Here is a 55,681-nt window from a genome sequence, read left to right on the forward strand (position 1 = left end):
GCTGGCCGGCGGCCTCGCCCAGCTCCCGCATGGCCACCGCGCCGTCCTGGCCGTAGATGAGCGCGTGCGCGGTGCCGTCGCCGCGGCGCACCTCGGACAGGATGGCCTCCACGTGGCCCAGGGCGCCGTCCATGCGCTTCGCGGCGCCGGACGCGTTGGCGAGCAGCGTGTTCACCTCCTGGCCCGTGCGCGGGTCGTAGATGAGCGCGTGCAGCGCGCCGTTGCCCTTCTCCACCTCCTCCATGATGGAGCGCAGCGAGGCGACGCTCTTGGCCAGGTCCCGCGACAGCTCCGGGTTCGCGTAGACCTTCACCGCGTCCTTGAGCGACTCGCTGATTTCAACGGAGTTCTCCATCACGCGGCTGGCGCTGCTCATCAGCTTGGACAGGTCCCCGCCGCTGCTGGACTGGATGACGCCGCCGGGCTCCACGGGGGGCTGGTCCGCGCTGCCCAGGGAGATGTCCACCGCCTTGTCGCCCAGCACGCCCATGCTGGTGAGCCTGGCCACGGAGTCCTTGCGGATGCGGTTCGCGTAGGCGCTGGCCACCTGGAGCTCCACCATCAGGCGGCTGTCCTTGAGGTCCTGGGAGAAGGACACGCTGTTCACGCGGCCCACCTTCAGGCCGCCAATCCACACGGGGGACTGGTCGCTCAGGCCATCCACGCTGTTGAAGTAGGCGTGGAAGATGACCTGGCGTTGAAAGAGATTGGACTCGCGGCCGATGAAGAAGACGACGACGCCAGCCACGGCGAGGCCAACGGCGACGAAGAGGCCCGCGCGTACGGCCAGGCGCTTCTCCTTCGAGGTCGACGTGAAGAGACTCATGGTGTTCCCCGGGGGTTCAGCTCCAGGCGGCGCGCGTCGATGAAGGCGCGCACCTCCGGCACCTGGGAGCGGCGCATCTCCTCCGGGGTGCCCACCTGGACGATTTTGCGGTTGGCCAGCATGGCCATCCGATCCGCCAGCACGAAGGCGCTCACCATGTCGTGCGTGACGACAATGGACGTGGCGCCCAGGCGCTGCTTCATCGAATCAATCAGCTCGTTGATGGTCTGCGTGGTGACGGGGTCCAGGCCCGTCGTGGGCTCGTCCCAGAGGATGACCTCCGGCTCCGTGGCGATGGCGCGCGCCAGGCCCACGCGCTTGCGCATGCCGCCGGACAGGTCCGACGGCATCAGCTTCTCCGTGTTGGGCAGGTCCACCAGCTCCAGCTTCTCCGCCACGCGCTTCTGGATTTCCGCGCGGGACATGGTGGGGAAGTGCTCGCGCAGCGGGTACGCCACGTTGTCCGCCACGCTGAGCGAGTCGAACAGCGCCGCGCCCTGGAACACCATGGCCACGTGCTTGCGGACCTCCAGGAACTGCTCCTCGGAGAACTTCGCCAGGTCGTAGCCTTCGAACAGGATGCTGCCGCCGTCCGGGTGCAAGAGGCCGATGAGGCACTTGAGCAGCACGCTCTTGCCCACGCCGGAGCCGCCCAGCACCACCAGCGTCTCCCCGGCGCGCACGTCCAGGTCCACGCCGTCGTAGATGCGCTTGGCGCCGAACTGTTTGATGAGCCCGTCGAAGCGGATGAGCTCCTCGCCCGGCGTGGGCTTGCGGAAGCTGAACGGGACTGCGGGGTCTCGGTGGTGGTGGCGGGCCTTGCGCATGGTGCGGGCGGCTTCAGAAGTAGAGCGTGATTTTCGTGATGAAGAAGTCCGCCAGGCACACGGTGACGGAGGTGATGGCCACCGTCTGCGTGGTGGCGCGGCCCACGCCCTCCGTGCCGCCCTCCACCGCCAGCCCCTTGAAGCACCCCACCAGGCCGATGATGAGCCCGAACACGGCGCCCTTGATGACGCCGGAGACGAAGTCGCCCATCAGCACGGCGTCCAGCGCGCCCTGGGAGAACTGGTCCAGGGAGATGCCGTACTGGGACTTCACCACCAGCGCCCCCGCCACCAGGCCCACCACGTCCGAGAACACGGTGAGCACCGGCAGCACGATGAGGCACGCGAACACGCGCGGCACCACCAGCTTGCGCAGCGGATCCGCGCCCAGCGCGCGGATGGCGTCCACCTGCTCCGTCACGGTCATGGAGCCCAGCTCCGCGGCGATGCCGGACCCGATGCGCGCGCCCACGGTGAGGGCGGTGAGCACGGGGGCCAGCTCCCGGAACAGCGTGAGGATGACCACGCGGCCCACGGTGTACTGCACGCCGAAGCGCGCGAGGAAGTAGCCGAACTGCAGGGAGATGACGAGCCCGGCGAACGTCGCGGTGAGCAGCGCGATGGGCAGCGAGCGCACGCCCAGGGACTCGGTGTGGAAGATGAGGCCGGCCCAGTCGTAGGGAGGGCGCACCGCGCGGCTGAACACCTGGCCCGTCATCACGGACAGGGCACCCAGGGACTCCATGCGCTCGCGCAGGCGCTCCTTGATGGTGGGGCCGCCGGCGAAGAGCTTCGCCTCGGGCATCATCGCTGGCGCTCCGCGTGGAAGCCCTGGAAGAGGCTCTCGAAGTCCGCCATGCGCGCGTCGGCGGTGCCCACGGGGGCGACGTAGCTGAAGTCGAACACGCAGTTGTCCTTCTTCACCACCACCAGCTCCAGGGAGATGGGCACGCCGTCGAGCTTCGCGACGTAGCGGCTTCTGAGGGCTTCGCGGCCGTCCAGGGTGAAGGTGCGCTGGCCCAGGTCCTGGCGCTCGGTGAAGCCCATGAGCAGGTGCTTCGTGAGGACCTGGAGGGACGGGTCGTCATGGTCCCGGCAGGTGGCGTTGGTGGCGATGACGCGGCCGGTGTCGCCGCGCTCCACGAAGGCCAGGTCGTTGTCGTCGAAGCCGCGGCGCTCCCAGACGTTGTTGGCCAGCGGGCCGACGCGGTACTTCACGTCGGACTTCTGGAGCACCGAGTCCTCGAACGTCGCGCGGTGGCACCCCGCGAGGAGGGTGGACAGCACGAGCGTCAGCAGCAAGCGCGACATGGCACCATTTCGTTCGTCCCGGGTCCGCCCGGTGGGACGGCGGGCATGGTCATGGTGCACGCCCGTCAGGTCCGCAAGAACTTCGTCGGAGCGAACGTTGGCTCACGGACGCGCGCCCGCCGAGGGCCCGCCGCCCTGATCGGGCTCCGGACGGAAGGAAGAGGCGGGGTGCCCCCGGCCTTGCGGAGGGCGCATCTTCAGCCGGGAGCCGGGGGATTCTCACGAGGAGGATTCGATGGACGGCGGACTGGCGATATTCGGATTCGGGTTGTTCCTGCTGTCGATTGCCAACCTGTACGCACGCACGTCGTACTGGCTGGCGTGGCCGCTCCTGGCGCTCTCCATGTTGGCCATGGGGATGGCGTTCAGCGAGTCGAAGCGCCTGCGGGACGTGTCGCTGGGGGTGGCGGCGGTGCTGGGGGTGTTGTTCATCGCCGCGCTGGCGACGGGCACCGTGTGGTGGCTGACGCTGGCGGTGTTCCTGTTCGCGGTGGCGTTCGGGTTGCTCTGGGCGGAGTTCCGCTTCGAGTACTTCGGGCACGTGACGCGGCAGGAGTTGCCCCACCACACGCGCCGGTCGGTGCACTGGCCCTGGCACCGGCGGCGGGTGCACTAGGGTTGTGACGGGGACTCGGTGGCCACCTGTCCCGCGTGGACGGTGAGCCAGAGGGTGTCACTGGCGGCGGCGGCTCTCACGAGCCCCGCGTCGGTGGTGGTGAGGAAGACCTGCGCGCCGCTCCGGGCGAGGTAGCCCATGAGATAGGCATTGCGCTCGGGGTCCAGCTCGCTGGAGACGTCATCCAGGAGCAGCAGGGGGAGGAAGCCCATGGCGGCCTCCAGGTTTTCAATCTCGGCAATCTTCCAACCGAGCACCAGGGCGCGCTGCTGCCCCTGGCTCGCGTAGGCGCGCGCGCTGCGGCCGCCCAGCGTCACGGACACGTCGTCCACGTGCGGGCCCACGGAGGTGAAGCCGCGGTCCAGGTCGCGGCGCAGGCGCGCGGAGAGGGCCTCGCGCAGGGCGGAGGCGAGCGCGGCCTCGTCGGCGTGGGCGAAGTCGGCGCCGAGGTGCGCGGGGTGGTAGCCGTAGACAGCGGGGTCGGCGGTGCGGCCGATGGACGCGAAGGTGGCCTGGGCGCGGGGCGCGAGCTCGGCCATCAGGGCGCGGCGGCGGGCGTAGAGGCGTGCGCCCGCGCGGGCGAGCGTCTCGTCGTACGCGTCGAGGTACGCGGCGTCGACGGTGGCGCCTTCCCGGAGCAGGCGGTTGCGGTTCTTGAGGGCGCGGGCGTACTCGCGGCTCTCCTTGAGGAAGGCGGGGAAGCGGTTGAAGACGGCGCGGTCGAGGAAGGCGCGGCGCGCGTCGGGACCGCCCTTGATGACCTCCAGGTCATCGGGGGTGAAGGCGACGACGGAGACGCCGCCGAAGTAGTCCTCGAGGCTGGCGGCCTTCTTGCCGTCCACGAGGGCCTGGCGGGTGCCACCGCCGACCTCGACGGAGATTTCGCGCTCGGCGCCCTTGAGGAGGAAGCGGCCGGTGACGCGAGCGGCCTGGGAGCCCCAGCGGACGAGCTCGGAGAGGCGTCCAGCGCGCAGGGGCTTGAGGGTGGCGAGGAAGTAGAGCGCCTCCAGGAGGTTGGTCTTCCCCTGCCCGTTCTGGCCCACGGCGATGGTCGAGTGGGGGCTGGGTGCGAGCTGCACCGTCGGGAGGTTGCGGAAGTCCTGGACCTGGAGCGAGAGGAGGCGCACAGCGTCACCGTGAAGGGGCCGACCTTCGTACTACAGATGCGGCGGCCGGCGGGGCGCGGGATTCAGCGGGTGACGCCTGGCTGGTGGGCGCGGGAGCGCTCACTCCCGGCGGAGGACGGCAAGGGTCTTCAAGACGTTCCAGAGCCCGAAGAACGGGGGGCCGGGTTCGACGTCGACCTCGATGTCTCCGGCGTTCCGGAACTGGAGCCGGAGCCGGCTCAGGGACAGCTTGCTGCCCGAGGCCTGGAGGTGCGCCGCGTCCGTCGTGGCGTTCTCCAGGTCGCGCCAGGGAATGGACCGGAAGCCGTGCTCCTGCTGGCTCAACAGGATGCGCTCGGTGCTGACGAGGAGCCACTGCTCGGGTCCCCGGAAGAAGGCGAGCACCGGCAGTTCGTCCGCCGCCAGTGCGGCGCGTTCCAGGAGATAGGCCCGTGCCTCCACGGGGAGGTTGTCGAACGGGCGTGTCCATTGCCCTTCGCCTCCGGTCTGGCTGAAGACCCGGAGCAACCTTCGGAGCCGGGACTCGGCGCTGAGTGCTGTCATTGGAACGCTCATGGACAGAGTCGCCGCCGCCATCGGTCCAGGTAGTTCCCGATCCCGGCGTCCTCTCCTGACGTGTACATGAAGGGTTTCAGGAAGCAGGCCAGTGCACGGTACTGGGGTGGAACGGGTTCCTGCTCGATGTCGATGGCCTGGGGCCATTCGCTCAGGGTGACCAGTAGACGTTCCTGTTCCATGGGGAGGAGGGAGACCTCCGGGAACGGCAGTGCCTGCCGCACGGCTTCGGTGCCACCCATCCGGTCCAGCAGTGGTGGGCCCAGGAAGGTGAGCCAGTGCGCGCCAAGGGCGTGGGTCCCGATGACGTAACCGAGGCTTTCGACAGCGGGCAGGTCCACCCCCAGATAGCGCGCGGAGTATTTCTCCAGGACCTTCCAGTCCCCTGCGGCCCAGGAGCCCTGTCGAGAGGCAAGGGCGAAGCTCGCGTAGCCGAAATGAAACGGCAGTTCCCGAGCCAACTCCAACACCAGGGTCCGCATCCGCTGGGGTCCCTGCTCCAGGAGGAACTCCGTTGGGACGGTGAAGGACATCGCGGTGGAGGACCCAATGCAGAGCGGGCGTTGGATCCGATTGCTGTGGTACTCGAACTGGTATCCTCCAGTCCCCCCATCCAGGTCGGACAAGCTGACGTGCCAGGCCAGGCGGGAGGGTCGATCCACCATCCGTTTGCGAATGACTTCCCATCCGTCCTCATCCAGCTCGAGGACATCCCCATCGTCCGCGCCGTACCAGTTCAACGACTGGGGTGGGATGGCTTGAACGTAGGTCTGCAAGGCCCGCCAGCACGCCTGCGCCACAATGCTGTGGTCGTGGGGGATGAAGAATGAGACCACGACACCGTCGCGGGCCGCGACCGCGCCACCCCTGTAATGAAGACGAAGGGAAGGGAAGTTCTCGCTCATCGCCGGGGCACTACTCCAGTCTGAGGAGAAACGAGCAGAGCTTTCCCTCCGAGCGCCTCCTGGTAGATCTGTTCTTGGGTTTGTCCCTTATAGGGACTGCTCTCTCCGTAGAGGGTCCACTGCGGTTCGTTGCTCTCAGGGCAGGGGAACTTGAAATCCAGGGTGAGCGCGGACTCGAGCAGATTGCGGTCCGCATGAAGCACAAGGTCCGGCTTGATCGTGCCCCGGAGCTCATCGGTGCAGCCCTCGGCAAGCATCCGCGCCTCCTTCTCCCGGCTGATCGTCTCCACGAATCGGGCGTTCGGATAGTAGCGATAGCGCTGCTCGATGCTGTAGGGCGCGGCCCAGAGTTCCTTGAGCACCTCCTCCGCGCACTGGAGGACCAGGACGTGCTTCTGCTTTCCGAGCTGCATGGCCCGGGTGATGGGGTTGCCACAGCGGTCGCGTCCCACCACCTCGCGGCACTCCTGCCGTGTCGGCGGACGGTTTTCGAAGAAACGCGCGTTGCCCGGACGCTCGGCCTGGACGGCGCACTCCGCGAGTCGTTCCTCCAACTCATCCGCGCTGTGGTCCTGCTGCATCAAGCCGAGGATGACCGGGGCGACCTGGACCAGGGCGGAGGCCGTGTGAGCAACGCCACGGCCGCACACAGCTTCGCCCTCACTTGGACGGCGTCTCCAGCAGCTTGAACGGCCCCGCGATGCTCAGCTTCGCCTTCCGGTTGCGGAACCACGCCACGAACAGGGCAACACCGTAACTGATCCCCGACAGCGGCTGATCCACGCCCATGGCCACCGGCATGGCCGGAGCGAACCCCACGGTCTTCACCAGCGCGGTGAACGCCTGGGCCACCTCATCCGGCGGCTCCACCTTCGAGGAATCCAGCGAGTGCGACGCCGCGTGGAAGGCCCTGAAGTCCTCCTGATCCTTCAACGCCTTGAACAACTCCGGTGACAGCGCCGCGGATACCGACAGGTACGTCAGCACCACCGCCAGCGCCTGGTAGCCGCCGCCTCCGCGCCGCTCCGACCCCATGAACACCGCCGTCCCCACCAACCACCCCGACAGGATGGCGCTGAAGCCGATGTTGATGCCCGCCAGCCCCACGCCCCAGTAGACGAACGCGCCCGCGAGGGCCGCGCCAACGCCATACTTCAACGCCGTCAGGAAGCGCTTCGACTTCGAGCCACCCTTCGTCGCCGCCTCCATCTCCTCGCGGCACGCGGGGCACACCCGGCGCTGGTTCACCTCGTAGTAGTCGTTCCGGATGGCGCACTGGCAGCCAGTGCACTTCGTCACTGGGGACCCGGCGCGGTCGGACTGGATCGGCGCCGCGTCGGCGGCCGGCGGAGGAACAAGCTGGGTCATGGGCAGGATTCCGACCGGGAATGAGATCAGCCGCCCAACCTAACAGACGCCTTCCACCGCTCCCAAACCGGTGTCTGTCTTCAGCCGCCCTGCCGCAGCGCCGCGTGACGCGCCGCCTGGACCAGCGCCACCAGGTCCCTGTTCTTCGCCACGTCGCCCCCCGCGGGCTTCGCGTGCTCCGGAGAGAACAGCCGCGCGGGCGTGCGCGCCTGGCCTCGCAGCATCACGAAGAGGCGCAGGGCGTCCCGCAGGGCCTCCGCCTCCGGCCCCTCCTCCGTGCGCGCCCGCTGCGCGGCCTGCTCCAGCCGAGACCACGCCACCTCTTCATTCCACGCGCCCCGGGGCCGCTCGCGAGACAGGGCCGCCAGCGCCGCCGCCGTCTCCACCAGCCCCGCACGCCCTTCCGTGAAGATGCTCCGCGCGGACAGCCGCAGCGCCGGGTCCTCCGACAGCGCGGCCCGCCAGGACAACAGCGCGGGCAGCTCCGACTCGCGCGGCACCACCGGCGCCAGCTCCGCCTCCAGCACCGCGCGCACCCGCACCCGCGCCACGTCGTGCCAGAAGGCCGCGTGCAGCAGCAGCTCCGGCCCGCTGCGCGCCACCCGCGTCGGCGCCCGGCGCATGCGCCGCTGGAGGAAGTCCTTCACCCGTCCCCGGCTGTCGTAGCGCTCCAGCCGCTCCCACAGCGCCACCAGCGCGGCGGCGCCCAGCGGCAGCGCCCGCGCCAGCTCCCGCGCTTCATCGTCGGAGAAGGCCGGCGCCCCTTCCGTCACCGGGCGCTTGAACACGCGCTCGAAGACCTCGCCCGCGGCGCACGCGGCGCGCAGCTCCGGCAGGTTGCGCGGCAACAGCTCCACCGCCTGGGCCCAGACACGGCCGCCCAGGAATGGCGCCGCGTCCAGCACCTCCGTCTCCAGGCGCAGCAGCCGCTCTCCCAACGTCGCGGGCCCGTCGTCCTCCTCCGCGTCGTTGGAAGCCTGAGAGGTACTGGCGGACAGCCGCCGCTCGGCCGCGCGCTCCACCGCCTCGCGCAGGCGCTCCACCTCGTGCATCAACCGGACAGGGGCGGCGTTGTGGGGCCAGCCCTCCGCCTCCACGCGGCGCCGCATGGCGGCCAGCGTCGCGTCCACCTCCGGCTGGTCGGCGGCCACCTCGCGCAGCAATTCGAAGTGGTTGCGGATCCGGTCCTTCCAGAAGAAGGACTCCAGTACGCCCTTGAGCGCGCGGTAGCGCAGGCGCGTGGCCTCCAGGAGGTCCGCTCGGTCCTCCAGCCGCGCTCTCAGGTCGTCTGGACGGGTGGCCACGCCCTCATCATAAGGGCCCCCCGCGCCGGGCGCAGGCCTCCCCATGGCGCGGAGCGTCGGACTTGGAACGGTGCCAGCCCGCCGACGTGGGAAGTTGGACGACTGCGTCGGCTCAGACGCGCATGGGCATGACCACGGCCGTGAAGCTGCGGTCGCCGGGGCCGTGCAGCACGCCCGGGCTGTGCTCGTCACCCAGCTCGAAGCTGACCTCGTCCGTCTCCGTCACGCCCAGGACGTCCATGAGGTAGCGGGCGTTGAAGCCGATGGTGATGTCGTTGCCCTTGTAGTCCACGTCCAGCGCGTCGCGCGCTTCACCCAGGTCCGGGTTGCTGGCGGTGATGAGCAGCTTGCCCTTCTCCAGGCCGATGCGGATGGCGTTGCTCTTGTCCGCGGACAACAGCGCGATGCGCTTGAGGCCCTCCAGCAGGCGCACCTTCGGGACGAGGACGACCTTCTCGCCCTCCTTGGGGATGACGCGCTGGTACTCCGGGAACTGCCCGTCGATGAGGCGCATCACCATGGTGAGGCCCGGCTTCTTGAACAGCGCCGAGTTCTCCGCGAACCCCAGGTGGCACTCCGCGTCCGGGGCCTCGTCCAGCAGGCGCTTGAGCTCCATCAGGCCCTTGCGCGGGATGATGACGCCGCTCTTGAGCTTGAAGTCGCCGGACATCTCGCGCTCGATGAGCGACAGCCGGTGGCCGTCCGTGGCCACCATGCGGACCTTGCCGCTCTGCTGCGGCTCGAAGAAGACGCCGTTGAGGATGTAGCGCGTCTCGTCGCTGGAGATGGCGAACTGGGTCTTCTTGATCATCTCCAGCAGCACGTTGCCGGAGATCTGCACCAGCGGAGCGTTCTCCTCCTTGGGCAGCTTCGGGTACTCCTCGGCGGCCATGCCGACGATCTTGAAGTGCGCGGAGCCGGAGGAGATGTCGACGTAGTTGTTCGCCAGCTTCTTGAGCGTGACCTCCGCGTCCGGGAGGTTCTGGACGATGTCGAAGACGTACTTCGCGCTCAGCGTGACGGCGCCCGGCTTGGCCACATCCGCCTGGTGCTCGGACACGATGCCGATGTCCAGGTCGAAGGCCGTGACCGTGACGCTGCCCTTGTTCGCCGTGAGGAGCACGTTGGCGAGGATGGGCATCGTCGTCTTGCGCTCCACGATGCCCTGGGCGCGGTAGAGGGCCTTCTTCAGCTCGTCGGCGGCGATGCGGAATTCCATCGTGGGCGTCCTTACAGGTCACGGCCCCGGAGGCCGATCTCTTGGGGCGCGGGTGTACAACGAACGGATAGCCCCTTCCACCGTCTTGGCACCCCTTTATGGGCATGCTCCGCCCGGTTCCGGACTGTCCGGGTGTCCAGGTGGGACATGGAGGAAAAAGGCCCCTGTTGCCCTGGTGGGCGGGCGCGCGGCCGGGCAGAGTGGACCCGGCCGTGCTCCTCCCGCGTTGAAGGAGGGCACCCCGTCCTCCTTCCGGAGTCCGCCATGAACGCCCGCTCCCTGATCCTGTCCGCCGTGCTCGTGCTCGGCCCGGTGGCGTGCAGCACGCCGTCCTCCCCCACCGCGCAGCCGTCCAGCGACATGTCCGGCGCGGAGGCCCCCGCCGACCTGAAGCGGACCGACGTGAACGCCCCCGCGGGCGCCGCCAACGAGCCCGGCACGGCCGCCCCCACCCCCTCACCCGGAGACGCCACCATGACCACCAGCACCGTCTACATCATCAAGGACAACGGGAAGCGCTGCTTCGCGCCGCCCTGCGACCACTACGACCTGTTCAGCGCGGACGCGCCGGACAAGAAGCTCCAGACCCTCCACGAGATCGACCTGAGCGCCGTCACCGGCGGGGACGACGCGAAGCTGGGGGAGCTCATGCAGCGCGCCTCCAAGGGCGGCCCCGGCCTCAAGGTGGAGGGCTCGCTGGACAAGCGGCTCAAGGCCGGCCCGGCGGGCGACGCCATCGTCCTGCGCGCCACCCGCGTCGTCGGCTGAGCCCCCGCCCACCGGGACCGCGTCCTTCGCGGTCCCGAGCGAAGCTCAGAGCCGCACACCCACCTGGAAGCCCGGCCAGCGCTGCATGCGCGTGTCCGTGCCGATGGAGTGCGAGCGCACCGGCAGCGTCGTCAGCTTCGCGAACTCCGGCTCTCCCCAGGTGAACGCCACGTTGTAGGTGGGGCCGGCGAACACGGCCAGCCGGGGCATCACCTGGAAGCCCAGCATGGCGCGCGCCTGGGACAGCAGGTTGTTGGACGCGCTGGAGAACGGGTCTCGCGTGGACAGCACCTGGCTGGCCGCGACGTCCACGTCCACCCAGAAGCGCGAGCCCAGCGGGATGTGCCCGCCCAGGCCCACGCCCAGGCTGAAGCGCTGGAAGCGGTCGTCCGGGCCGATGCCCGCGAGCAGCGTCGTGTAGACGTGCTTGCCGCCGAACTTCAGCGCCAGGTTGGTGAGCTGCACGTCGCTGCCGAACAGCTCCAGGTGCAGCTGGCCCTTCTTCTCGTAGGAGACCAGGCCCACCGGCACGCCGTTCACCTCGTCGGAGACGTTGACCAGGCCCAGCTGCATGCCGTGCACCGTGTCCGCGACGTTGATCAACCCCAGCTGCATGCCGGACACGTCACCGCCCACGTTGATCAACCCCAGCTGCATGCCGGTGAGGGACGGAGCGCGGTTGAGCAGCACCGACCCCTGGATGCCCCGCGCGGCCGTCGCCACGGAGTTGTGGCCCAGCGAGAACTGCACGCCCTTCATCGTGCCGTTGGCGTGATTGACACCCAGTGACAGCTGCATCCCGGTGGCGTCCGAGGTCGTGACATTGACGCCCAGCGCCGCCTGCACGCCGCCCAGCGCGCCGCGCGCGACGTTGGCGCCCAGGGCCAGTTGCCCCACGCCGTCCACGTCGCCGTTGGCCACGTTGAGCCCCAGCGACGCCTGGGCGCCGACCACCGGGCCGCCCGCCACGTTGGTGATCAGGGACAGCTGCGCGCCGCTCACCTCGCGGCCGGACGTGTTGAAGCCCAGCGCCATGGCCAGGCCGGAGACCTCCGCGTCGTACACGTTGCCCGCGAGCCCCAGCGCCAGCCCGCCGCCCAGCGCCGCGCCGCCGTTGACGACGCCCAGCGCGAAGCGGTTCTCCACCTGCGCGCGCCCCGCCCGCAGCGTGTTGGTGCTCATCGACGGCACCAGGCTCAGGTTCACCGGCAGCATCTGCCGGCCCTGGGGGGACAGCGGCGCGCTGCCACCGCCACCGCCGCGCATCACGGTGGCCTCGTGGCCCACGCCCAGGAAGTCACCGGGGGCCAGCGGCGTGCGCATGCCCTCCTTCAGCGTGAAGGCCGCTTCGGACACGCCGCCGTCCCACTCGCGCCGGGCGCGGTAGATGCCGGGGGCCAGGCCCAGCTCGGTGGCGCGGCCGGACTGCTTCTGCACCTCCACCACCAGCGTGCCCACCGCGTCGCGCACGTACAGGCGGCCCTCCAGCGGCTCGGTGAGGACCAGACCCGCGGTGGTGGCGCGCAGGTCGGTCATCACCAGGTCGCCGGTGCCCGCGAGCTCGATGTCGTAGTTGGGGTGCTGCGCGCCGCCCTGCGTGCGCTCGGTGCGCGCGAGCGTTTCGTGGAAGGCGAACTGGTAGGCCTCCGTGAGGGTGACGCGGCCGTCGTGGGTGACGTCCGCGGCGCCGCGCAGGCCGGACAGCAGGTGGTGCGTGAAGAACGAGCCGCCCAGCCGGTCCGACTCCTGCGACGCCTCGTCCGCGCTGGACGAGGTGAGGATGGCGTGGCCCTTCACCTGGATGCCGGAGTCCACCAGGAACGCGGGCCGCGACACGCCGCCCTTCTTGCGCGCGAACGCGCCGGACGCGCAGGAGTCCAATACGGCAATGCGCACGTCCGCGGGCAGCCCCTCCAGCGAGCGGCGCAGTTCGCCGTAGTCCAGGCGCTGGCCCTTGAGCAGCAGCCCTTCGTCGTCCGAGTGGCCGGAGTAGTACAGCAGCACCTCCACGCGGCGGGCCCCCGCCGTGCGGACGCCCTCCGCCAGGCGGCGCACGCGGTCGAAGCCGGCGAGCACGCCCGCGCGGTCCACGTCCGTGAGGAGCACGCGGTCCTGGGGCAGCACGCCGCCCAGCTCCGACAGCACCGTGGAGAAGGCCTTCGCGTCGGTCTCCGCGTAGCGCAGCCGCACGCGCTCCGGGCCGCCGTCGTTGACGCCCACGAGCAGGGCCAGCCGGCGCACGGCGGCGGTTTCGGCGGCGGGGGCGGGGGTGGCCGCGCCCAGCGCGACCAGGAGGATGACGAGCGCTCTCATGGGGAGGGCTTCTCCAGCAGGAAGGAGGTCTGCCCCAGGCCCGTGGGCAGGGTCAGCGGCGCGGTGCGCGCCTCGGGGGAGGCGGCGAGCACGCGCGCGGCGGCCATCACCCCCTCCAGTTCGAAGGGGCTGTCCGAGGTGACGAGGAAGAACCGCTCGAAGCCGGGGGCGTCATCCAGCTCGTAGGCGCGGGGCAAGAGGTGCGTGCCGCCGCGCTCCAGGGGCGCGGAGGTGTCGCCCGACGCGGGCAGGTGCGGGGTGACGGTGCCCCGGCCGTCCACCGAGAGGATGACGCCGTGGGCGTGGCCGGCGGCGGTGTACGAGAGCTGGACCACGTCACCGGCCTGGGCGGGGGCGCCGTCGGTGAGGCGCTCGGTGCGGGGGCCGGCCTGGCGGTGCACGTCGAGCCGGGGCTGGAGCCCCTTGCTGCGCGTGGGCTCCAGGACGCCGGGGGTGCCCGTCCCCGACCACGGGTCGCGCGCCTCCTGCCCCTGGGACGAATCCCCCGGCCGCACGAGGACGACGAGCGTCGCGGCGGCGAGCACCGGCACCAGGGCGGGCAGGAAGCGCCAGGAAGGGCGCGATGGCGTGGCCTCGGCGCGGGACACGGCGGGCGGGTCGGCGCGAGCGAAGCGGGCCTTCACCTCGCGGGCGACGCGGTCGGGGGGCAGGGCCTCCAGGGTGGCGCGCGAGTCCGCCTCCAGGGCGGCGAGGCGGGCGGGGCCGTCGGGTTCGCGGGACAGGCGGTCGCGGGCGGCGGCGAGCTCCGCCGGGGGCAGCTCTCCCAGGACGATTCGCTCCAGCAGCCAGTCCGGGGTGCGGTGGGGGGACGTCATGCGGCCTCCAGCTCCTGCAGGACAGCGGACAGGGCCCGGAGGCGCTTGCGCACTCCGGACACGGACAGGCCCACCTCGCGGGCGGTCTCCTCCAGCGTCATGCCGTCCACCAGGTGGAGCACGGCGATGTCGCGGCTGGACGCGGGGACGCGCCCGAAGAGGCGGTCCAGCAGGCCCCGGGCGGCGGTGCGCGCCTCGGTGTCGCCGGAGGCGGCGATCTTCAGGACCAGCTCATCATCGCGGTCCTCGGGGCGCCGCTTCGCGCCGCGAAGGCGGTTGAGGCACACGCGGGTGGCGATCTGATGCAGCAGGCTGGAGGGCCCGGCGTCCTTCAGCGCGGCCTGGTAGCGCAGCAGTTGAACGAACACGTCATGCATGGCGTCCACGGCCTGTTCCTCGTCGCGCAGCAGGAAGCGGCAGCGCCGGAGCACCTGGGGGCCATAGCGTCGGTAATAGGCCTCCACATCGACGGACACCGCACGCGCCTCCCGGTTGGCCAGGGGAACACCGGTGCCCCGAAAATCTGTCACCGGCCTTTTGACGAAAGCGCCGTGCCTACCCCGTTTCCCCCACCCCGGCCACCCCGGGCCGGGAATTCCAGGCTTCCACACGCCCCACCCGGGAGTTCGCTTGACCTGCAAGCAGAAAAGCAACCGTTCGGTCCTCGGGACTGGGGACTGTTCACTTACGGATGCGGGCGGACGCTCCGGGGTTTAACGGAAGTTGGAACGTCTCTACCCTGCCCCGTCAGCCACGCGCTCCCGTGATCCAAACGACCCCTGCCATCGACTCGCTGCGGGCGCGGTATCTGGCCGCGCAGCTCTCTGGAAACCGCCAGGAGGCCCTGCGCCTGCTCGTGGATGAGGGCGTGCTGTGCGGCGTGCCCCTCCAGGAGCTCCACCTGGAGGTCATCCAGGAGGCCCAGTACGAAATCGGCCGGCTCTGGCAGGAGAACGTCATCTCCGTCGCCCAGGAGCACCTGGCCACCGCCATCTCCCAGTACGTCCTGGCCCACCTGTACCGCCACCTCCCCCGCGACCCGACCAACGGCAAGGTCGTGCTGATGGCGTGCGTGGAGGGGGAGCTGCACGAAGTGGGCGCGCGCATGGCCAGCGACTTCCTGGAGATGGCCGGCTTCGACGTGCGCTTCCTCGGCGCCAACGTGCCCGCGGAGCACCTGGCCCGCATGGTGCGCGAGTCCCCGCCGGACCTCGTGGCCCTCTCCGTCTCCATGCCCTTCCACATGCCCCAGGTCCGGGACGCCGTGCGCAAGGTGCGCGAGGTGTCGCCGTCCCTGCCCATCGCCGTGGGCGGGCTCGCCTTCGACTGGGGTCCCGTCCTGGAAGAGGAACTGGCCGTGTCCTTCTTCGGCAAGAGCGTCCGCGAGCTGGTCGCCTCCGCCTGCCGCCTCCTGGGGGTCTGACGTCATGTCGCACGTGAGCCTTCAGGTGGAGGCGCGGACCGCGCCCCTCGCTTCCGCCTCTGTTCAAGCTTTGTACGATGACCCGTTCTGGGCCGCGCGCTACGGCCCCCAGCGCGCCCGCCGCTTCGGTGACGAGGACGCCGTCTTCCACGTGCGCTACCTCGTGCAGGCGCTGGACGCGTCGCGCCCCGCCATCCTGGAGGACTACGCGCGCTGGCTGCGCACCCTGCTCGTCACGCGGGGCATGTGCTCGCTGCACCTGGATCAGCACTTCGAGGGGCTCTCCCGCGCGCTCCAGGCGGAGGGCTTCGGCCCGGGCTCCCAGCCCCACACCTACGTCCAGTCCGCCCGCCACGCCCTGCTGTACAAGGAAGGCCCCGCCCACGCCGTGGAGTCGGACGCCGCCGCCATCATCAGCGCGGTCGTCCGGCGGACGGAGGGCCCACTGCCCTCCGGAAGCCGCCCCCGCCTGGAACAAGAGGTGCGGCTCCAGTTGTCCTATCTCTCGGATGCACTCGCTCTGGACCGCGCGGACCTGTGGGACGCCCACCTCCAGTGGTACGTGGGCTTCTGGCCTCAACGGGGATTGTCCCCCCTGACCCTTCTCCAAACCCTGGACGCCTTGAAGGCGACCCTGGACGGACATTCCGAAGCGCGGACGTTGCTCGCGCGGATGCCCGATTCGTGGGAGGAGACGCACTCATGATGAAGGAAGACGACCGCGCCTCCGGGGTTTTCGAATCCCTCAGCCGCGAGCTGGCGTTGGCCTGCGATGCGCAAGGAACGGTCGTCTGGCGCGACGAGCGCGCGGCCCGCATCCTGGGCATCAAGCCGGGCCAGTCGCTGAAGGACCTGGCCAGCCACGGCAGCGAGAGCAAGGTGGAGAAGCTGCTCGTGCAGGCGCGCGACGAGGCCGTGGATGGCTGGGAGCTCATCCTCCAGAACAACCACAAGCCCGCGACGTTCGCCTTCCGCGCCCGGCCGCACGAGGGCGGCATCGCGCTGGTGGGCAGCCTGGTGCCGGAGGACTACGGCGCCGCGCTCACCCAGGTGAGCACCACTCTGGGAGAGCTGTCCGCGCTCCACCGCGAGACGGAGCGCCAGCAGCACGAGCTCAAGCGCCGCGCGGAGGAGCTGGCCCGCCTCAACCGCGAGCTGGAGGAATCCAACAAGGGCGTGCGCAGCCTGCACGCCGCCCTGGACGAGAAGGCGGAGAGCCTCCAGCGCGCGTCTGAAATCAAGAGCCGCGTGGTGGCCAACGTGAGCCACGAGTTCCGCACGCCGCTGCACTCCATCCTCGGCCTGTCCAAGGTGCTGCTCAACCCGCTCAACGGCGGCCTCGCGCCGGAGCAGGAGAAGCAGGTCCAGTTCATCCGCGGCTCGGCCGAAGCCCTCTTCGAGCTGGTCAACGACCTGCTGGACCTGTCCAAGGTGGAGTCCGGCAAGACGACGCTGCGCCACAGCCGCTTCGTCGCGTCCGACCTCATCAGCGCGCTGCGCGGCATGACGCGGCCCCTGCTGCCGCCGGACTCGACGGTGGCGCTCAACTTCATCGAGCCGGGGGAGCCCCTGGAGCTGGAGACGGACGAGGCCAAGCTCAGCCAGGTGGTGCGCAACCTCATCTCCAACGCGCTCAAGTTCACCGAGTCCGGCTCCGTCACGGTGACCGCGGCCCGGGGCTCGCGCGACACGGTGGTGTTCACCGTGAAGGACACGGGCATCGGCATCGCGCCGGAGAACCACGAGCGCGTCTTCGAGGAGTTCATCCAGGTGGACAGCCACCTGCAGCGGCGCGTGAAGGGCACCGGCCTGGGCCTGCCCCTGGCGCGCAAGCTGACGGAGCTGCTGGGCGGCACGCTCACCGTGCAGAGCCGGCTGGGCGAGGGCGCCACCTTCACCATCACCCTGCCGCGCGTCCACCCGGAGGTGTCGGAGATGACGGGGCTCACCCAGCGCAGCGAGGCGCTGGACCCCGCGCGCGCCCCGGTGCTGGTGCTGGAGGACGACCGCCAGACGCTCTTCCTCTATGAGAAGTACCTGGCGCGCTCCGGCTTCCAGGTGCTGCCCGTGCGCAGCGTGGAGGACGCGCGCAAGGTGATGCAGCGCGTGCGCCCCGCGGCCATGGTGCTGGACGTGATGCTGGAGGGCGAGACGAGCTGGAGCTTCCTCGCGGAGATGAAGAACGGGGAGCAGACGCGCGACATCCCCATCCTCGTCGTCACCGTGACGGACCGCGAGCAGAAGGCGCGCGCCCTGGGCGCGGACGAGTTCTGGCTCAAGCCCGTGGACGAGGTCCGCCTGCAGCGCAAGCTGTCCGCCATGGCGCGCACCGGGCCGGTGGAGCGGCTGCTCATCATCGACGATGACGACGTGCACCGCTATCTGCTCAAGCAGCTGCTCAAGGACACGCCCTTCCAACTGCTGGAGGCGGCCAACGGCCGCGAGGGCGTCCGCATCGCCCGTGAGAACGCCCCGCACCTCATCTTCCTGGACTTCGTGCTGCCGGACATCACCGCCTTCGACGTGCTGGACGAGCTGAAGGCGGACCCGCGCACGCGCGACATCCCCATCATCCTGCACACCTCCCACCAGTTGCAGGAGGCGGAGCGCCAGCGGCTGGCGCGCGAGACGTCCGCCATCCTGGCCAAGCACACGCTCAGCCGCGAGGTGGCCATCACCCGCATCCGCGACGCCCTGTCCAAGGCGGGGCTGGGGAACCGGGACCTGCGCGAGGTGAACCCCCGTGGCTGAGGAGGCGCGTCTGGCAACGGTCCTCAACGTCAACGACGACGCGGCCAACCGCTACCTGGTCAACCGCATCCTGGAGATGTCCGGCTACCACGTGCTGGAGGCGGCCACCGGCATGGCGGCGCTCCTCATGGCGGAGGAGCACCGTCCGGACGTCATCGTCCTGGACGTGAAGCTGCCGGACATCAGCGGCTACGAGGTCTGCGCGCGGCTGAGGGCCAACTCGGCCACGGCCTCCATCGCGGTGATGCATACGTCCGCGACGTTCGTCACGCCGGACAAGAAGGTGCAGGGGCTGGAGGGCGGCGCGGACGCCTACCTCACCCAGCCCTATGAGCCCTCGGAGCTCATCGCCACGGTGCGCTCGCTGTTGCGGCTGCGCCACGCGGAGCAGCAGGCCCGGCTGCGCACGGACCAGCTCATCGAGATGGACCGGCGCAAGGACGAGTTCCTGGCCATGCTGGCCCACGAGCTGCGCAACCCCCTGGCCGCCATCATGACGGCCATTGGCATCCTGGAGCGCAAGGCGCCCCTGGACACCAAGGAAGCGCGGATGCACGGCATCATCCAGCGCCAGACGCACCACCTGGCGCGGCTGGTGGATGACCTCCTGGACGTCAGCCGCATCACCCGGGGCAAGGTGGAGCTGCGCAAGGAGCCGGTGAGCCTCACCGCCACCTTCCAGCAGGTGCTCGCCATCCTGCGCCCCCGCGTGGAGTCCCGGGGCCTGAAGCTGGAGGTCCACCTGCCGCGCGCGCCGCTGTGGCTGGAGGGCGACGCCACGCGCCTGGAGCAGGTCTTCACCAACCTGGTGGACAACGCGGCCAAGTACACGGACGAGGGCAGCGTCACCGTGGAGCTGTTCCAGGAGGGCGTGGACGGCAACGCGCACGCGGTGCTGCGGGTGAAGGACACCGGCATCGGCATCTCGCCGGAGAAGCTGCCCGCCATGTTCGAGCTGTTCGCCCAGGCGGACACCTCCCTGGAGCGCTCACGCGGGGGCCTGGGCATTGGCCTCACGCTGGTGCGCACGCTGGTGCGGATGCACGGCGGCACCGTGGAGGCCACCAGCGGCGGCCCGGGCCAGGGCAGCGAGTTCGTGGTGCGGCTGCCCCTCATCCCCGCGGACCGCGTCCCCCAGACGACCGGGACGAACCTCCTGGACGCGCGGCGCGCACGGCGCATCCTCCTGGTGGAGGACAACTCGGACGCGCGCCAGTCCATGCGCGACCTGCTGGAGCTGTGGGGTCACCAGGTGGCGGTGGCGCCGGACGGCCTGCGGGGCGTGGAGCTGGCCCTGGAGCACGCGCCGGACCTGGCGCTGGTGGACATTGGCCTGCCGGGGCTGGACGGCTACCAGGTGGCCCGGGCACTGCGCGCGCGCGTGGGGCAGGGCTTGCGGCTGGTGGCGCTCAGCGGCTACGGCGACGCGGAGACCTACCAGCAGGCTTTGAAGGCCGGGTTCGACGTGCACCTCACCAAGCCGGTGCGGCCCGCGGACCTGGACCGGGTCCTGTCGAACCTCTGAAAGAGGGAGTGGGGGGTGGCTACCGCCGCGTCAGCGCGTTGGCCACCAGGCCCAGCAGCTTCACCTGGGCGGGGTCCAGCTGGCGCACGCTGCGCAACAGCCGGCGCACTTCCGGACGCTCCGGCGTGGGCGGCGGGGCCTCGCTGGTGCGCGACGGTGGAGCACCCTGCGCCGCGAGTCCCAGCAGCTCGTCCGCGGAGACGTGCAGCTCGTGGCACAGCTTCAGCAGGGTCTGGACGCTGGGGAGCATGCCGCCGCGTTCCAGGCGGCCGTACACTTCCGTGGCCACGTCGATTCGCTCGGCCACGTCGGCCTGCGTAAGCTCCATGCGGCCCCGGGCGACCCGTGCGGATGCGCCGATGGTGGTTGCGAGTTTCTTGTCCATGCCTTTGCTTGCCGACCCGAAACGTTTGGCCGACGGCATAGGACGTATAGAGGCAGACAGACAGAACTTGCCGGGTCAGCCTCCCATTGTTCACCCATAGGGTCGCTGCGCGGGAGGTGGACTTTCGGAGTCCGGGCAACCCCGACACCCATGGCTCTTTTGAGACGGAGCGCCCTCTGGAAACGGCCTCCGGCGGGTGTTTCACCGCCTGTTTCCGGGCTTGTCCGGAGGTGACCCATGACGTTGGAGGCGCCGTTTCCTACGGTGTTCGAGCGTCCTGCCGCCACTGCCACCCCTCAGGGTTGGCTCATGTTTTCAGTGCCGTCCAGATACACCGCGTCGGGGGCTTCGAGCGAGAGGGCTCCGGAGCGGGCCGGACCGCCCCGGAAGAGATACACGGCGCGGGTGTCGTCGAGCGGCAGCACGGCCACGTCCGCGTAGCCATCCCCGTCCCAGTCGCCCAGGCAGCGCACCGTCACCGGCGCGGTCGCGTCCACGGTGAGCGCCTCGCCCTGGCCGTCGCCGTTGACGTCGCACCCGCCGTCCGCGGCCACGTGCGCCTCGAAGACGGGGGTGCTGAAGCGCGCGTCCGGTGCATCGTCCGGCGGGGGCTGCGGGCAGCCGCCGCACAGGCCGCCCATCATCACCAGCAGCAACAGCACGCCTCGGTGGGCCTGGCGGTTCGAGTCCATGTCCGGCTCCGGTGACAACGGGGGGAGCCTTGGGAATAGACCGCGCAGATGAACGAACGATGACCGCGGGGTTCCGGCGGATGAACCGCCGTCACCTACCGCGACGCCAGGGTGGTGAGCTCCACCGTGCCCAGGGCGCGTGCCAGCTCCGCGCGGGAGGTGGCCAGGTCGTACGTCGCCTGCACCTGCTGGGCGGAGGCGTTGGTGAAGGCCACCTGCGCGTCGCTCACCTCGATGATGTTGCCCACGCCCGCGCGGTAGCGCCCCTCGGCCAGCCGCAGCCGCTCGCGCGCGTTCACCTGGGCCTCGTCCGCGGCGGTGAGCGCCTCGCGCGTGGCCACCACGTTGAGCCGGGCCTGCTCCACCTGGAGCCGCACCTGCTGCCGGAGCGCGTCCTTCTGCGCCTGGAGGTCGCGCAGGGAGGCCTGGGCCTCTCGCGTCTGCGCGTTGACGAGCCCGCCCTGGAACAGCGCCCAGCTCAGGTTGATGCCGCCCTGCACGCTCAGCGTGGGGTCGTTGAACGGGTTCTCGCCCACGTCCGCCGCGTTGCCGGAGAGGCTCAGGGTGGGCAGGTGGCCCGCCTTGGTCACCTTCACCTGCGACTCCTGCGCGGAGATCTGCCGCTCGCGCGCGGCGACGTCGGGCCGGGCCTCCAGCGCGCGCTTCACCAGCGCGTCCAGCACCTCGTCCTCGCCCGCGATGGCCGCCACCGTCACGTCCTGCACGGTGAAGTCGGTGGCCGTCTCCACGCCCATGGTCTGGTTGAGCTGCGCCTTCGCGGTGGCGTACGCGTTCTGCGCGCGGATGAGCGCCACCTGCGCGTTGGCCTTCGCGGTGCGCTGCTGGAGCAGGTCGATCTCCGGCCGCGAGCCCACCTGCACGGACGCGTTCACCTGGTTGAGCCGCGCCTCCTCGCTCTGGAGCGTCTCGCGCGCCACGCCCAGGAGGGCCTTCTGCGTGAGGACGTTGAAGTACGCGGCGCGCACGTCGCGCAGCGCGTCCTGGATGACCTGCTGCTGCGAGTTCTCCTGCGCGCCCGCGGACTCCTTGGACGCGTTGTAGCGGCCCGTCGTCTTGCCGAAGTCGTAGATGAGCTGGTTGGCGTTGAGGCTGCCGCTGAAGCGCCGCGTGGTGTTGGACACCACGCCCGTGGAGCCTCCGCCCACCACCTGGATGACCTCCCGGTTGCTGGTGCCCAGCGTGTAGCTGGCGCTGGCGCTCACCTGGGGCAGGAAGCTGGAGAAGGCCTGGTCCACCCGCGCGCGCGCCGCGTCGGTGTTCGCCTGCGCCGAGCGCAGCGTCGGCTGGTACTGGCGCGCCGCGGCCTCCGCGTCCGCCAGGGTGATGACGCGCCCCTCGGCGGCGGTGGACATGGCCAGGGACTGCTGCACGGCCGGAGGCGTCACGGGCTTCGCCGGATCCTGGGGCGTCGTCTGGGCGCCCGCGACCACGGGCAGGACGCACAACGAAAGCGTCAACGGAAGCGACCGCATCACTCGTACCTCAGTGCATCAATGGGATCCAAGAGGCTCGCCTTGCGCGCCGGGTACAGCCCGAAGACGACCCCAACCAGGCCGCTGAACCCGATGGCCAGCAGCGCGACGTCAGGACGGACCAGCATGGGCCAGCCGAACTGCGCGGCGAGCAGCTTCGCCACGCCCAGGCCCACGGCCGCGCCGATGATGCCGCCCAGCACCGCCAGCGTCAGCGCCTCGATGAGGAACTGCGCCAGGATGTCTCGCGGCCGCGCGCCCACCGCCACGCGCACGCCAATCTCGCGCGTGCGCTCGGTGACGCTCACCAGCATGATGTTCATGATGCCGATGCCGCCCACCACCAGCGACACCGCCGCGATGGCCGCGAGCAGCAGGCTCAACGTCTCCGTGCTCTGCTGCTGACCGCTGGCCACCTCCGCCAGGTTGCGCACGTCGAAGTCGTCCGCGTCGTCCGGCCCCAGGCGGTGGCGGTCTCGCAGCAGGTTCGCCACGTCCGCCTGGGCCTTGGCCGTGAGGTCCGCGCTCACCGCCTGCACGAACACCGCGCCGGTGATGTACGCGCCCAGGCTCTGCGCCTGCACCTGCCGCTTGAACGTGGTGGCCGGCACGAACACCGTGTTGTCGAAGTCCTGGCCCACGGGCGACTGGCCCTTGGGCGCCGTCACGCCCATCACGGTGAAGGGCGTCTTGTTGATGCGGATGACCTGCCCCACGGGGTTGAAGCCCTTGCCGTAGAGGTTGTCCACCACCGTCTGGCCCAGCACCGCCACCTTCGCGCCCGCCTCGTTGTCCGCGTCCGTGAAGTGCGCGCCCTTCGCGATGGTCCAACTGCGCACGGTGAAGTAGTCCGTCGTGGTGCCGATGATGCTGGTGTTCCAGTTCTGGTCCTCGCTGAACACCTGCGCGTTGGAGCGCATCTCCGGCGCCGCGCCGCGCACGCTGGACACCTGCGTGCGCACGGCCTCCAGGTCGTCCCAGGTGATGGTGGGCTGGCTGCCGAAGCCGCCGCGCGCGCCACCGGACTTGGACGAGCCCGGCAGGATGATGAGCAGGTTGGTGCCCATGGAGTCGAAGACCTTCTGCACGCTGGCCTTCGCGCCGTCGCCAATGGCCACCATGGCGATGACCGCGCCCACGCCGATGATGATGCCCAGCGCGGTGAGCACCGAGCGCGTCTTGCTGCGCAAGAGCGCGCGCAGCGCCAGGACGAGCGTCTCCAGGATGTTCATGTCCCCACCTCCTCGGCGGGCACCACCGCCGGGTTCGGCGTCTGGCGTCTGTCGTTCACGATGCGCCCGTCCTTCACCACCACGATGCGCTGGGTGTACTCGGCCACGTCCGGCTCGTGCGTCACCAGCACCAGCGTGAGGCCCTCCTTCTGCAACTGCTGGAACAGCGCCATCACCTCCACCGTGGTGCGCGAGTCCAGGTTGCCCGTGGGCTCGTCCGCGAGGATGACGCGGGGCCGCCCCACCAGCGCCCGGGCGATGGCCACGCGCTGCTGCTGACCACCGGAGAGCTGCTTCGGGTGGTGGTCCAGGCGGGCCCCCAGCCCCACGCGCTCCAGCGCCTCCTTGGCGCGCGCGCGGCGCTCCTTGGCGGGCACGCCCGCGTACAGCATGGGCAGCTCCACGTTCTCCAGCGCGGTGGTGCGCGCCAGCAGGTTGAAGCTCTGGAAGACGAAGCCCAGGGTGCGGTTGCGCACGCGCGCCAGGCCGTCGCGGTCCAGGCGGGCCACCTCGCGGCCGTTGAGCAGGTACTCACCGGAGGAGGGGCGGTCCAGGCAGCCCAGGATGTTCATCAGCGTGGACTTGCCCGAACCGGAGGAGCCCATGATGGAGACGAACTCCCCGGGCTCCACCGTGAAGTCCACGCCGCGCAGGGCCCGCACCTCAACGTCGCCGGACTTGTACACCTTCACCACGTTCTTGAGCTGTATGACGGGGGGTGCCCGCTTCGTGTCCGCGTCCATCGGTCCGCCTTCTGTCCCTTCCCCTGCCCTCTATGTCTGTGATTGCAACGGCCTGGGCGCGCCTAGAAGCCGCGGCGCCCGCCGCCCATGCCCCGGCCGCCGCCCGGGCCACCCAGGGGGCTCGCGCCGCCTGACGGAGCCGCGGAGGGCGTGGAGCCCGCGGGCGAGTTCGCCGCGGTGATGACGCGGTCGCCCGCCTTCAATTCACCCTCCACCACCTCCGTGAAGGTGCCGTCCGTCATGCCGGTGCGCACGTTCACTGCCACGGGCTGGGGCTTCTGCTCCGGCTGGCGGCGCAGCACGTAGACGGTGCGCATGCCGGCCGGGGGCGGCTGCGCCGGCGCCTGCTCGGCGGCGTTCGGCGACGGCGCCGGGCGGTAGCGCAGGGCCGTGTTGGGCACGGACAGGGCCTGGTCCTTCTGCTGCGTGACGATGGTCACGTTGGCCGTCATGCCCGGCTTGAGCTTCAGGTCCGGGTTCGGCACGTCGATGACGGCCAGGTAGGTCACCACGTTCTGCACGGTGATGGCCTCGTTGCGGATCTGCCGGATGGTGCCCTCGAAGGTCTCCCCCGGGAAGGCGTCCACGGTGAAGGTGGCCTTCTGGCCGGGCTGCAGCTTGCCCACGTCCGCTTCCGCGATGCTGGTGTTGACCTGCATCTTGCGCAGGTCCTCCGCGATGGTGAAGAGCACGGGCGCCTGGAGGGACGCGGCCACCGTCTGGCCCACGTCCACGCTGCGCGAGATGACGATGCCGTCCGTGGGCGACACGATGGTCGTGTACTTGAGGTTCACCTCCGCCTCGTTGAGCGCGGCCTGCGCCTGGGCCACCGAGCCCTCCGCGGCCGTCACCTCCGCCTGTCCGTTGGCGGCGGCGGACTCCGCCGTCTCCAGCTCCGACTGGGAGATGAACTGCTGCGCGCGCAGTTCCTTCGAGCGCACGGCCTGCTTCTTCGCCACGTCCGCGTTGACGCGCGCCTTCTGGAGGTTCGCGCGCGCGGCGGTCATGTTCGCCTTCGCCCGGTCCAGCGCGGCCTGCACCAGCTGCGGGTCGATGCGGGCGATAACCTGCCCCTTCTTCACCTGGGAGTTGTAGTCGACCATCAGCTCCTGGATGCGACCGGAGACTTGGCTGCCGACCTGCACCGTCACCAGCGCCGCTACGGTGCCCGTGGCCGTCACCTTGGCCGTGAGCTTCCGGGCCTCGGCGGGGGTCGTGTCGTAGGTGACGGCGTCCGACTGGCTTCCGGCGCGCATGCGCCAGAACCCCACCGCGCCCGCCACCACCAGGATCGCCAGGACCCAGGCCCAGCGCGGCACGCCACGCTTGCGACCCTCGTCCTCATCCAGCTCCACCGGCGCCAGGGCCGGCGCTTCCCGCGGCATCTCGCTCAAGGCCTTCATGCCCCTTATCTACGTTTTGAAATGTTTCGGCGAATCTCGTCTCTATTACGAAAGATGACCTGCGGCGAGGCGGCCTTCCGGTGTGTCCGCCGCTCCCACTCCGGGGAGCACGACACGCGCGGTGGTGCCCTGGCCCGGCTGGCTCTCCAGCGAGAGGCGGCCGTGGTGCGCATCCAGGATGCGGCGCACCAGCGCCAGCCCCAGGCCCACGCCGCCGGTGGTGCGGGCGCGGCTGCGGTCGGTGCGGAAGAAGGGCGTGCCCACGCGCTCCAGGTCCTGCGCTTCGATGCCGATGCCCTGGTCCTGGATGTCCACCTGGAGGCCGCCGCCCTCCGCCCGGGCATGCAGCTTCACGGTGGTGCCGGGCTCCGAGTACTTCCCTGCGTTGTCGAGCAGGTTGTCCAACACGCGCCGCAGCAGCACGGGGTCCGCCTCCAGCGTGGGCAGCGTGCCGTCCACCTGGACCTCCAGCCGGTGCTTCGGCCGGGCGGTGTGGAAGCGGGCGGCGGCCTTGTCCAGCAGCGCGGTCGCGTCCACGCGCTCCAGGCGCAGGGGAGGCACGCCACTCGCGCCCTCCGTCACCAATTCCAGGCGGGACGTGGTGAGCACGTCCGACACCAGGCGCTCCAGCTCCGACAGGTCCTCGGTGATGTCGGGCAACAGCTCGCGCGCCGTCTGCGCGTCGCCCTCCGCGGCCAGGTCCAGCGCCACGCGGATGCGGGACAGCGGCGTGCGCAACTCATGCGACACGTTGGCGAGCAGCTCCTTCTGCGAGCGCAGGAGCTGGGTGATGCGGCCGGCCATCTCGTCGAAGGCCTCGGACACCAGGCCCAGCTCGTCCTTGCGGCGCAGGCCCGCGCGCACGTCCAGACGCCCGGCGCCAAACGCGCGCGCCGCGGAAGCCAGCTTCTCCAGCGGGCCCGCGAGCGTGCGCGCGAAGGCGACGGAGGTGATGGCGGTACACGCCAGCACGAGCCCCACGATGATGGCCGTCTGCCGGTCGCCGTCCGGAGGCGGCGGCGGTGGCGGCAGGGACACGGAGGCATAGACCTGGATGGGGCCCGGGAAGGGGCTCACCACCAGCAGCCGTCCGGGGCCTCCACCGACGCCGGGGATGGGTCCGCGAGGGCCGCTGCGGGTGACGCGGGAGGTGACGGCGGCGAGCTCCTCGGGGCCAAGCGCGGGCGCGGGCTCCTGCCGCGTGTTGCCGAGCAGCGTCCCGTCCGCGGCGCGCAACGTGACCTGCATGCCCATGCGCTGCTGGGCGCGGGCGAGCGACGCCTGGAGCGCCTCGGGGTGGCCGCGCAGGGTGGACCACTCGTCGAGGAAGTAGGACAGCTCGTCGTCGAAGCGGTTGCGCCAGGACTCGTTGCGCAGCAGGTCGCGCGCGAGCATCAGCGACACGCCCACGAGGACGATCTGGATGACCCCCACCAGGTAGATGCGGGGGAGCAGGCCCATGGGCAGGCGGAAGAACCTCACGGCTCCGCCTCGGTCTCGGTGGCCAGCATGTAGCCGGCGCCGCGGACCGTCTTGAGCAGGCGCGGGTTGCGCGGGTCCAGCTCCAGCTTCTGGCGCAGGCGGAAGATGTGCACGTCCACCGAGCGGTCGAACACCTCGTCCGCGCTGCCCTTCACCAGGTCGAGCAGCTGCTCACGGCTGAGGACGCGGCCGGCGCGCTCGGCCAGCACGCGCAGCAGGCTGAACTCGTAGGTGGTGAGGGACAGCGGCTTGCCGTCCAGGGACGCGCTCAGGCTGCGCGGGTCCAGCACCAGGCGGCCCGCGTGCACGGGGTGGCTGGTGGGGCCCACCTTGCCGCGAGCGCGGCGCACCTGGGCGCGGATGCGGGCCAGCAGCTCGCGCGACGAGTAGGGCTTGGGCAGGTAGTCGTCCGCGCCGGACTCCAGGCCCAGGACGCGGTCGGCCTCCTCGCCTCGCGCGGTGAGCATGATGATGGGGACGTCCGTGCGGGTGCGCAGCTCGCGGCAGACCTCCAGGCCGTCGCGGCCGGGGAGCATGAGGTCCAGGAGGATGACGTCGAAGGTGTGGCGGGACGTCTGGAGGAGCGCGTCGGTGCCGGAAGCAGAGACGGTCACGATGATGCCGTGCTCCTGGAGGTAGCGGGCAGTGAGCCGCGCCAGGCGTTCATCGTCCTCGACGAGGAGCACCTGGATGGTGGCTTCCTCGGAGGTCGTGGGGCGTGGGGTCGTCTCCATGGGTCGGGTCTCCGCGTGGGATGCGGACCGGAGGCGAAAGAGGGCCCGGGCTTCTCTCCGTTAAGTCCGGACCCCGCGGTCCGCCTCCGGCCGCGACCTGCAACCTCTCACCCCTACATTTCCAGGGGGCTACGGGCCCATGACGAAATATTACGGACGGAGGTCCGGCGGCACATCGCAGGGGTTTCCAGGGGGACGGCCGCAACGGACGGAAATTCAGGGCTCGCCGTGCAGCCGGGTGAGCCCCCGCCGGTCCACCTTGCCCGCCGGGGTGCGAGGCAGGGCCTCCAGCAGCCGCAGCGTCCGGGGCAGCTTGTAACGGGCCAGCCGGCCCGAGCAGAAGGCCGTCAGCGCCTCCAGGCCAGGTGCCGCGCCGGGCCTGGGGACGACAAGGGCGCGGGGGACCTCGCCCCACTTGGGGTCGGGGACGCCGATGACAGCGACCTCGGCGACGTCGGGGTGGCCGGCGAGGACGCTCTCGACCTCGGAGGGGTGGATGTTCTCGCCGCCGGAGATGATGAGGTCCTTGGCGCGGCCCTCGATGCGGAAGAAGCCCCGGGCGTCACGCGAGGCCAGGTCGCCGGTGTGCAGCCAGCCATCCGCGAAGGCGCGGGCGGTCTCCTCCGGGCGGCGCCAGTAGCCGGCGCACAGGTGGGGGCCGCGAAGGAGGAGCTCGCCCACGTCACCGGGGCGCTGCTCACCGTCGATGCGCGCCTCGACGTGGAAGAGGGGCACGCCGACGAAGCCCGCGTGGGAGCGCATGACGGCGTCGGGGAGGAAGAAGTTGTTGGGGCCGCCCTCGGTGAGGCCGTAGCCGGTGCGGAAGGCGATGCCGCGGGCGAAGAAGCGCTCGAAGACAGGGGCGGGACAGGGAGCACCGCCGCTGATGAGCAGCTTGAGGCGGGAGAAGTCCACGGCATCGAAGCGCGGATGCCGCTGCATCTCGATGAACATGGTGGGCACGCCGAACACCAGGTTCACGGCCCCCGAGTCGATGAGGTCGAAGCACTGCGCCACGTCGAAGGCGCGGCACACGACGGAGGCACCGCCCACGAACACCAGGGGCAGCGTGAAGACGTTGAGGCCGCCGGTGTGGAACAGGGGCGCGTTGAGCAGCGCGACATCGTCCTGGGTGAGGCCCCAGCTGACGACGGTGTTCACGGCATTGGCGGTGAGCGAGCCATGCGTGAGCACGGCGGACTTCGGAAGGCCGGTGCTCCCGCCGGTGGAGCAGAGCACCCAGGGAGCGTCCGCCTCCAGCTCGATAGAGGGCAGCGCGCCGGTCAGGGTCTCACGGGAGCAGAAGAGCGGATCCGTGAAGCAGACCCAGTGCGCGTGAATCCGGGGGCGCAGGGCGTCCACTTGAGCGAGGAACTCCGGCCCGAAGCAGACGACGGAGGGGGCGACATCGGAGAGCAGGCCGTGGAGCTCCTCCACGCCCAGGCGCCAGTTGAGCGGCTGGAGCACGGCGCCCAGCTTGGCGCACGCGAACACGAGGTCCAGCGTCTCCACGCCGTTGGAGGCCAGCACGGAGACGCGGTCCCCCGGGCCCACGCCCAGGTCGCGCAGCAACAGCGCGGTCCGGTGGGCGGAGTCATTCCACTCCGCCCACGAGATGCGCCGCCCACCCCGGAGCGAATCAACGAGCGCCGTGCGCTCCGGGGCGAGCGAGGCCCGCCGGGACAGCCAGTCGTGGACGATGGGCATGCCCGGCGGCTCCTACGTCATCAATCCCGCGAAACGAAGTGCGCGGAGATCTTGTTCCACACCGCCGGGGTGATGCCCATGCTCAGGTGGTCATAGGCCATGCCCTCCTGCTTCGCGTCGGCGGTCTTCTTCGTGGACGTCCAGCCCTGGGTGAGCTGGGTCATCGCCGCGATGCTCGCCTCGAAGAGCACGCCGTCGCTGCGCAGCGTGGACGTGGTGGACGTCATGCCGTCGGTCTCGAAGGGCTGCGACCCGCCCGTGGTGCCGTACAGCACGTAGAGCGACGGCAGGCGCGAATCCAGGCCGTGCTCCGCCAGGCGCGTGATGAACTTGCCGCCCATCTCCATGGCCGCGTTGATGCCCAGGCCGTCCATGATGCGGTACTTGCCGTACATCAGCGAGTCGTACGCCTCACGGTTCTGGTTCGTGTTGTACGCGTGGTACGCGAAGCACGGCGAGCCCACCGGGTCGAACGCCGTCGTGCGGCACACGCGGTGGTCGCTGGACGCCATGTAGCCCGCGGCGACGAACGGGTTGTACGGGTTGTAGATGAGCTTCGTGTCCAGCCAGGGGAAGTAGCGGTTCTCGTCCGGATCGATGTTGTCCCACGCGGACGCGCTGCGGTCCGGAATCGGGTACGTGCCACGCAGGTCATACGCCGCCTGCAACTGGCCCGGGTACGCCGTCACGTACTTGCCGCTGGTGTTCACCGCGCCGAAGAGGCTCATGTTGTAGTCGTCGAAGTTGAACGACGACGAGGACAGGCCCTGGTTCGTGTTCAGCGTCTGCAGCGAGCTCGCGTACACCGGCGTGCCCGTGCTGGACAGACCCGTGATGTTCGACAGGTAGATGCGGCGGAAGTAGTCCGTCCACACGCCACCGGAATCCTTGCACACGCTCTCCGCGTAGGGGTTGTTGAACCAGGGCACGCTGTAACCAAACGTCACGCACTGCATCGCGGAGAAGTACGTCCACGGCATCGGGCCACGGCCCACCGGCGCGTTGGACGCCGTGCTCGCGATGGTCAGCGTGTGGATGGGGTGGCGGAAGTTCAGGTCGATGCCCTTGTGCGGGCCGGACAGCGGCACGTACACGCGCACCGAGTCGTCATACGCCGGAACCTGCGAGGCCTGCTCCTTCGCCAGACGCTCGAAGAAGCGCGTCGTGCTGAAGCCGCCCCACGTCGCCGCGTTCGCGAGCCACGGGTCCACCGCCAGCACGCCCTTGCTCCACGCCACCACGTCCACCCGCGCCACGCCCGGGTGCAGCGCCTTCACGCGCTGCACGGCGTTGGCCACGTGGATGGCGTGGTTGAAGTTGTCGCCGTGGAACGAGCCGAACGTCACCGCGTACACGCAGCGGTTCTTCGACTCCAGGTCCTGCACCATGCCCGTCAGCTGCGCCGCGCCGCCGTAGGTGCTGCCCGAACCGTTGTTGCCGTTGGGGAACAGCCAGACGTTCGCGTCCTGGATGGCGCCGTGCACCAGCAGCGTCGGCGTCTTGGTGAGGTCACAGGTGCGATCCGCGGTCTTCCGCCCCTTGTGGAGCAGGACGAAGCGCGCCTCCGGCTTGGTCGGGCCGGGCGTGGGACAGGTGGCCCCGGTCGTCGTGGCACAGCTGTTCGCGTAGTAGAGGTTGAACGCGTTCACCAACTGTTGGTTCAGCGAACCGAAGTACGTCCTCAGCGGGTAGTCGCTGGACTGGTACGTGTCCTGGTCCCGCAGCTTCAGCGTGCGCGGGTTGTAGTACTCCGAGCGGAAGCGCTGACGGCCCTCCAGCAGCTCGATCTGGCCCCAGGACCACGAGGGCGGCGTGTACGTGCCCACCACGCGGTAGTTGGTGGTGAAGTTGGTGGGGATGGCGTCGAAGTACGGCGCCAGGTCCGCGTCCAGCGGCGCCTCGGCCGTACCGATGGCCTCCTGCGCCTGGGGGGATTCCGGGGGTGCTTCCGCGGGGTTTTCAGCCCCGCAACCTGCCATCAGCAATGCGGCCGTGAGCGACAAACTCCAGGTGCTTCGCATGCGGACCTCCGGTGGGTGAAGGGTGCGGCGACAGCGGACTGCGACAGAAAGAGGACGCACGGGACGCACCACGGGCCCCAGGGGCTCCCCGGAAGGGCCTCGCGTGGCTCACCGTGCGTCAGGAACGCCTAGCGGGCGTGCTCCTGGAGGAACGGGACGAGCAGGTCGTGGAACTCCTTCGTCTTCTCCAGGTGCGGGCTGTGGCCCGTGTCCTGGAGGACGACCTCGCGGTAGCGGCCGCCGTTGGCCGCGTAGCGCTCCATCACCTTGCGCATCTGCGACACCATGGGCTGCGGCGGATACTTCTCATCCCCGGGCCAGCCGGGGACCGCGCCCAGCTTGCCCAGGAAGCCGAAGTCGAACAGGGACGTGTCGGAGACGATGGCGTCGTCCGCGCCGCGGATCCACAGCAGGTCCGGCCCGTTCTTCAGCTCCGCGAAGGCGGAGGTGTTGTAGTAGGCCGGCGCCATGGCGTTGTTCATGCCCGTGGTGCCCGGCGCCACGCCCGGCCAGTTCGGCGACTTGGAGAAGTTGCCCGGGTACAGCTCGTCCGACACGTGCGTGTCCAGCACGGAGTCCAGGAGCTTCTCCTCGTCCGGGTGGCGGAACGGCGGCTTCACGTAGCAGCCGTTCATCACGTTGCGCGGCGACGTCTGCGACTCCGTGGAGCGGTCCTTGTTCTTCAGCCGCTGCACGAAGTCCGGGTTGGCCGTGCCGCCGCCGGAGCCCGCGAAGTCCGCCCAGCACGGCGTGCCGTCCGCGTCCTTCGTGCCGCCAAAGCCGTAGGGAGACAGCGGCGCCTCCACCACCAGGCCGGCCACGCGCTCCGGGTGGTCGATGGACAGCTGCATCACCATGCCCGCGCCCGCCGAGTGCGCCACGAACACCGCGCGCTTCAGGGACAGCGTGTCCATCAGCCCCAGCAGGTCATCCGCGAAGTCGCGCATGCCGCGCGTCGCGTGGATGGTCTTCTCCTCCGTGTGCCCGTAGCCGCGCATGTCCGGCGCGATGCCCCGGAAGCCCTGGGGCAGCGTCTTCATCAGCGACTCGAAGAACGCGGACGAGGAACAGTTGCCGTGCACGAAGATGACGGGAAAGCCTTCCTCGCCCACGAGCCGCGCGCGCACCCGGAGCCGCGGAGTGGGGATGTCCCGGATCTCGACCTTCCTGGATGTATCAGCCATGTGCGCGCTCCTGCTGGTGGTGTTGCTTGGACTTGAGAGAGGAAAACCCGTGCGTCACGAAGCGGCCCGCGCGTCCGCGGCGATGGCCGCCTCGCGCAGCTCGCGCTTGAGAATCTTTCCGGCGGGGGACACCGGCAGGGACTTCACCAGCTCCACCCGCTTGGGGACCTTGAAGCGTGCCACCCGGCCCTTGAGGTGCTCGAGCAGCGCCTCCGCCGAGGCCTCGGCCCCTGGCTTGAGCACCACGTAGGCGCGGCCACACTCGCCCCACTTCGCGTCCGGCACGCCCACCACCGCGCACTGCTGCACGGCGGGGTGCTCGTAGAGGACGGACTCCAGCTCCAGCGGGTACACGTTCTCTCCCCCGGAGATGAACATGTCCTTCTTGCGGCCCGCGATGGTGAAGAAGCCATCCGAGTCCACGCGCGCCAGGTCCCCGGTGTGGAACCAGCCGTCCGCGCTGATGGCCTCCTTCGTGGCGGCGTCGTCCTCGAAGTAGCCGGAGCACATGGAGGGCCCCTTCAGCACCAGCTCCCCCACCCCGCCCACGGGCACCGCGTGGCCGGCGTCGTCCACCAGCTTCGCGTCGATGAAGTAGTTGGGCCGGCCAATGGAGCCCGCCTTGGACACCGCGAACTCCGGCCCCATGCTGAAGATGCCCGGGCCGAACTCCGTCATGCCGAAGCCCTGCTTGAAGGGCACCGGGTGCACCGCCTGCCACGCCTGGAGCAGCGGCACCGGCAGCGGCGCCCCGCCGCTGGTGACGAAGCGCACGGAGGAGAAGTCCGTCCCCTTCCAGCGCGGCGAATCCATCAGCTGCTGGTACTGCGTGGGCACCGCGAAGAAGAGCGTCACCTTCTCCTTCGCCACCAGGCCCAGCATCTCGTCCGGGTCCCACCGGCGCATCAGCACCACGGTGCCGCCCACGGTGAGCAGCGGCAGCGTGTAGACGAGCAGCCCGCCCGTGTGGAACAGCGGCGTGTGCGTCACCGTCACGTCGCCCTGACGGATTTCATGCACCAGCGTGTTGAGCGTGTTCCACGCCACCATGCGGTACGAAACCTTCGCGCCCTTGGAACGGCCCGTGGTGCCGCCGGTGAAGAGCAGGCAGAGGATGTCCTCCTCGCTCACCGCGTCGTTCGTCACCGGAGCGGCGGGCGCGTACGCCACGGCCTTCTCGTACGGATCCGCGCCCGGCAGGCCCTGCGCCTCCAGGGACACCAGGCGCAGGCCGTCACCCACGTGCTCGCGCACCTGGGCCACCGCGTCCTTGAAGTCGTCCCCGAACAGCAGCACGCGCGGGCGGATGGCGCGCACGCCGTCCGTCAATTCCGCCGCGTGCAGCCGCCAGTTGTAGGGCACGAAGATGGCGCCCAGCTTCGCGCACGCGAACAGCGTGTCCAGGTACTCCACGCCGTTGTGCGCGACGATGCCCACGCGGTCACCGCGCTGCACGCCCGCTACGTCCCGCAGCCAGCCCGCGAGCGCGTTGGCGCGCGCGTTCATCTGCCGGTAGGTGAAGCGGCCCGCGTCCTCGCGGGCCACGTCCACCACGGCCACCGCGTCCGGCCAGTAGAGGGCACCCCGCCCCATCCAGTCCCCGATGAACATGCGAAGAACTCCTGTCTGAATGAGGCGGGGTGTGGGGGGGACTAAGCCGTCCAGCGGTAGAGGGCGGACGCCATGGCGAGGCCACCGCCACTGGCGCAGAAGGCGACCAGGTCGCCCTTCTTCACCTTGCCCTGCACCACCGCGTCGTCCAGCGTCATGGGGATGCAGGCGGAGCCCGTGTATCCCCACTTGTCCATCGTGTAGTGCGCCTTCTCCATGGGCTGGTTGAGCGCCTTCATGGTGGCCTCAATGGTGCGCAGGTTGAGCTGCGTGAAGACGAACAGCTTCACGTCATCCAGCGTCTGGTCCGCGCGCTTGAGCAGCGTGTCCAGAAGCATGGGCCAGCGCTCGGTGTTGAACGTGGAGGGGAACTTGCGCACGAACTGCACCGCGGGCTTGCCGTCCGTCAGCGCCAGCGTCTCCGCCGTGGCGGGACGGTGGGTGCCGCCGGTGTAGATGCCCAGCGCGTCGTGGTACTCGCCGTTGGCCAGCAGCTTCGCGCCCAGGAAGCCCGGCTTGTCGGACGCGCCCAGCACCACCGCGCCCGCGCCGTCCGCGAACAGCGTGCAGGTCTTCTTGTCCTTCCAGTTCACGTACCGGGTCATCCCGTAGGCGCCCACCACCAGGATGCGCTGGTAGCTGTCGTCCGACGAAATCGTCTTCGACGCCACGTCCAGCGCCGTCACCCAGCCCGCGCAGGCCGCGTTGATGTCGTACGTGCCCGCGTTCACCGCGCCCAGCTTGGCCTGCACCACGGACGACGTGCCGGGGGAGAGGTAGTCCGGCGTGTCACTGGCCACGAGCACCAGGTCCAGCTCCTTGGGGTCCACCTTCGCGCGGGCCAGCGCCTCCTTCGCGGCGGCGACGGCCAGGTCGCTGGTGGCCTGGTTGTCCGCCATCACGTGGCGCTGCTTGATGCCCACGTTCTGCTGGAGCCACTCGTCCACCTTCTCGCCGAGGATCTTCTCCACGTCGGCGTTGGTGAGGAGCTTCTCGGGGACGTAGCGGCCGGTGGACAGGATGTTCGCGTAACGCATGACGGTGTTTCAGCTCCGGGGACCGCGTGACGGACGGCGGGGGGACGGCTTCGACTTCGGGGGGGTGGGCTTCGACGGCTTCGGAACGGCCTGGAGATGGGTGCGCGCGGCGTCCGGGGGCAGGCCGTGGGACAGGAGCGTCATCGCCGTGTCGAGCACGCGCTCCAGGCCCATGTCCTCCTCCCAGAGCACCCAGCGCATGCCCAGGAAGTCGCCAATGCCCATCAGGCAGTAGGCGAGCGCCTCTGGATCCATGCGGCGCACCTCGCCGGCCTCCATGGCCTGCTGGAGGCCGCGCACGTAGCCCTTGGCGAAGCGGTCGTAGTAGCGGCGGTAGCAGTCCGCGTCCACGAACTCCGCCTGCCGCACCACGCGGTAGAGGTTGGGGTGCTGGCGCACGAACTGGAAGAAGGCGCGCAGGCCCTCGCGCTCCACCTCCAGGCGCGTGGTGCACGCGGCGGTGGACTCCGCGATGAGGCGGCGCAGGCGCGCGCCCAGCTCGTCCACCACCTCCACGAAGATGGACTGCTTGTCCGGGAAGTACACGTAGAAGGTGCCCAGCGCGACGCTGGCCTTGCGCGTGAGGTCCGCGATGGACGCACGCTCGTAGCCCTTGTCGCCGAACACCGCCTCCGCTGCCTTCAACAACTTCTGCCGCGTCCGCTGACCGCGCGGCGTGACGGGGACTCGTTCTGAAGTTGAAGGGCGATTCATCTTTCAGGACGGGTAACACCCGGCCGACCGCCCTGTCAAAAGCGGATGGATGGCTCCCTGCGTCAAAGACAGACACGAACGCGAGGCGTCAAAGACGTCGCCGCCTGCCTGCCTGGAGACTCGGGAGGTCGGATGGAGAACGATCCACCGGCCTCAACCATTTTGCGTGCAAACGGACTTGCACTTGGGCACAAGTGCATATAACTTCACCGCCGACTGCCAAGGCCGCTTATAAAAATAAGGTTCTAAGCCCCATGGACGCCCTGGATTATCGCATCGTGGACATGCTTCAGCGCGATGGCCGGGCCACGCAGCTGGAGCTGTCACGTGGGGTGAAGCTGTCCCAGCCGGCGGTGGCGGAGCGCATCCGCAAGCTGGAGGAGAAGGGCGTCATCACCGGCTACACGGCGCGCGTGGACGCGACGCAGCTGGGGAAGGACATCACCGCCTTCATCGGGGTGAGCATCGAGCACCCCAAGCACTTCGAGGGCTTCGCGCGGAAGGTGGCGGAGCTGCCGGACGTGCTGGAGGCCCACCGGGTCGCGGGGCAGGACTCCTACGTCTTGAAGGTGAAGACGGCCAATACGCGGACGCTGGACTCGCTGCTCGTGGAGACGCTGCGCACCATTCCAGGTGTGACCCGCACGAGCACCACCATCGTCCTGTCGACCTTGAAGGAAGACACGCACGTGCGTGTCACCGATGAGCTGTTGAACGGAGAATGAACATGAGCGCGGACGCTATGAGTGCCCCCCTGCCCCCTCCTCCGGCCTACCGGCTGTCCCAGCGCATGTCCCGGATGAAGACGTCCGCGGTGCGTGAGATCCTCAAGATCGCCGAGCGCCCGGACATCCTCTCCTTCGCTGGCGGCCTGCCCGCCCCGGAGCTCTTCCCGAAGGACGCCATCGCCAAGGCGTTCGCGGAGACCTTCGCCAGCGACGCGGACGGGCGCTCCGCGCTCCAGTACAGCACCACGGAGGGCTTCGCCCCCTTGCGCGAGTGGATCGCCGGGCACCTGGCCCGCAAGGGCCAGAACGTCCACGCGGACCAGGTGCTCATCACCAGCGGCTCGCAGCAGGGCCTGGACCTGGCGGGGAAGATCCTCCTCGACCCGGGTGACCTGGTGGTGGTGGAGGACCCCAGCTACCTGGCGGCGCTGCAGACCTTCGGCGGCTACGAGGTGGAGTTCGCCACCGTGCGCAGCGACGACGCGGGCATGGACACGGACGACCTGGCGGCCCTGCTGAAGAAGCGCCAGCCGAAGCTGCTCTACGTCATCCCCAACTTCCAGAACCCCAAGGGCACCACCCTGTCCCTGGAGCGCCGCAAGGCCCTGGTGCGGCTGGCCCAGGAGCACCGCTTCATCATCCTGGAGGACGACCCGTACGGCGAGCTGCGCTTCAAGGGCGTGCACCTGCCGTCGCTGGCGTCGCTGGATGACCAGGGCGTGGTGCTGTCCCTGTCCACCTTCTCCAAGACGCTGGCCCCCGGCCTGCGCCTGGGCTGGGTGACGGGCCCGAAGGCGCTGCTCAAGCCGATGACCATCGCGAAGCAGGCCACGGACCTGCACACCGCCACGCTCGCCCAGCGCGCCACGGCGCGGCTCCTGGAGACGTTCGACTACGCGGGCCACATCCAGGCGCTGATGCCCATCTATGCCCAGCGCGCCAACGCGATGCTGGACGCGCTGAAGGCCCACATGCCCCAGGGCACGAAGTGGACCCGGCCGGACGGCGGCATGTTCCTCTGGGTGGAGCTGCCCGGGGGGCTGGACGCGGCGAAGCTCCTGCCCCTCGCCGTGGAGCAGAAGGTCGCCTTCGTCCCCGGCGCGCCCTTCTTCGCCAACGACCAGAAGCCCCAGTTCATGCGCCTGAACTACTCCAACCGCCCGCCCGAGCTCATCGTCGAGGGCATGAAGCGGCTGGGCGCCGTCATCGCGGACGCGCTGTAAGTCCTTCGGGTCCGGCCCCCAACGCACCGCGTCGGGGGTCCGGGCCTCATGAGAAGTTGAAGCTTGATTCAGGTTTCAGCCTCCGCGGCGCTGGCCAGCGCCCGTGCGGTGTGCGTACCCTGCGCGCGTTTTTTCCAGACGCCCAGGAGAGGCACATGCAGCTGAAGGACCTGAAGATCATCGTCACCGGCGGCGCGCAGGGCATGGGCGCGCACTTCGCGCAGCGCATCCACGAGGCGGGCGGCCAGGTGGCCGTTGGCGACGTCAACGAGGAGAAGCTCGCGGCGCTGCCGGCGGGCATCCACCGCCGCAAGCTGGACGTGTCCAGCGAGCAGGACGTCACGGACTTCGTGCAGTGGGCCCACGGCGCCATGGGCGGCCTCAACGGCCTCATCAACAACGCGGGCATCCTGCGCGACGCGCTGCTGGTGAAGAAGGACCGCACCACCGGGCAGATCAAGAAGCTGTCCACGGCGGACTGGAACGCCGTCATCGGCGTGAACCTCACCGGCGCCACGCTGATGGTGCGCGAGGTCGTCTCCAAGATGGTGGAGACGGACCAGCGCCCCGGCGTCATCGTGAACATGTCGTCCATCGCGCGGCACGGCAACCGCGGCCAGTCCAACTACGTGTCCGCCAAGGCCGCGCTCGCCGCCAACACCGTCACCTGGTCGCGCGAGTTCGCGCCGTTCGGCATCCGCGTGGGCGCCATCGCCCCGGGCATGATTGAGACGCCCATGACGCAGGGCATGAACCAGAAGGCCCGCGACGCGCTGGTGGCCGCCATCCCGGTGGGCCGCATCGGCGAGCCGGAGGACATCTGGCAGGCCGTGAAGTTCATCGTGGAGTGCGACTACTTCAACGGCCGCACCATCGACGTGGACGGCGGCCACAACTTCTAGGCCGCCCGCCGCGACCGCGCTCCGGGCTTCAGGCGCTCTTGCGCTTCCGGGGCGCGGGCTTCACCTCCACCCAGCGCTCCGCCCACTTGCCCAGCTCGTCGATGACCTTCCAGAACGCCTGACCCTTCTGCGTCAGGCGGTACTCGGAGCGGATGGGCGGGCCCGGGTCCACGTGGCGCTCCACGATGCCCTCGGCCTCCAGGTCCTTGAGCCGCTCCGACAGGACGCGCTCGCTGATGGTGCCGATGCGCTCCGTCAGCTCCCCGAAGCGGCACGGCCCGTCCATCAGGATGCGCAGGATGACGCCCGTCCAGCGCCGGCCCAACAGGTCGGCCGCCGCCAGGAACCGCGTGCACAGCGGGCTTGAGTCGTCATGCATCGTGTCCGCCTCCACCCGGAAGTATAGCGCCCGCCCCTTCCCGCCGGCACTCACTTACTTTTTGGAAGTTACTTGCGAAATAAAAGTGACGCGGGTAGCCATGGGGTGTTCGCAACAAAGGACACCCCGCATGGCGACGACGAACACGGCCCTGGACACGGACGCGCTGGAGCAGCTCTTCATCGAGGCACGCACGCACTCGGGCTGGCAGGACCGGCCGGTGACGGACGAGACGCTGCGCCGCATCTACGAGCTGGCGCGCATGGCGCCCACCGCGGTCAACAGCCAGCCGGTGCGCCTGGTGTTCGTGCGCAGCCGCGAGGCCAAGGAGAAGCTCAAGCCCGCGCTGTCCCCGGGCAACGTGGACAAGACGATGCAGGCGCCGGTGACGGTCATCGTGGCGTACGACACGAACTTCCACGAGCAGATGCCCAAGCTGTTCCCGTCGCGCGACATGAAGAGCGTCTTCGCCGCGCAGACGCCGGAGGCGCGCGAGCAGGCGGCCTTCATGAACGGCACCCTGCAGGCGGGCTACGTCATCCTGGCGGCGCGCGCGCTGGGGCTCGACTGCGGCCCCATGGGCGGCTTCGACAAGGCGAAGGTGGACGCGGCCTTCCTCCAGGGCACCGGCTGGAAGTCGAACATCCTCCTCAACCTGGGCCACGGAGACCCGGCGAAGCTCTTCCCGCGCAACCCGCGTCTGTCTTTCGAGGACGCCTGCCGGCTGGACTGACACCGTCCAATCCCAGACACCGCACTGGTCCCCGCGGTCAATGGCTTCAGGCGGCTACAATCCTGAGTTTCTAGGTTAATCAGGAAGAAGCCGCCCCGGCGTCGGTTCAACGGGGCATGGGGCCGGTGACGGGAGGCAAGCGCGGTGGGGCGGGCCTAGTACAGCTGTTCGAGCGGCATCATCGTGCCCGCCTCGAACTCCGGCGCGCGGCGCAGCTGGTCCAGCACGCGCGGGGCGCACCTCAGGTGCAGCATGGGCAGACTCCCGCCCGGCTCGCTCATGGCGCGCACGGCGCCCACCAACTGGTGTGCCTCCAGCCAGCGCATGAAGCTCTCGCGGAAGCGGGCATTCTCCGCCTGGCCCTCCTTGTAGATGTCCGCGCGCGAACGCAGGGGTGCGCGTGAGGACGCGGAAGGGCTCTTCGGCGCGGCCGACTCCCGGGGCATCACCGTGACGTCGATGTCGCCGCCCGGCTGCGCGTCACGCTCCAGGCCACCGGAGCCCGGCAACGCACGCACCGTGCCTCCGCTGCCAGGCAGCGGACGCACGGCGGCGACGGAGGACATCCGGGCCGAAATGTCTTGGGGTTCGCCCGGCACGCCATTCTTCCTGCGCATGGCCACATCCTCCCCAGGTCCGGTGCTCACGTGGCACCGGCCCCGGCAACTACCGCGTCACCTGAAAACAGCCAGGCCCTTCCCCGTCCGGTGGTTCGCCGAGCGAGGAAGCTTGATGGCATTGGCCAGAATCAAATCTCTCACTTCCAATGCCGTCAAGTCAGGGGCACGGCAACGATACAAGGCAGCGATACCCGCGACATACGGGGCCGCCATGCTGGTGCCGCTCATTCGTTCATAGAACGCCTGATTGTTGCAGCGGCGTTCAGTAGACGAATACACATTCACCCCGTAGCCCATGACGTCAGGGACGACCCGACGCCCCACGGCGCCGCTGGCGGAGAAAGTGGCCACGTTGCGCTCGAAGTCGACTGCCCCCACAGCCAGGGCCTCGGGAAAGGCCGCTGGGTAACCAACCGTGTCGGGTCCACTGTTACCCGCCGCGACAATGGGCAGGATGTTGCTGTCCAGAAGCCGACGCAGCATGGCTTGCAGCGCGCGCTGGTTGAGCAGGTAGTCCGCCTCGGAGATGCCCGGAGGCGGCTGCAGCGGGAAGCCCAGCGACAGGTTGACGACGGCGGGACGCGACGCGTTCTCCGGACGGCTGAACTGGTGCAGCAGCCACTCCATGCCGGCGGCCACGCGGCCCAGGCTGGTGCGGATGGTCTCCGACTCGATGACGGACGCGGCGTAGAGGTCCACCTCCGGCGCGACGCCGTGGTGCACGCCCGCGGCGATGCCGCACACGTGCGTGCCGTGGCCGTCCGGGTCGAAGCCGCGCACGTCGCGCGCGGGGTTGTGCGGCGAGTTGGGGAAGAGCGAGACGTAGCGGAACTGGATGGTCTTGCTCGCGTGCTCCGGATGGTCCGCGTCCACGCCGGTGTCCAGGATGCCCAGCATCACGCCGGCGCCCCGGATGCCCTGGGCGTGCGCCAGGGGGACGCCGGACTCGTCAGGCCACTCGCGCTGCGCGAGCGAGCTCATGCCGCGGTTGCGCGGCCCCGTCTGTCCGGCGGACACCGGACCGGGGAAGGACAGGGGCACCACGTCCGGAATGAACTCGAACTCCTGCGCCAGCTCGCCCCGGGCCGCCTTCTCCGCGTCCTGGGAGTAGAAGTGCGCCATGGTGGCGCCGATGAGCGGCATGAACCGGTAGCTGCCGGCTTCCGCGCCGGCCTGCTCCGTCACGGGCGCGCCCGGCATGGGCGTGGCGTCGACGTCGCTGGCCTTCTTGCCGCGGGCGCGCTTGCGGCCGCGCTGCGCCTGGCCGCTGACCTCCGGCTTCATGCCAGGCAGCGTGGCCGACCGCAGGCCGAGGGCGGTGAGGGCATCCGGTGCCTTCTGGGCCGCGCTGAAGCGCAGCGCGGTGCTGCGGCTGAGGACGCGCTCGCCCTGCGCCGTGCCACGCACTCCGGGCCGGGCCTGCGTCTCGATGGACTCCTTGGGTACCAACAGGAAAGACTTCATGGCTGTGCTCCTTGGACCGCTCAATCCGCGCCGGGCCCCGAAGGGGGAGCACCTGCGGTACGACCGCGCCCACCTGGGGACCCTGACAGCCCCTTCGGATCCGGTGGGTCGGGCTCGCGGGCGCGTGCCCGCCAGCCGTTGCATCGCCTGCCCTCCCCTCTCCCCATGCGCTGGGGGCCAACCGGGGGATTTGACCGCGACCCCCTGACAAAAAATCACGGGATTTCCGTAATAGACACCCCTTGTCTGGGGTCTCGGTCCTCACTCGGCTTCCCCGAACCTCCGGAAACACAACGGATTCCCTTCCTGGGACGAGGGCAGTGGCGAGGGGCGCACACGGGCTCTGTCCGCCAGCGGATGTGGGGAAGGGGCAGGCAGGAGGGGCGGGGGCCCAAGAGGGCGTCCGGGCGGGGCTTGCGCGCCCGGCGGGCGCGGGGGTGAAAAAGAGGTGGAGGGAAGCCCGGGATGCGCCGATTGTTCGGCTTCCATCCGCCCGGAGTACGTCCGCGCGGATCCCTGGCCTTTCTGGAGCCCCCTTGATTCCCTATTGGCACGCCCCCTCGTTCAAGCTGGGGCCCCTGGAACTGAACCCCTTCAACGTCTTCGTGGCGGCGGGCATCCTGCTGGCCGCCCGGCTGCTGACGAAGCAGGCGGAGCGCGAGGGGCTGGACCCGAACCCGCTGGCGGACTTCGCGATGTGGGGGGTGGCGGCCGGCATGCTCTTCGGCCACTGGGTGCACCTGTTCTTCTACCACCCGGAGGAGATGTCCAAGAGCCCGTTCCAGATCCTCCGGTTCTGGGATGGCCTGTCGTCCTTCGGCGGTCTGTTGGGCGGCATCGTGGCGGCGGTGGTGTTCTTCCGGGTGAAGAAGCTGCGTTTCAACGACTACGCGGACAGCTTCGCGCTGGGCGTGGCGCCGGGCTGGGCGGTGGCGCGGCTGGGGTGCTTCGCGGTGCACGACCATCCGGGGAAGCTGACGGACTTCTTCCTGGCGGTGCAGTTCCCCAACGGCAACCGGCACGACCTGGGCTTCTACGACGCCGTCGTGCTCTTCGCGATCTCAGCCCTGCTGTACGCGCTGCGCGACATGCCGAGGATGAAGGGGCGGCTGTTGCCGCTGCTGGCGCTCCTGTACTCGGCGTCCCGCTTCAGCCTGGACTTCCTGCGGGCCACGGACCTGTCCTACGTGGACGCGCGCTACTTCGGCCTGACGCCGGCGCAGTACGGCTGCCTGCTGCTGGTGGCGTATGGACTGTGGGGCCTCTTGCGCAAGCAGGCCCCGAGCCCTTCCTCTCAGAAGCCGTCCGCGCCGCAGGGCCGGGTGGAGACAGCGCGCTAGCGCGTCATCGTTGTTCCGCTTGTCGGGGGGTTACCGCGTGAAGGCACTGGCGTACGACGCGTTGATGGCGCCGCTGGGCTGGGTGGGGTTGAACGCCGCTCGGAGGCAGCTGGTGGAAGGGCTGTCCGGCAAGGTGCTGGAGGTGGGCGCGGGCACGGGCCTGGCGCTGCCGGGCTACCCGGGCACGGTGACGTCGGTGACCGCGGTGGACGTGGACCTGGGCGCGCTGGTGCGCGCGCGGGCCCGGAGGAGCGGCGTGGCGCTGCTCCAGGCGGATGCGCAGGCACTGCCATTCACGGACGGCTCGTTCGACGCGGTGGTGTCCAGCCTGGTGTTCTGCTGCGTGGACGCGCCGGCCACGGCGCTCTCGGAGGTGATGCGGGTGCTCAAGCCAGGCGGCGAATTGCGCCTGCTGGAGCACGTGCGCGCCCCGAACCCGGCCGTGGCCACCGCGCAGGACCTGCTGACGCCCGCGTGGCGCAAGCTGACCGGCGGCTGCCGGCTCAACCGCGACACCTTCCGCCTGGTGGAGACCACGGGCTTCCGCATCCTCCGGCGCGAGCAGCGCCTGGGCGGCATGGGCGAGTTCATCTTCGCCCGGCGGCCCTGAGACTCCCTTCGGGAGGGGGCTCGCGCGACCCGCCCTGGCAGGTCACTTCCGACCTGCCAGGATAGATTCACACAAGGGATGTCAGAGGTCACTTTAGGATGGCGTGCATGCTCGCGGCGGACCTACCCGCCGCGTCCCATCCCGTGAGGCCCTGACGCATGATGCGCGCCCTTCGACCCCTCCTCGCAGTGCTGGTGTTCGCTGGCTGTGGACCGGACGTATCTTCCGAGTCCGCGCCCGACCTCGTGGGTGCTCCGGCTTCGCTGGAGGACTCCGGCCGTCACGGTGGCGCCAATCCCCGCGAGGGCTCCGTGCGGCTGTCCACCGGCGTCACGCTCCGCTACGTCGAGCAGGGCCGCCAGGACGGGCCCGTCGTCGTCTTCCTGCACGGCTATACGGACTCGCACCACACCTGGGACCTGAACCTCCAGCGCTTCTCGCGCGACTTCCACCTCTACGCGCTGGACCAGCGCGGCCATGGGGACTCGTCCCGCCCGGCGTGTTGCTACACGCAGCAGGCGTTCGCGAAGGACGTGGTGGCGTTCCTCGACGCGAAGCGCGTGTCGCGCGCAGTGCTCGTGGGCCACTCCATGGGCAGCTTCATCGCGCAGCAGGTGGCGCTGGACTACCCCGGCCGCGTGAAGGGGCTGGTGCTCGTGGGCTCCGCGCCCACCGTCGCGGGCAACGAGGTGGCCCTGGGTCTCAAGGAGGTCGTGGACACGCTGACCGACCCCGTGGACCCCGCCTTCATCCACGAGTTCCAGGCCAGCACCTTCTACGCGCCCGTGCCGGAGTCGTACCTGAACACGCTCGTGTCGGAGAGCTCCAAGCTGCCCGCGCGCGTGTGGCAGGACGCGCTGGACGGGCTCATCGCGGAGGACCACTCCGCGCGCCTGGGCCGCATCCGCGTGCCCACGCTGATCATCGGAGGGGATCATGACGGCTTCTTCTCCGTGGACGAGCAGCGCGCCCTCAACCGCGCCATCCCCGGCTCGAAGTACCTGCTCTACGCGGAGACCGGCCACGCGCCGCACGCCGAGCGCCCCCAGCGCTTCGTGAAGGACGTGCACCACTTCCTCAACCGCCTGTAGTCCGTGCTCAGGCTCCGGCCGCCCCGGGTTCCGCCGGGCGGCCGGAGTCGCTCCGGGCCAGCACCACCACCGCCACCAGGATGAGCAGGCCGCCCAGCCCCTGTCGCAGGGACAGCCGCTCCCCCAGGAAGATGGCGCCCAGCACCACGGCCATCACCGGCTCCAGCGTGGAGAGCAGCGACGTGTTCACCGGGCCAATGCGCTTGAGGCCCGCGAAGAACGTGAGCATGGCCACCACCGTGGACAGCAGCGCCAGCCCCGCCACCGCGCCCCAGCCTCCCAACGTCTGCGGAAAGGACGGGCCCTTCACCAGCATCAGCGCCCCGAAGGCGGCCCCCGCGGACAGCGGGACGACGGTGCTCGCCGCGAGCGGCCCCGCCGGCCCCGCCACCCGCGCGCTGGACAGGACATAGAGCGCGTAGATGACCGCCGACAGCACGCCCAGGCCAATGCCCAGCGGCTTCGCGTCCGGGCCGGGGTCCACCGTGAGCGCCGTCCCGCACAGGGCCAGCCCCACCGCCACCCAGCGCAGTCGGCTCAGGTGCTCGCGTCCCAGGGCCACCTGGATGAGGGCCACCAGCGCGGGGAAGAGGTAGAGCAGCAGCGCCACCAGCCCGGCGGACGCGTGCTGGAGCGCGATGAAGTAGACGCTGCCTTCGGTGAAGTAGCCCACCGCGCCCAAGCCCACCAGGCCCCACAGCAGGCGGCCCCGGGGCCACCTTCCGCCCTTCGCCACCATCACGCCCGCGAGCACCAGGCCCGCCAGCGTGAAGCGCAGGAAGAGCAGCGTGGGCATGTCCGTGCCCGCCGCGTAGGCCAGGCGCGCGAACAGGCCCAGCGCGCCAAAGGAGGCGCCGGACAGGGCGACGAGGAGGAAGCCGGCGGTGCGGGTCCGCATTGGCGCTTGGGGCGCGCCTACCAGTTCTTCACGGAGCCCAGGTCGAACACGTCCGGGAAGCCGCCCTTGCGCAAGAGCTCCGCGGCCACCGCGCTGCGGCCTCCCGCCGCGCAGTACACCACCACGGGCGTGCCCACCGGGCCGACCTCGGAGAGGCGCTGGGCCAGCACCTGCACGGGGATGTTGCGGGCGGCTTCCGGGTGTCCCTGCTGGAACTCCTCCGGGGTGCGCACATCCAGCAGCACCGCGCCCTGGGCGACGAGTTCGTGGGCCTTCTGCGAGCGTTCCTGAGGCGTCATGGCACCCATTCAACCAAAGCCGGGGGCCCCGCCGGGCTGAAAACTGGAGGCCGCCGCACCGGGCGCTACAGTCCTGTAACGATACCCATGCGACTCGACAAGCTCACCCTGCTCCACCAACTGTCCGAGCGGCTCCAGCAGAGCGACCGGCTGGCCCACCGCGCGGAGGCCGATGCCCGCGAGGCCGCCCGCAGCCTCGCCACGGAGTCCGAGAAGAAGGAGGACGGCCGCGCCGCCATCGAGTACGGCAGCCTCGCCACCGGCCAGGCCCAGCGCGCCCGCCGCCTCCAGGAAGAGCTCCAGGCGCTCACCGCCTTCAGCCAGAAGGAGCTGCCCCGCTTCCCGCGCCAGGGCCCCGTGGGCCTGGGCGCCCTGGTGGACTGCAGCACCGAGGACGAGGACGGCTTCGCCGAGCGCACCTTCTTCGTGCTCCCCGCCGGCGCGGGCACCGAGCTCACCGGCCCCGGCGGCGACGGCTTCCTGTCCGTCATCACGCCCAGCTCCCCCGTGGGCCGCGCCCTCCTGGGCAAGAAGGCTGGCGACACCGTGGAGGTGACGCTCGCGGGCGAGGTGCGCGAGTGGACGGTGCTGGAGGTCGCCTGAGCTGAAGCGGGCGCGGGCCTACTCGCTCTGGGTGGGCCCCGGCGCCGCGTGCGCGACCAGCCACTCCTCGGGGATGTCGCCCCGGGGCAGCTCCAGGAGGAACGTGGTGCCCTCCCCCAGCGTGCTCACGGCGCTCACCGTGCCGCCGAACGCCTCGACAATCTGGCGCGTGATGTAGAGCCCCAGGCCCAGGCCGCCGTAGTGCCGGTCGCTCACCGCGCGCTCGAAGCGCTCGAAGATGCGCGCCAGGTCGTCCGGCGCGATGCCGATGCCATGGTCCTTCACGGTGAGCCGCGCCAGCGTGCCCTGCGCCTCCACGCTCACGATGACGGGATGGCCCGCGCCGTACTTCAGCGCGTTGGACACCAGGTTCGTCACCACCTGCTCCAGCCGCAGCCGGTCCCACCGGCCCACCACCGGCACCGGCGCCTCCAGCCCCAGCTCCGTGCCGGCCTGCGCCGCCGCGGCGGAGAAGCGGTAGAGGATCTCGGCGGCCACGCTCGCCAGGTCCATCTCCTCCAGCTCCAGCCGCAGCCGGCCCGCGGTGATGCGCGACACGTCCAGCAGGTTGTCCACCAGGCCCGACAGCCGGCGCACCTGGCGCTGGACGACATCCAGCGCGTCCGCGACGCGGTCGGTGGGCACGTCCTTGCCCTCGCGCGCCAGCACCACCACCTGCTTCTGCAGCAGTTGCACCTTGAGGCTCAGCGGCGTGAGCGGCGTCTTCAGCTCGTGGCTCGCGATGCCCAGGAACTCGTCGCGCTGGCGCACCGCCTCGCGCGCCTCGCGGTACAGCCGCGCGTTCTCCAGGTAGAGCGCGGTGCGGTGGGCCAGCTCCGTGAGGAAGTGCTCCTCGTCCGCGCCAAAGGACCGCAGCACGTTGGAGCGCAGCACCATCAGCGCGCCCAGCACGTTGCCGCGCGCGCCCAGCGGCACGCTCAGGCAGCCGTGCGGCCCCACCTCGCGCAAGAGCCGCGCGTGCTCCGCGTCCCGCGCGATGGCCACCACGTGCTCCTCGGACAGGATGGGCAGACGCCCCACCGCCCCGGACGCGAACACCTGGGGCAGCCCGCCCGGCGCGGAGGCGTCCGGCGGATAGCGCGTGAGCAGGTCGCGCAGCAGCGCGTGTCTTCCCGCGTCCGCGTGCAGGGACGCCGCCACGCGCAGGACCTCATCGCCCATGGCGCCCGGCGCGCGGAGGACGAGCAGGGCCCCCTCCCCCAGCGCGGGCACCAGCAGCTTGAGCAGCGGCTCCAGCTGCGCCTCCGCGTCCACCGACGTGCCCAGGAGCGCTCCAGCCTCCGCCAGCAGGCGTGACGCATCCAGCATGGACGCCGGCACCGCCTCCACGGCGTGCGTGCGCAGGAGCGCGGCGGCCACCTGCCCGTCCGCGGCCCGCACCGGCATTGCGTTGCAGCGCAACACGGCGCGTGTTCCATCTGGACGGAGCACGTGCCACAGGGATGCGTCCACCGGCTCACCCGCCAGCGCTCGCGCCAGCGGTGAGTCCCCCGGCGGCAACGGTGTGCCGTCGTCCCGCACCCATTCACACCCAGGCAGGCGGGCGTGCTCGATATGGAGAGGAACCGGAATGCCGAAGTGCGCCGCGGCTTGTGAGTTGAAAACAGTCACACGGCCCGTGGACTCGACGAGCACCACCCCTTCAGCGTCCATGACGCGCGTCGACAGGGGCGGGCCGTCCCCGTCCGTCACGCAGGCCTCCGAGGCTGGAGAGGTGATGCCGGACATGCCAAGGCTTTCCGCATGCATCATGGTGTCATCTCCGCCTCCCGGGAAGAAAGGAAGACAGGACCCGCAGCCCACTCCATCCTCAAGGACAGGGAATGCTTCCCATCCTCACGCTCTTCCCGCGGGCCCCCTTGCCTGCATGACGGCGATCCTCAATCGTTCGACTGTCTACGTCCGCGCCGTGCACGTTCCGTCCGCACGGCCAAGTTCTTCCACCGCGAGTCCTCCGCATGCAGATGCCGTTCACCCGGCCTGACGGCACCACCCCTACCGAGCGCCGCTTCCGTCAGGTCATCGACACGCTCCAGGAGGTCGTGTTCCAGACGGACACCGCGCGCACGTGGGTCTTCCTCAATCCCGCGTGGACCGAGGTGACAGGCTTCCCCGTGGAAGAGAGCCTGGGCCGCTCCGCGCTGGACTTCGTGCACCCGGACGACCGGGAGCGCACGCTGGAGGTATGCAAGACGCTGCTCACGCGCGAGCGCGACTTCGTCCAGCACGAGGTGCGCTACCTCACGCGCGACGGCGGCTTCCGCTGGGTGGATGTCTACGCGCGGGTGACGATCGACGAGGACGGCACGCTGCTGGGCATGGCGGGCACGCTCAACGACATCACCGAGCGCAAGCGCACCAGTGACGCGCTCGCCCGGCGCGAGCGCTACCTCACCGCCCTGGTGGACATGCAGCAGCGCCTGCTGTCGGTGCCGGAGGGCGGCGACCTGTACGGCCCCGCGCTCGCTCCCTTGGGGCAGGCCTCCGGTGCCAGCCGCGTCTACGTCTTCGAGACCTTCACGGACGCGAAGGGGGCGCTCCTGTGCAGCCAGCGCGCCGAGTGGTGCGCGCCCGGCGTGACGCCGGAGATCGACAACCCGATGCTCCAGGATCTCCCGATGCTGCCCATCCTGGGGCGCTGGGCGAACCTGCTGGGGCGCGGCGAGGTCGTCACCGGACGCGTGGCCACCTTCCCCTCCGCCGAGCGGGATCTCCTGGAGCCGCAGGGCATCCTCACGCTGCTGGTGCTGCCCCTGCGCGTGCAGGGCCGGCTGGTGGGGTTCGTGGGCTTCGACAACTGCTTCGAGGCGCGCGAGTGGGACCGGCTGGAGGTGGACCTGTTGTCCGCGGCCAGCGGCGCCATCTCCGTGTCGCTGGAGCGCCGCGCGTCCGAACGCGCGCTGCGCGAGCACGAGCACCGCTTCCGCCAGCTCGCGGAGAACGCGTCGGACGTGCTGTACCTCTACCGGCGGGAGGCGCCGCGCGGCTTCGCGTACGTCAGCCGCGTGGCGCACGCGAAGCTGGGCCTGGGGCCGGAGGCGCACTACGCGGATCCGGAGCTGTGGTACCGGCAGGTGCACCCGGATGACCGGGCCGCGCTGGAGCGGCTGTTGGAGTCACCCCAGTCCGTGGATGGCGCCACCGTGGAGCTGCGCTTCCTGCGCCCCGACGGCAGCCTCCTGTGGTTGGAGCACGTGGTGGCGCCGGTGACGGACTCCGCGGGCCACGTGGTGGCGGTGGAGGGCCTGGCGCGCGACATCACCGAGCGGCGGCAGGTGGAGGAGGCGCTGGAGCGCTCCGAGGCCAGCCTGCGCGCGCTGATGGAGGGCTTCCCCGACCCCGCGGCCATCGAGCGTGACGGCCACATCGTCTACGCCAACGCGGTGCTCGTCACCACGCTGGGCTTCGCGCGCGCGGAGGAGCTGGTGGGCCGCCGGCTGTCGGAGTTCCTGGCGGACGTGCCGGGCACGGGCGTGGCTTCCGGGGACAGCAAGCCGCTCACCAGCGAGCGGCGCCTGGTGCTGCGTGACGGGCGCACGCGCGTGGTGGAGCTGGCGTCACTGCCCCTGCGCTTCGACGGTCAGCCCGCGGTGGTGTCCATCGCGCGTGACGTGACGGAGCAGCGCCAGTTGCAGGCGCGGCTGACGCTGGCGGACCGGCTGGCGTCGGTGGGCACGCTCGCGGCGGGCATCGCGCACGAAATCAACAACCCGCTGGCCTTCGTGGTCTCCAACCTGGGCTTCCTGTCGGACGAGTTCCGCCACCACCTGTCCCCCGGCCCCGGCGTGCGCGGTGTGCGCCCGCCGGACGTGGCGGAGTGGCAGGAGGTGCTGGGCGAGGCGTGCGAGGGCGCCGAGCGCGTGCGGCAGATCGTCCGCCAGCTGAAGACGTTCTCCCGGCCGGATGAAGAGCGCATGACGCCGGTGGACGTGCACGCGGTGCTGGACTCGGTGGTGATGATGGCCGCCAATGAAATCCGGCACCGCGCGCGGCTGCGCCGGGACTACGGCACCGTGCCGCAGGTGATGGCCAACGAGGGCCGGCTCTGCCAGGTGTTCCTCAACCTGGTGGTGAACGCGGCGCAGGCGATTCCCGAGGGCTCCGCGCACGACCACGAGGTGGTGCTCGCCACGCGCGTGTCCGGCGGGCAGGTGATGGTGGAGGTGCGCGACACGGGCAGCGGCATCGCGCCGGAGGTGATGGGGCGCATCTTCGACCCGTTCTTCACCACCAAGCCCGTGGGCGTGGGCACCGGCCTGGGGCTGTCCATCTGCCACGGCATCATCACGGGGCTGGGCGGCGACATCCAAGTAGACAGCACCGTGGGCAAGGGCAGCACGTTCCGCGTGGTGCTGCCCGCGCCCCAGCCAGACCCGGACTTCCGTCCGCCGGAGGCCCCGGCGCCGGTCGCGCCCGTGGCGCCCCGGGGCCGCGTGCTGGTGGTGGACGACGAGCCCGCGGTGGGCCGCGTGCTCCAGCGGCTCTTGCGCGGCCATGACGTGGAGGTGGCCACGAGCGGGCGCCAGGCGCTGGAGCGCATGTCGCGGGCGCCGGGCTTCGACGCGGTGCTGTGCGACGTGATGATGCCGGACCTCGCCGGCCGTGACGTGTACGAGGCCGTGCGGCGCGAACACCCGGGCATGGAGCGCCGCTTCGTCTTCGTGTCCGGCGGCGCCTTCACCGCGGGCGCGCGGGAGTTCCTGGAGCACATCCCCAACCCGCTGCTGGAGAAGCCCTTCGACGAGGCGCGCGTGCGAGGCGCCGTGGAGGAGCTGGTGCGGCACGGTCCGCCGGACGCGGCCTGACACCCGGGCCCGTATCGGTCATCGGGAGGAGGGTCCTCCCACTGACCGATGCGCCCATGTGACGGGTCTGCGAGCGTGTGCTCGTCCGCTCGCACCCCTTGGGGGAAGGTCCGTCGCGCATGAACCGCACCAAACTGTTGCTGACCCTCGCTGGCCTGCTGTTCGTGGGCGCGCTCGCGCTCGACGCGCGCTCGTTCTTCGCGAAGACCACGTCGCACCCGCCCATGAACACGCCCGTCTCCGACCGGCTCCCCAACGGGCACCTGCGCCGCAACCCGCCCGTGGCCCCCCCCGCCGTGGACCAGACCCACACCGTCATCCAGCCGGGTGAGGCCCCCATCAACGGGGTGCTGCCCGTCGTCCTGGGTCAGCCCGCGTCCGGCAAGGACGGTCCGGTGGAGCTCACGGGGAAGCTGTCCGGCGCGTACGTGAAGGCGGGCCGGGGTGAGGCCTTCGCCGTGTTCGAGCTGAAGGCGCGCGCACCGGAGAAGCAGCAGCGCGTGCCGGTGAACCTGGCGCTGGTGGTGGACCGCTCCGGCTCCATGGATGGCTCCAAGCTGGTGGACGCGAAGCGCGCCGCCCAGGAGCTGGTGCGGCAGCTGCGCGACGGGGACCGGCTGGCCCTGGTGCACTACGGCTCCGACGTGAAGGTGGTGCCCAGCGTGGAGATCAACACCACCACGCGCCGCGAGCTGCTGAGCACCATCGACGCCATCCAGGTGAACGGCGGCACGCACATGAGCGGCGGGCTGGAGGCGGGCGCGGACGCGGTGCGCGCGTACGCGAAGCAGTACCGGGTGACGCGCGCCATCCTGCTGAGCGACGGCGAGCCCACCGAGGGCGTGACGACCAACGACGGCCTCTTCTCCGCGGTGGGCAGGATGCGCGAGGCGGGCATCACCGTGAGCGCGCTGGGCGTGGGCAGCGGCTTCAACGACACGCTGATGCGCGGCATGGCCGAGCGCGGCGGCGGCTTCTCCGGCTTCGTCAGCGACTCCTCGGAGCTGGCCGCCATCTTCACCCGCGAGCTGGAGCAGGCCGCCAGCACCGTGGCTCGCAACGTGAGCCTGACGCTGACCCTGCCGCCCGGCGTGAGCGGCGTGGAGGTGATGGGCGTGCCGTCCACCCGCGAAGGCAATGTCGTGCGCATCCCCCTCTACGATTTGACGGGCGGCCAGTCCGCGCGCGTGGTGGCGAAGCTGACGCTGGACGCGCCCGCGAACGCGGCGGACATGAACGTGCTGGACGCGACGGCGTCGTACGTGGACGTGGTGGCGGACCTGCCGTCGCAGGTGGCGCTGGCGCTGACCGCGAAGGTGACGGACGACGCCCAGGTGGTGCACGCGAACCTGGACCGCGACGTGCGCGTCCATGCCATCCGCGCGTTGGGTACCCAGCAGCTCCAGGCGGCCGCGGAGCAGATGAAGAGCGGCAACCGGGAGGGCGCGCTCAGCTTCCTGACCAACGCGCGTAAACTGTTCGGCGCTTCGGCGTCCGCGCTCTCGGGGGAGCTTGCGGACCTGGACAGGACCCAGGCAGCCTATGGCAACGCCCAGAGTGACTCCGAGGTCCGAGAAGAGGCCCTCAACCTCAAGAAGAAGACGATGAAGAACTTCGGGCAGAGCAACAGCTACTAGTCCCCCCGCTGTCCGGAATCCGGTGCGCCATGTCGCTCTCCATCCAACTCATCCGGCGGGAGGACTTCGAGACGCGCTGCCTGTACGCGCTCGTGGGCGCCGGGGCCATGGCGCTGGTGGCCGGCGTGGCGCGGCAGTGGCTGCGCGTGCCGGTGGAGCCGGGCTACTTCGCGCTGATGGCGGCGGCCATCACCGCGGTGAAGCCCAAGGCGGCGGAGAACCTCCTGGTGCGCGCGGGCATGGTGCTGCTGCCCGCCATTCCCTATGTGCTGGGGCTCGGGTCGCCCTGGACACACGCGGTCGCGGGCGCCATCGCCGCGGGGCTGCTGGCGTGGCGGGGCAACGGCCGCGACAGCGTGGGCACGCCGCTCCAGGTCGCGCTGTGCGCCGGGGCCGCGGCCGTCACCACCGCGCTGGGCATGTACGTGCACCAGGTGCTGGACGCGCGCTTCCTCCCGGCGTGGGGCTACTTCCCGCTGATGGTGGACTACGCCGTGGTGGCGCTGTTCTGGAGCATCGGCACGCTGCCGGCGAACCTGGCCATGGACCTGGACGCGGTGGCCACCCGGGGCATGCGCCTGGAGGCCACGCTCACCGGCGAGGTGCGCGGCCTGGTGACCCGGGCGCTCACGCTCTACCGCCAGTGCCAGGATGAAGCGCGCAAGCTGGCCCGGGGCCCGGGGCTGGAGAAGCTCCAGGCCGTGCTCGGGAAGCTGGCCGGCGACGCCTTCACCCTGGCCGAGTCCCACACCGAGCTGGAGGCGCAGCTGTCCTCCGCGTCCCAGGGGAGCGTGGACTCGCAGGTGCAGGAGTTGAAGAAGCGCGCCCAGGACGCGCAGGACGGCGTGGCCCGGCGCCAGTTGGAGCGCGCCGCCGCGTCGCTGGGGGAGGAGCTCAACCACCTGGATGCGCTGTCGCGCCGGCAGGAGCGCCTCTTCGCGCAACTGCACGCACAGGTGGCCCTGCTGGAGCGGGCCCGCGTGTGCTTCATCGGTGCCCGGGCCGCGTCCCCCCTGGGTGGCGGCGACCAGGTCCAGGCGCTGGCGGACAAGCTCTCCGCGCTGGACCTGGAGTCCTCCGGCCCGGAGGGAAACGCGCAGGCCGCTCGCGTTCCCGCGGTCCGCTCCTGAGTCCCGAGCCCTACTTCGTCGACGCGCGAGTGGAGGCGCGGGTGCGCTTGCGCGCCGGAGCCGCGGCCTTCTTCGCGGTCACGCGCGGCGTGTGCAGCTCGCTGGCGATGCGCTGCTCAATCTCCTCGCGCGTGCGGCGGCTGACCTCCAGCGCGGCGTTGATGCGCTCGCGCACGATGTCGGCCTGAGCCTCCGCGGCGGCCCGGTACTCCGCGATGTCCCGGCGCAGCTCCAGGCGTCCCTCGCTGGGGGCGCCCGCCGTCTTCCGGGTGGCCGTCTTCCGCCGCGCGGGGCGTTCCCCCGCCTGGGTCCCACTGCCCTGTTGTCCCTGTGCCTTGCGCGCCATCTGTCTGCCCCCTCGCGCGATCGCTCGCGCCTGTGGGCGGAAAGGTGGGGTGTGGACTTCCCGCACGGAAGCCCGACCCCGGGTCGGATGTAGGGCGGGCGGCCAGACAATGTGCGGGCGCGGCAATAGAGGAGCTTCTCAACGCCTCCAGGAAGGCGCTAAGAGAGCCTCCACTGTTCCTGGGCCAAGGGGCCTCTTGACTGATAGCTCAGGAACTCCGCATCACCCCAAGGGCCGGGATGCGAGCAAGCCTTCGAGCCCCGCGCACCCCGGCAGCCCGGGCCACGCGCTGGAGCGGAGAGTGAGAAAATCCCCGTGGCGGTCTCTTTCCTGAACCGGAAGCACAACCTGGACCGGATGTCGTTGCGCGACCTGGTCTACTCGTTCTTCACCTACTACGCCGTCGTCGCCTACATCCTCATCGGCATCACGTGCATCGTGCTGTCGGTGAAGTGGTTCGAGGCGCCGGTGCGCATGGGCGCGGCGGTGCTGCTGGCCACGGTGGCGTACCCGTTCGGCTGGTACCTCATCCACCGCTACATCCTGCACGGGCGCTTCCTCTACAAGTCCGCGGCGACGGCGGTGACGTGGAAGCGCATCCACTTCGACCACCACCAGGACCCGCACGACCTGCGCGTGCTCTTCGGCGCGCTGCACACCACGCTGCCCACCATCGCGCTGGTGCTTACGCCCATCGGCTACCTCATCGGCGGCAAGGCGGGCGCGGCGGCGGCGCTGGG

The 55,681-nt window shown here is 70.3% G+C and carries 53 protein-coding genes (2 of these 53 running past the window's edge); 18 read left to right on the plus strand and 35 right to left on the minus strand.

All coding sequences use genetic code 11. From position 1 onward, the window contains the following. The 4 genes in view from ACX114_RS38670 to ACX114_RS38685 are tightly spaced (at most 13 nt apart) and all read right to left on the minus strand, a layout consistent with a single transcriptional unit that may run on beyond the window. A protein-coding gene (locus ACX114_RS38670; RefSeq protein WP_459292880.1) for an MlaD family protein crosses the window boundary here: on the minus strand, positions 1–826 show its 5' portion. 359 nt of this gene lie to the left of the window's left edge; the window shows 826 of its 1,185 coding nt (coding positions 1–826); its start codon is at positions 824–826; its stop codon lies off the left edge, out of view. Next, entirely contained in the window at positions 823–1,653 is an 831-nt protein-coding gene (locus ACX114_RS38675; RefSeq protein WP_014400569.1) for an ABC transporter ATP-binding protein, read from the minus strand. The genes ACX114_RS38670 and ACX114_RS38675 overlap by 4 nt, the downstream gene beginning before the upstream one ends. Positions 1,654–1,666: 13 nt before the next feature. After that, entirely contained in the window at positions 1,667–2,461 is a 795-nt protein-coding gene (locus tag ACX114_RS38680) for an MlaE family ABC transporter permease (RefSeq protein ID WP_459292881.1), read from the minus strand. Beyond that, positions 2,458–2,964 carry a hypothetical protein gene (locus tag ACX114_RS38685; protein WP_459292883.1) on the minus strand — a complete coding sequence of 169 codons (507 nt, stop codon included), beginning with the start codon at positions 2,962–2,964 and terminating at the stop codon, positions 2,458–2,460. Before ACX114_RS38685 ends, ACX114_RS38680 begins: the two co-directional genes overlap by 4 nt. A gap of 235 nt (positions 2,965–3,199) precedes the next feature. Between ACX114_RS38685 and ACX114_RS38690 the strand changes: the two genes are divergently transcribed. Continuing rightward, the gene (locus tag ACX114_RS38690; RefSeq protein WP_459292885.1) at positions 3,200–3,580 is read left to right on the plus strand and encodes a hypothetical protein; all 381 of its coding nucleotides are present in this window, start codon (positions 3,200–3,202) and stop codon (positions 3,578–3,580) included. Here the strand turns inward: ACX114_RS38690 and recF are convergent. From recF to dnaN, 7 genes are all read right to left on the minus strand, one after another. Continuing rightward, positions 3,577–4,707, minus strand: coding sequence for a DNA replication/repair protein RecF (gene recF, locus ACX114_RS38695; RefSeq protein ID WP_459292887.1), 1,131 nt, complete (start codon positions 4,705–4,707; stop codon positions 3,577–3,579). The two genes, ACX114_RS38690 and recF, sit on opposite strands and share 4 nt — an antisense overlap. 99 nt (positions 4,708–4,806) lie before the next feature. Then, positions 4,807–5,250: a hypothetical protein gene (locus tag ACX114_RS38700; protein ID WP_459292889.1), complete on the minus strand. Its 444-nt coding sequence runs from the start codon at positions 5,248–5,250 to the stop codon at positions 4,807–4,809. 8 nt (positions 5,251–5,258) lie between these two features. Then, positions 5,259–6,167 (minus strand): type VI immunity family protein, encoded by a 909-nt coding sequence (locus tag ACX114_RS38705; protein WP_459292891.1) that lies wholly within the window; start codon positions 6,165–6,167, stop codon positions 5,259–5,261. Beyond that, the gene (locus ACX114_RS38710) at positions 6,164–6,748 is read right to left on the minus strand and encodes a hypothetical protein (protein WP_459300394.1); all 585 of its coding nucleotides are present in this window, start codon (positions 6,746–6,748) and stop codon (positions 6,164–6,166) included. The genes ACX114_RS38705 and ACX114_RS38710 overlap by 4 nt, the downstream gene beginning before the upstream one ends. 79 nt (positions 6,749–6,827) lie before the next feature. After that, complete coding sequence (locus ACX114_RS38715; RefSeq protein WP_459292893.1) at positions 6,828–7,535, minus strand: hypothetical protein; 708 nt, start codon at positions 7,533–7,535, stop codon at positions 6,828–6,830. An 80-nt stretch (positions 7,536–7,615) separates the two neighbouring features. Continuing rightward, on the minus strand, positions 7,616–8,839 hold the full coding sequence (locus ACX114_RS38720; protein WP_459292895.1) for a hypothetical protein: 1,224 nt from the start codon (positions 8,837–8,839) through the stop codon (positions 7,616–7,618). Between the two features lie 112 nt (positions 8,840–8,951). Then, positions 8,952–10,058 carry a DNA polymerase III subunit beta gene (gene dnaN / locus ACX114_RS38725; RefSeq protein WP_459292897.1) on the minus strand — a complete coding sequence of 369 codons (1,107 nt, stop codon included), beginning with the start codon at positions 10,056–10,058 and terminating at the stop codon, positions 8,952–8,954. Between the two features lie 264 nt (positions 10,059–10,322). Here dnaN and ACX114_RS38730 point away from each other — a divergent pair, with 264 nt between their 5' ends. After that, positions 10,323–10,826: a DUF6748 domain-containing protein gene (locus tag ACX114_RS38730; RefSeq protein WP_459292899.1), complete on the plus strand. Its 504-nt coding sequence runs from the start codon at positions 10,323–10,325 to the stop codon at positions 10,824–10,826. Between the two features lie 45 nt (positions 10,827–10,871). On the opposite strand, the gene ACX114_RS38735 is transcribed toward ACX114_RS38730, so the two are convergent. Genes ACX114_RS38735 through ACX114_RS38745 form a run of 3 tightly spaced genes read right to left on the minus strand, consistent with a single transcriptional unit; the run spans position 10,872 to position 14,451 of the window. Further along, on the minus strand, positions 10,872–13,139 hold the full coding sequence (locus tag ACX114_RS38735; protein WP_459292901.1) for a caspase family protein: 2,268 nt from the start codon (positions 13,137–13,139) through the stop codon (positions 10,872–10,874). Next, positions 13,136–13,975, minus strand: coding sequence for an ActD-like protein (locus ACX114_RS38740; protein ID WP_459292903.1), 840 nt, complete (start codon positions 13,973–13,975; stop codon positions 13,136–13,138). The genes ACX114_RS38735 and ACX114_RS38740 overlap by 4 nt, the downstream gene beginning before the upstream one ends. Next, complete coding sequence (locus ACX114_RS38745; protein WP_014400585.1) at positions 13,972–14,451, minus strand: RNA polymerase sigma factor; 480 nt, start codon at positions 14,449–14,451, stop codon at positions 13,972–13,974. Before ACX114_RS38745 ends, ACX114_RS38740 begins: the two co-directional genes overlap by 4 nt. A gap of 215 nt (positions 14,452–14,666) precedes the next feature. Between ACX114_RS38745 and ACX114_RS38750 the strand changes: the two genes are divergently transcribed. The 4 genes from ACX114_RS38750 to ACX114_RS38765 are packed head-to-tail and all read left to right on the plus strand — an operon-like array spanning position 14,667 to position 19,674. Then, positions 14,667–15,398 carry a cobalamin B12-binding domain-containing protein gene (locus ACX114_RS38750; RefSeq protein ID WP_459292905.1) on the plus strand — a complete coding sequence of 244 codons (732 nt, stop codon included), beginning with the start codon at positions 14,667–14,669 and terminating at the stop codon, positions 15,396–15,398. Positions 15,399–15,402: 4 nt separating this feature from the next. Then, a complete protein-coding gene (locus ACX114_RS38755) occupies positions 15,403–16,104 on the plus strand; it encodes a hypothetical protein (RefSeq protein WP_459292907.1) in 702 nt (233 codons plus the stop codon). Then, positions 16,101–18,149: a hybrid sensor histidine kinase/response regulator gene (locus ACX114_RS38760; protein WP_459292909.1), complete on the plus strand. Its 2,049-nt coding sequence runs from the start codon at positions 16,101–16,103 to the stop codon at positions 18,147–18,149. The genes ACX114_RS38755 and ACX114_RS38760 overlap by 4 nt, the downstream gene beginning before the upstream one ends. Next, the gene (locus ACX114_RS38765; RefSeq protein WP_459292911.1) at positions 18,142–19,674 is read left to right on the plus strand and encodes an ATP-binding response regulator; all 1,533 of its coding nucleotides are present in this window, start codon (positions 18,142–18,144) and stop codon (positions 19,672–19,674) included. The genes ACX114_RS38760 and ACX114_RS38765 overlap by 8 nt, the downstream gene beginning before the upstream one ends. Before the next feature lie 19 nt (positions 19,675–19,693). Here the strand turns inward: ACX114_RS38765 and ACX114_RS38770 are convergent, their stop codons facing one another. The 14 genes from ACX114_RS38770 to ACX114_RS38835 form a co-directional block, all read right to left on the minus strand. Further along, positions 19,694–20,059: a helix-turn-helix transcriptional regulator gene (locus tag ACX114_RS38770; RefSeq protein ID WP_014400592.1), complete on the minus strand. Its 366-nt coding sequence runs from the start codon at positions 20,057–20,059 to the stop codon at positions 19,694–19,696. 296 nt (positions 20,060–20,355) lie between these two features. Next, entirely contained in the window at positions 20,356–20,751 is a 396-nt protein-coding gene (locus tag ACX114_RS38775) for a hypothetical protein (RefSeq protein ID WP_459292914.1), read from the minus strand. A gap of 95 nt (positions 20,752–20,846) precedes the next feature. After that, entirely contained in the window at positions 20,847–22,244 is a 1,398-nt protein-coding gene (locus tag ACX114_RS38780; protein ID WP_459292916.1) for a TolC family protein, read from the minus strand. After that, on the minus strand, positions 22,244–23,476 hold the full coding sequence (locus tag ACX114_RS38785) for an ABC transporter permease (RefSeq protein ID WP_459292918.1): 1,233 nt from the start codon (positions 23,474–23,476) through the stop codon (positions 22,244–22,246). The genes ACX114_RS38780 and ACX114_RS38785 overlap by 1 nt, the downstream gene beginning before the upstream one ends. Continuing rightward, on the minus strand, positions 23,473–24,219 hold the full coding sequence (locus tag ACX114_RS38790; protein WP_459292920.1) for an ABC transporter ATP-binding protein: 747 nt from the start codon (positions 24,217–24,219) through the stop codon (positions 23,473–23,475). Before ACX114_RS38790 ends, ACX114_RS38785 begins: the two co-directional genes overlap by 4 nt. Before the next feature lie 62 nt (positions 24,220–24,281). Continuing rightward, positions 24,282–25,622 (minus strand): efflux RND transporter periplasmic adaptor subunit, encoded by a 1,341-nt coding sequence (locus tag ACX114_RS38795; RefSeq protein ID WP_459292922.1) that lies wholly within the window; start codon positions 25,620–25,622, stop codon positions 24,282–24,284. Between the two features lie 45 nt (positions 25,623–25,667). Further along, entirely contained in the window at positions 25,668–27,104 is a 1,437-nt protein-coding gene (locus ACX114_RS38800; protein WP_459292924.1) for a HAMP domain-containing sensor histidine kinase, read from the minus strand. Next, positions 27,101–27,838, minus strand: coding sequence for a response regulator transcription factor (locus tag ACX114_RS38805; RefSeq protein WP_459292926.1), 738 nt, complete (start codon positions 27,836–27,838; stop codon positions 27,101–27,103). Before ACX114_RS38805 ends, ACX114_RS38800 begins: the two co-directional genes overlap by 4 nt. A 216-nt stretch (positions 27,839–28,054) precedes the next feature. Then, positions 28,055–29,545, minus strand: coding sequence for an acyl-CoA synthetase (locus ACX114_RS38810; protein WP_459292928.1), 1,491 nt, complete (start codon positions 29,543–29,545; stop codon positions 28,055–28,057). 20 nt (positions 29,546–29,565) lie between these two features. After that, on the minus strand, positions 29,566–31,566 hold the full coding sequence (locus ACX114_RS38815) for an esterase/lipase family protein (protein WP_459292930.1): 2,001 nt from the start codon (positions 31,564–31,566) through the stop codon (positions 29,566–29,568). A 128-nt stretch (positions 31,567–31,694) separates the two neighbouring features. Next, complete coding sequence (locus tag ACX114_RS38820; RefSeq protein ID WP_459292932.1) at positions 31,695–32,750, minus strand: alpha/beta fold hydrolase; 1,056 nt, start codon at positions 32,748–32,750, stop codon at positions 31,695–31,697. Positions 32,751–32,804: 54 nt separating this feature from the next. Then, a complete protein-coding gene (locus tag ACX114_RS38825) occupies positions 32,805–34,361 on the minus strand; it encodes an acyl-CoA synthetase (RefSeq protein ID WP_459292934.1) in 1,557 nt (518 codons plus the stop codon). 41 nt (positions 34,362–34,402) lie between these two features. Further along, a complete protein-coding gene (locus ACX114_RS38830; RefSeq protein ID WP_459292936.1) occupies positions 34,403–35,398 on the minus strand; it encodes a 3-oxoacyl-ACP synthase III family protein in 996 nt (331 codons plus the stop codon). A gap of 9 nt (positions 35,399–35,407) precedes the next feature. Beyond that, the gene (locus ACX114_RS38835; protein WP_459292938.1) at positions 35,408–36,112 is read right to left on the minus strand and encodes a TetR/AcrR family transcriptional regulator; all 705 of its coding nucleotides are present in this window, start codon (positions 36,110–36,112) and stop codon (positions 35,408–35,410) included. Positions 36,113–36,366: 254 nt separating this feature from the next. Between ACX114_RS38835 and ACX114_RS38840 the strand changes: the two genes are divergently transcribed. The 3 genes from ACX114_RS38840 to ACX114_RS38850 all read left to right on the plus strand — a co-directional run bounded on the left by ACX114_RS38840 (position 36,367) and on the right by ACX114_RS38850 (position 38,965). Next, positions 36,367–36,837, plus strand: coding sequence for an Lrp/AsnC family transcriptional regulator (locus tag ACX114_RS38840; RefSeq protein ID WP_459292940.1), 471 nt, complete (start codon positions 36,367–36,369; stop codon positions 36,835–36,837). 2 nt (positions 36,838–36,839) lie between these two features. Then, positions 36,840–38,063, plus strand: a complete 1,224-nt coding sequence (locus ACX114_RS38845) for an aminotransferase-like domain-containing protein (protein WP_459292942.1) — start codon at positions 36,840–36,842, stop codon at positions 38,061–38,063. A 155-nt stretch (positions 38,064–38,218) separates the two neighbouring features. Next, entirely contained in the window at positions 38,219–38,965 is a 747-nt protein-coding gene (locus ACX114_RS38850) for an SDR family oxidoreductase (protein ID WP_120550911.1), read from the plus strand. Between the two features lie 28 nt (positions 38,966–38,993). On the opposite strand, the gene ACX114_RS38855 is transcribed toward ACX114_RS38850, so the two are convergent. Beyond that, positions 38,994–39,344 carry a winged helix-turn-helix transcriptional regulator gene (locus ACX114_RS38855; protein ID WP_459292944.1) on the minus strand — a complete coding sequence of 117 codons (351 nt, stop codon included), beginning with the start codon at positions 39,342–39,344 and terminating at the stop codon, positions 38,994–38,996. 130 nt (positions 39,345–39,474) lie between these two features. Between ACX114_RS38855 and ACX114_RS38860 the strand changes: the two genes are divergently transcribed. Continuing rightward, on the plus strand, positions 39,475–40,077 hold the full coding sequence (locus tag ACX114_RS38860) for a malonic semialdehyde reductase (RefSeq protein WP_459292946.1): 603 nt from the start codon (positions 39,475–39,477) through the stop codon (positions 40,075–40,077). A 155-nt stretch (positions 40,078–40,232) separates the two neighbouring features. Here the strand turns inward: ACX114_RS38860 and popD are convergent, their stop codons facing one another. Both popD and popC read right to left on the minus strand, forming a co-directional pair. Continuing rightward, the gene (gene popD / locus ACX114_RS38865) at positions 40,233–40,694 is read right to left on the minus strand and encodes a PopC secretion inhibitor PopD (protein WP_459292948.1); all 462 of its coding nucleotides are present in this window, start codon (positions 40,692–40,694) and stop codon (positions 40,233–40,235) included. 57 nt (positions 40,695–40,751) lie between these two features. After that, complete coding sequence (gene popC / locus ACX114_RS38870; RefSeq protein WP_459292950.1) at positions 40,752–42,161, minus strand: subtilisin-like protease PopC; 1,410 nt, start codon at positions 42,159–42,161, stop codon at positions 40,752–40,754. A gap of 536 nt (positions 42,162–42,697) precedes the next feature. On the opposite strand from popC, the gene ACX114_RS38875 reads away from it, so the two are divergent. The 3 genes from ACX114_RS38875 to ACX114_RS38885 all read left to right on the plus strand — a co-directional run bounded on the left by ACX114_RS38875 (position 42,698) and on the right by ACX114_RS38885 (position 45,202). Then, the gene (locus ACX114_RS38875; protein WP_459292952.1) at positions 42,698–43,501 is read left to right on the plus strand and encodes a prolipoprotein diacylglyceryl transferase; all 804 of its coding nucleotides are present in this window, start codon (positions 42,698–42,700) and stop codon (positions 43,499–43,501) included. A 37-nt stretch (positions 43,502–43,538) separates the two neighbouring features. Continuing rightward, a complete protein-coding gene (locus ACX114_RS38880; RefSeq protein WP_459292954.1) occupies positions 43,539–44,111 on the plus strand; it encodes a class I SAM-dependent methyltransferase in 573 nt (190 codons plus the stop codon). Between the two features lie 158 nt (positions 44,112–44,269). Further along, positions 44,270–45,202, plus strand: a complete 933-nt coding sequence (locus ACX114_RS38885; protein WP_459292956.1) for an alpha/beta fold hydrolase — start codon at positions 44,270–44,272, stop codon at positions 45,200–45,202. 7 nt (positions 45,203–45,209) lie between these two features. Here the strand turns inward: ACX114_RS38885 and ACX114_RS38890 are convergent, their stop codons facing one another. Together ACX114_RS38890 and ACX114_RS38895 are read right to left on the minus strand one after the other, a co-directional pair. Further along, positions 45,210–46,100: a DMT family transporter gene (locus ACX114_RS38890; protein ID WP_459292958.1), complete on the minus strand. Its 891-nt coding sequence runs from the start codon at positions 46,098–46,100 to the stop codon at positions 45,210–45,212. A gap of 17 nt (positions 46,101–46,117) precedes the next feature. Then, positions 46,118–46,399, minus strand: coding sequence for a rhodanese-like domain-containing protein (locus ACX114_RS38895; RefSeq protein WP_223639993.1), 282 nt, complete (start codon positions 46,397–46,399; stop codon positions 46,118–46,120). Positions 46,400–46,486: 87 nt separating this feature from the next. Here ACX114_RS38895 and ACX114_RS38900 point away from each other — a divergent pair, with 87 nt between their 5' ends. Continuing rightward, a complete protein-coding gene (locus ACX114_RS38900) occupies positions 46,487–47,002 on the plus strand; it encodes a GreA/GreB family elongation factor (protein ID WP_120526938.1) in 516 nt (171 codons plus the stop codon). Between the two features lie 18 nt (positions 47,003–47,020). Here ACX114_RS38900 and ACX114_RS38905 read toward each other — a convergent pair whose 3' ends face one another. Then, the gene (locus ACX114_RS38905) at positions 47,021–48,751 is read right to left on the minus strand and encodes an ATP-binding protein (RefSeq protein ID WP_459292961.1); all 1,731 of its coding nucleotides are present in this window, start codon (positions 48,749–48,751) and stop codon (positions 47,021–47,023) included. A gap of 230 nt (positions 48,752–48,981) precedes the next feature. On the opposite strand from ACX114_RS38905, the gene ACX114_RS38910 reads away from it, so the two are divergent. The 3 genes from ACX114_RS38910 to ACX114_RS38920 all read left to right on the plus strand — a co-directional run bounded on the left by ACX114_RS38910 (position 48,982) and on the right by ACX114_RS38920 (position 54,595). Further along, complete coding sequence (locus ACX114_RS38910) at positions 48,982–51,828, plus strand: PAS domain S-box protein (RefSeq protein ID WP_459292963.1); 2,847 nt, start codon at positions 48,982–48,984, stop codon at positions 51,826–51,828. Between the two features lie 119 nt (positions 51,829–51,947). Next, positions 51,948–53,465: a vWA domain-containing protein gene (locus ACX114_RS38915; protein ID WP_459292965.1), complete on the plus strand. Its 1,518-nt coding sequence runs from the start codon at positions 51,948–51,950 to the stop codon at positions 53,463–53,465. A gap of 29 nt (positions 53,466–53,494) precedes the next feature. Further along, the gene (locus ACX114_RS38920) at positions 53,495–54,595 is read left to right on the plus strand and encodes a hypothetical protein (RefSeq protein WP_459292967.1); all 1,101 of its coding nucleotides are present in this window, start codon (positions 53,495–53,497) and stop codon (positions 54,593–54,595) included. 10 nt (positions 54,596–54,605) lie between these two features. Here the strand turns inward: ACX114_RS38920 and ACX114_RS38925 are convergent, their stop codons facing one another. Further along, positions 54,606–54,941, minus strand: coding sequence for a hypothetical protein (locus ACX114_RS38925; protein ID WP_459292969.1), 336 nt, complete (start codon positions 54,939–54,941; stop codon positions 54,606–54,608). Between the two features lie 357 nt (positions 54,942–55,298). On the opposite strand from ACX114_RS38925, the gene ACX114_RS38930 reads away from it, so the two are divergent. Continuing rightward, on the plus strand, positions 55,299–55,681 hold the 5' portion of the coding sequence (locus tag ACX114_RS38930) for a sterol desaturase family protein (RefSeq protein WP_459300396.1). The gene runs 370 nt beyond the window's last position; only the first 383 of its 753 coding nucleotides appear in the window; it begins with the start codon at positions 55,299–55,301; its stop codon lies beyond the right edge, outside the window.

The sequence above is a fragment of the Corallococcus sp. M7 genome (genome assembly GCF_054512695.1).

Bases quoted from the DNA above. Each gene is read 5' to 3' on its own strand.
- ACX114_RS38675 (WP_014400569.1), bottom strand. From the start codon at position 1,653: ATGCGCAAGGCCCGCCACCACCACCGAGACCCCGCAGTCCCGTTCAGC.
- ACX114_RS38680 (WP_459292881.1), bottom strand. From the start codon at position 2,461: ATGATGCCCGAGGCGAAGCTCTTCGCCGGCGGCCCCACCATCAAGGAG.
- ACX114_RS38685 (WP_459292883.1), bottom strand. From the start codon at position 2,964: ATGTCGCGCTTGCTGCTGACGCTCGTGCTGTCCACCCTCCTCGCGGGG.
- ACX114_RS38690 (WP_459292885.1), top strand. From the start codon at position 3,200: ATGGACGGCGGACTGGCGATATTCGGATTCGGGTTGTTCCTGCTGTCG.
- ACX114_RS38700 (WP_459292889.1), bottom strand. From the start codon at position 5,250: ATGACAGCACTCAGCGCCGAGTCCCGGCTCCGAAGGTTGCTCCGGGTC.
- ACX114_RS38705 (WP_459292891.1), bottom strand. From the start codon at position 6,167: ATGAGCGAGAACTTCCCTTCCCTTCGTCTTCATTACAGGGGTGGCGCG.
- ACX114_RS38710 (WP_459300394.1), bottom strand. From the start codon at position 6,748: ATGCAGCAGGACCACAGCGCGGATGAGTTGGAGGAACGACTCGCGGAG.
- ACX114_RS38715 (WP_459292893.1), bottom strand. From the start codon at position 7,535: ATGACCCAGCTTGTTCCTCCGCCGGCCGCCGACGCGGCGCCGATCCAG.
- dnaN (WP_459292897.1), bottom strand. From the start codon at position 10,058: ATGGAATTCCGCATCGCCGCCGACGAGCTGAAGAAGGCCCTCTACCGC.
- ACX114_RS38730 (WP_459292899.1), top strand. From the start codon at position 10,323: ATGAACGCCCGCTCCCTGATCCTGTCCGCCGTGCTCGTGCTCGGCCCG.
- ACX114_RS38735 (WP_459292901.1), bottom strand. From the start codon at position 13,139: ATGAGAGCGCTCGTCATCCTCCTGGTCGCGCTGGGCGCGGCCACCCCC.
- ACX114_RS38740 (WP_459292903.1), bottom strand. From the start codon at position 13,975: ATGACGTCCCCCCACCGCACCCCGGACTGGCTGCTGGAGCGAATCGTC.
- ACX114_RS38750 (WP_459292905.1), top strand. From the start codon at position 14,667: ATGCGGGCGGACGCTCCGGGGTTTAACGGAAGTTGGAACGTCTCTACC.
- ACX114_RS38755 (WP_459292907.1), top strand. From the start codon at position 15,403: ATGTCGCACGTGAGCCTTCAGGTGGAGGCGCGGACCGCGCCCCTCGCT.
- ACX114_RS38760 (WP_459292909.1), top strand. From the start codon at position 16,101: ATGATGAAGGAAGACGACCGCGCCTCCGGGGTTTTCGAATCCCTCAGC.
- ACX114_RS38770 (WP_014400592.1), bottom strand. From the start codon at position 20,059: ATGGACAAGAAACTCGCAACCACCATCGGCGCATCCGCACGGGTCGCC.
- ACX114_RS38775 (WP_459292914.1), bottom strand. From the start codon at position 20,751: ATGGACTCGAACCGCCAGGCCCACCGAGGCGTGCTGTTGCTGCTGGTG.
- ACX114_RS38780 (WP_459292916.1), bottom strand. From the start codon at position 22,244: ATGCGGTCGCTTCCGTTGACGCTTTCGTTGTGCGTCCTGCCCGTGGTC.
- ACX114_RS38785 (WP_459292918.1), bottom strand. From the start codon at position 23,476: ATGAACATCCTGGAGACGCTCGTCCTGGCGCTGCGCGCGCTCTTGCGC.
- ACX114_RS38790 (WP_459292920.1), bottom strand. From the start codon at position 24,219: ATGGACGCGGACACGAAGCGGGCACCCCCCGTCATACAGCTCAAGAAC.
- ACX114_RS38795 (WP_459292922.1), bottom strand. From the start codon at position 25,622: ATGAAGGCCTTGAGCGAGATGCCGCGGGAAGCGCCGGCCCTGGCGCCG.
- ACX114_RS38805 (WP_459292926.1), bottom strand. From the start codon at position 27,838: ATGGAGACGACCCCACGCCCCACGACCTCCGAGGAAGCCACCATCCAG.
- ACX114_RS38810 (WP_459292928.1), bottom strand. From the start codon at position 29,545: ATGCCCATCGTCCACGACTGGCTGTCCCGGCGGGCCTCGCTCGCCCCG.
- ACX114_RS38815 (WP_459292930.1), bottom strand. From the start codon at position 31,566: ATGCGAAGCACCTGGAGTTTGTCGCTCACGGCCGCATTGCTGATGGCA.
- ACX114_RS38820 (WP_459292932.1), bottom strand. From the start codon at position 32,750: ATGGCTGATACATCCAGGAAGGTCGAGATCCGGGACATCCCCACTCCG.
- ACX114_RS38825 (WP_459292934.1), bottom strand. From the start codon at position 34,361: ATGTTCATCGGGGACTGGATGGGGCGGGGTGCCCTCTACTGGCCGGAC.
- ACX114_RS38830 (WP_459292936.1), bottom strand. From the start codon at position 35,398: ATGCGTTACGCGAACATCCTGTCCACCGGCCGCTACGTCCCCGAGAAG.
- ACX114_RS38835 (WP_459292938.1), bottom strand. From the start codon at position 36,112: ATGAATCGCCCTTCAACTTCAGAACGAGTCCCCGTCACGCCGCGCGGT.
- ACX114_RS38840 (WP_459292940.1), top strand. From the start codon at position 36,367: ATGGACGCCCTGGATTATCGCATCGTGGACATGCTTCAGCGCGATGGC.
- ACX114_RS38845 (WP_459292942.1), top strand. From the start codon at position 36,840: ATGAGCGCGGACGCTATGAGTGCCCCCCTGCCCCCTCCTCCGGCCTAC.
- ACX114_RS38850 (WP_120550911.1), top strand. From the start codon at position 38,219: ATGCAGCTGAAGGACCTGAAGATCATCGTCACCGGCGGCGCGCAGGGC.
- ACX114_RS38855 (WP_459292944.1), bottom strand. From the start codon at position 39,344: ATGCATGACGACTCAAGCCCGCTGTGCACGCGGTTCCTGGCGGCGGCC.
- ACX114_RS38860 (WP_459292946.1), top strand. From the start codon at position 39,475: ATGGCGACGACGAACACGGCCCTGGACACGGACGCGCTGGAGCAGCTC.
- popD (WP_459292948.1), bottom strand. From the start codon at position 40,694: ATGCGCAGGAAGAATGGCGTGCCGGGCGAACCCCAAGACATTTCGGCC.
- popC (WP_459292950.1), bottom strand. From the start codon at position 42,161: ATGAAGTCTTTCCTGTTGGTACCCAAGGAGTCCATCGAGACGCAGGCC.
- ACX114_RS38885 (WP_459292956.1), top strand. From the start codon at position 44,270: ATGATGCGCGCCCTTCGACCCCTCCTCGCAGTGCTGGTGTTCGCTGGC.
- ACX114_RS38890 (WP_459292958.1), bottom strand. From the start codon at position 46,100: ATGCGGACCCGCACCGCCGGCTTCCTCCTCGTCGCCCTGTCCGGCGCC.
- ACX114_RS38895 (WP_223639993.1), bottom strand. From the start codon at position 46,399: ATGACGCCTCAGGAACGCTCGCAGAAGGCCCACGAACTCGTCGCCCAG.
- ACX114_RS38900 (WP_120526938.1), top strand. From the start codon at position 46,487: ATGCGACTCGACAAGCTCACCCTGCTCCACCAACTGTCCGAGCGGCTC.
- ACX114_RS38905 (WP_459292961.1), bottom strand. From the start codon at position 48,751: ATGTCCGGCATCACCTCTCCAGCCTCGGAGGCCTGCGTGACGGACGGG.
- ACX114_RS38910 (WP_459292963.1), top strand. From the start codon at position 48,982: ATGCAGATGCCGTTCACCCGGCCTGACGGCACCACCCCTACCGAGCGC.
- ACX114_RS38915 (WP_459292965.1), top strand. From the start codon at position 51,948: ATGAACCGCACCAAACTGTTGCTGACCCTCGCTGGCCTGCTGTTCGTG.
- ACX114_RS38920 (WP_459292967.1), top strand. From the start codon at position 53,495: ATGTCGCTCTCCATCCAACTCATCCGGCGGGAGGACTTCGAGACGCGC.
- ACX114_RS38925 (WP_459292969.1), bottom strand. From the start codon at position 54,941: ATGGCGCGCAAGGCACAGGGACAACAGGGCAGTGGGACCCAGGCGGGG.